The sequence below is a fragment of the uncultured Massilia sp. genome (assembly GCF_913773735.1).
Classification (GTDB): domain Bacteria; phylum Pseudomonadota; class Gammaproteobacteria; order Burkholderiales; family Burkholderiaceae_D; genus Telluria.
The window spans coordinates 57672-114226 of sequence record NZ_CAJYEB010000032.1 but is presented as its reverse complement, the minus strand read 5'-3'; the positions used below and the strand labels follow the sequence as shown (position 1 = coordinate 114226).

The window sequence follows — 56555 nt, the reverse complement described above, 5'->3', positions numbered from 1 at the left end:
CACGCTGCCGCGCAGGCCCGGCACCGACAGGCAGCCCTCGAAGCCCTCTTCCATCTCGGCGGACAGGGGCGTGAGCACCGGGTTGACCAGCACCGTCTCGGGCACGGCCGGCGCGTCCGGGTAGCGCTGGTTCTTGCCGAAGCCGAAGATCACGACCTGCAGGTCGACGCCGATCTGCGGCGCGGCCAGGCCGGCGCCGTCGGCCGCGTGCATGGTCTCGAACAGGTCGGCCACCAGCGCGTGCAGTGCGGGCGTGTCGAAGGCCGTCACCGGCTGCGCGACGCGCAGCAGGCGCGGGTCGCCCATGCGCAGGATCGCGCGGACCGTCATGGCACCTCCCGGCCGAGCTGGCGCAGGAAGTCGGCGAAGCCGTCGGCGGTTTCCGGATGCTTGAGGCCGACCGCGGTCATCGCCTGCAGGTAGCCCAGCTTGGAACCGCAATCGTAGCGCTGGCCGGCGTAGCGGTAGGCCAGCACGCGCTCGCGCGCCATCAGCGCCGCGATGCCGTCGGTGAGCTGGATCTCGCCGCCGGCGCCGGCGCCGATCGTTTCCAGGTGCTCGAAGATGGCGCCGGACAGCACGTAGCGGCCGACCACGGCCAGCGTCGACGGCGCGTCCTCGGGCTGCGGTTTCTCGACGATGCCCGACACCAGTTCCAGGTCGGTGCGGTAGGGACTGGCGCTGACGACGCCGTACTGGCGCGTGTGCGCGCGCGGCACGTCCTGCACGGCCAGCACGCTGCACTTCTCGTAGGCGTACAGGTCGGTCATCTGGGCCAGCACCGGCTTGTGGCCGGGGGCGGTGTCCATGAAGTCGTCGGCCAGCAGCACGGCGAACGGATCGTTGCCGATCACCGGACGCGCGCACAGCACCGCGTGGCCCAGGCCCAGCGGCTCGGACTGGCGGATGTAGATGCAGCTGATGTTCTTCGGGATCACCTGGCGCACCAGCTTGAGCAGCGCTTCCTTGCCGGCCGCCTCCAGCTCCGCCTCGAGTTCGTAGGCCTTGTCGAAATGGTCTTCGATCGCGCGCTTGTTGCGGCCCGTGATGAACACCATTTCCGTGATGCCGGCGGCGACCGCCTCCTCCACCGCATACTGGATCAGCGGCTTGTCGACGATCGGCAGCATTTCCTTCGGCTGCGCCTTGGTCGCCGGCAGGAAGCGGCTGCCAAGCCCCGCGACCGGGAACACGGCCTTCTTGATTGCGCTCATTCTTACCCCATCATGGTCAGGAATTCTTCACGTTATCCAGCAGCGCCAGCAGGCCCGCCTCGTCGAGCACCGCGACGCCCAGCGCCTCGGCCTTGTCGAGCTTGCTGCCCGCCTCGGCGCCGGCGACGACGTACGACGTCTTCTTCGACACCGAGCCGGACACCTTGCCGCCGGCCGCCTCGATCAGCGCGCCGGCCTGGTCGCGGCTCATGGTCGGCAGCGTGCCGGTCAGCACGAAGGTCTTGCCGCTCAGGGCGCCCGCGGGCGCGGCGGCTTCCTGCGGCAGTTGCGCCAGCAGTTCGCGGCGCAGCGCCGCCAGCGCGGCCAACCGCTCGCGGTTGGCCGGTTCGCCCATCCACTGCTCCAGTCCGTCCACGACGGCTTGCGGCAGGCCGAACACGCCGAACACCTTCAGGTGCGCGAGGTCGTCCAGCGTGCGCCCGTCGAGCAGCTGGCGCGCGCGCGGCTCGGTCAATTTGGGGATGGCCAGCGCGGCGACCAGGCCGACGTCGTCGAGCTTTTCGCGCAGCTGGGCCTTCGGCGCGTGCTCGCCGGTCGGCGCCACGCCGGCCGCCAGCAGCGCATCGAGCGCCTGCTGGTTCTTTTCCTCGGCGAAGAAGTCGGCGATGGCCTCGGCCACCGTGCCGCCGATGTCGGGCAGCACGCGCAGCAGCGCGGCCGGCGCCCGGCGCACCAGGTCCAGCGTGCCGAGCCAGTCGGCCAGCGTCTTGGCGGTCGATTCGCCCACGTGGCGGATGCCCAGCGCGAACAGCAGGCGCTCCAGCGGCGGGTGCTTGCTGGCGGCGATGGCGGCGAGCAGGTTGTCGGCCCACTTGGTGGCGACCTTGCCCTGCTTGACGGTCTCGGGCGTAGTGCCGTCGCGTTCGTCGGCCAGGCGCTTCATGGCGAGCAGGTCGTCCAGGCTCAAGCGGTACAGGTCGGCCACGCCGTGGATCAGGTTGCACTCGACCAGGCTGTCGATGTAGCGGTCGCCCAGGCCCTCGATGTCCATCATGCGGCGGCCGGCGAAATGGCGGATGGCTTCCTTGCGCTGGGCCGCGCAGCTCAGGCCACCGGAGCAGCGGGCGATCGCCTCGCCTTCCTCGCGCACCACGTGCGAGCCGCACACGGGGCAGGTCTTCGGCAGTTCGTACACCGGCGGTTCCGGCTGCGGGCGGCGCTCCGGCACCACCGCCAGCACCTCGGGGATCACGTCGCCGGCGCGGCGCACGACCACGGTATCGCCCACGCGCACGTCCTTGCGCCGCACCTCGTCCTCGTTGTGCAGCGTGGCGTTGGTGACGGTGACGCCGCCGACCGAGACCGGCACCAGGCGCGCCACCGGCGTGATGGCGCCGGTGCGGCCCACCTGCACGTCGATCGCCTGGACCGTCGTCAGCGCCTCCTCGGCCGGGAACTTGTGGGCCACGGCGAAGCGCGGCGCGCGCGAGACGAAGCCGAGCTGGCGCTGGTCGGCCACGCGGTCGACCTTGTAGACCACGCCGTCGATCTCATACGGCAGCGCCTGGCGGCGCGCGCCGATGTCGCGAAAGTAGCGGAGCATGCCTTCGCACCCCGTGACCACGGCGCGTTCCTTCGACACCGGCAGGCCCAGGCGCTCGAACCAGTCGAGCACCGCGCTATGCGATGCCGGCATCGGCGCGCCTTCCAGCACGCCGATGCCGTAGGCGAAGAAGCGGAGCTTGCGCTGCGCGGTGATGCGCGCGTCGAGCTGGCGCAGGCTGCCGGCGGCGGCGTTGCGCGGGTTGGCGAATTCCTTCTGGCCGGCGTCGCGCTGGCGCTGGTTCAGGCGTTCGAAGTCCTGCTTGAACATCAGCACCTCGCCGCGCACCTCGAGCACGGCGGGCAGGTCGGCGCCGTGCAGGCGCAGCGGGATCACCTTCACCGTGCGGATGTTCGCCGTGACGTCCTCGCCGGTGTAGCCGTCGCCGCGGGTGGCGGCCTGCACGAACACGCCGTTCTCGTAGCGCAGGCTGATCGCCAGGCCGTCGAACTTGAGCTCGGCCGCGTAGTCGACCGGGTGGATCGTGTCGAGGCCTTCGCGCACGCGGCGGTCGAAGTTGTCGATGTCCTCGTCGGAGAAGCCGTTGTTCAACGACAGCATCGGCACGGCGTGCGTCACCTGCCGGAATTCCGGGATCGGCGCGCCGCCCACGCGCGCGGTCGGCGTATCGACCGGCACCGCCTGCGGATAGCGCGCTTCCAGCGCCTGCAGTTCGCGGAACAGCCGGTCGTATTCGGCGTCGGGAATCGTCGGCGCGTCCAGCACGTGGTAGTTGTAGATGTGGCGGTTCAGCTCCTCGACCAGGGCGGCCATGCGCGCCAGCGCGTCGGGTGCTGGCGTGGCGCCCCCCTCCATTGCGGTTTCGCTCATCGCCGCCTCAGCTGAACAGGCGCAGCGCGCGGGTGGAGCCGGCCGGGATGTCGGACGCCTCCATCTCCTGGTAGAACTCGCGCACCTGGCCGCCGATCTCGTCCAGCGCGGCGTCGCCCAGCGGCTGGTCGAAGTCGTCGACGATGGCCGCGTCCAGGCGCTGCACCAGGTCGCGCGCGCAGGCGACCATGCGGCCGAAGCCGTCCTTGGCCGGGGCCACGCAGGGCACGTCGAGCAGCAGCGTCAGGCGCGCGGTGGCGTCGGCGCCCATGTCGGCGTTGGTCGACAGCGTGAACAGCGGGTGGTTCGGGTGGCCGTCGCGATCCGGCATGGCGAACTTGCCGTCCGGGCGCTTGTCGAAGCCGGCCGCCTGCAGCGCCGGGACCAGCATCGCCATGGGCCACGGCGCGCCCTTCGACGCCAGGTTCACGCCCAGCTGGGCGTCGTGGCCGGCGACGAAGCGGTGCAGGTTCTTCGCCTCGCTCATCACCTCGATCATGTCCGGCACTTCCGGTTCCGCCTGGATCTCGTCGGCCACGGCGCGCAGGCGCGTCACCAGTTCCGAGTATTCGATCTCGTTCAGCGCCGTGGTGCGCGTGGCGAGCTGCACGCCCGCCTGCAGCTTGGTGTAGACGCCGCCGTGCACGATCGGCTCCCAGTCGCCGCTGACGGCCAGGCCGACGTAGTGCACCGGCTTGTTGCCGACGCGGCGCAGCTTGAGCAGCGCCGGCAGGATGCGGTCGCCGCGCAGCGCGCCTTCGGCGTTGAGCGGGATCAGGCAATCGATCAGCGGATCGACCAGGTTCTCGGCCAGCTGGGCCGGCGGGGTATCCGGCCTGGCGCCGGGGAGCGCGGCGGCGGCGGCGGCGGCGGCGGCGGCGGTGGTCCCCGGCGCGGCGGCGGCCGGGGCCGCGGGCGCGGCGCGCGGCGGCACGACCGGCTCGGCCAGCGCATCGCCCTGCGGCGCCAGCACGGGGTCGGGCCGGGGCTCGGGGGCCGGCGGGAACGCCGGCGCGGCGTCGAGGACCGGCTCGTGGCGCTCGATGGTCGGCTCGTGGCGCTCGATGGCCGGCTCGGCCGCCCGTCCCGACGCGGCGCCGCCCTTCATCAGCACGTCGTCGTGGTCCGACGCGAAGGCGCGCTCGACGCTCTTCCTGGCCTTGTATTCCTGCCACTTGTTGTAACTAATGACGCCGACGACGAAGACGCCGCCGGCGGCGATCAGGCTCATTTGTAAGTCTGTCATGCTGCTCGTGCCTAGTATGCGAATATTGTTGTTATGGGTTGGCCTGCCATGTCCCTGCCCTTGCACCTGCCCCGGCTTCGGTGCCGGCGGGCCGCGCGCGCGGCGCGCGCGGCGCGTTCAGGGTTCCAGGGTGCGAGGGTAGCATGAAGGCAAGGAATTCCGGTGCAATGCAGGAAAGCGTAGCGCGTCCGGCCGGCGCGCGAAAGCGCCCATGCCAAACTGTCTACAACGGCCGCCATCATACCAAAACGGCCACCGCCCGGGCGGGGGAAACGCTCAGGCGGCGGCCAGGTCGGCCGCCGTTTCCATGTCCACGGCCACGATGCGCGAGACGCCCTGCTCCTGCATCGTCACGCCGATCAGCTGGCTCGCCATTTCCATCGCGATCTTGTTATGCGAAATGAACAGGAATTGCGTGTGGTCGGACATGCGCTTGACCATGCGGCAGAAGCGCTCGGTGTTCGCGTCGTCGAGGGGCGCGTCGACCTCGTCCAGCAGGCAGAACGGCGCCGGATTCAGGCGGAACATCGAGAACACCAGCGCGGTCGCCGTCAGCGCCTTCTCGCCGCCGGACAGCAGGTGGATGGTGGCGTTCTTCTTGCCCGGCGGCTGGGCCATCACCTGCACGCCGGAATCGAGGATTTCCTCGCCCGTCATCACCAGGCGCGCGGTGCCGCCGCCGAACAGGATCGGGAACAGTTCCGAGAAGTGGCCGTTGACGCGGTCGAAGGTGTCCTGCAGCAGGTCGCGCGATTCGCGGTCGATGCGGCCGATGGCGCCTTCCAGCGTGGCGATGGCTTCCTGCAGGTCGGCGTTCTGGGCGTCGAGGAAGCGCTTGCGCTCGGTGGCCTGCGCCAGTTCCTCGACGGCGGCCAGGTTCACCGCGCCCAGCGCGTTGATCGCATTGGTCAGGCGCGTGACCTCGCCCTGCAGCCAGGATGGCTTGGTGTCCGGGTCGAGCTTGCCCGCGAGCTGCGCCTCGTCGGCGTCGGTCGCGGCCAGCGCCTCGGCGAACTGCTCCTGGTTCAGGCGCGCGGCCTGCTCCTTCAGCTGCATCTCGGTGATGCGCTCGCGCTGCGGCTGCAGGCTGCGCTCGGCGCCCATGCGCGCCTCCTCGGCCGCGCGCAGCTGCTGGGCGAGCTGGTCGAGTTCGTGGCGCGCGTCGGCCAGCGCCTGCTCCTGCCCGGTGCGCCGCGCCAGCAGTTCCTGCAGGCCCTCGGCGGCGGCGCCGGACGCCAGCCGCTCCAGTTCCAGCCGCGCCGCGCCGATGCTCTCCAGCACCTGGGCCGCCTGCTGGCCGGCGCTGGCGCCCGTGCGGCGCAATTCCTCGATGCGGGTGCGCCCCGTCTTTTCCGCGAACACGGCTTCCTGCGCCGCCCGCTCCAGCGCGCGCAGGCGCTCGCGCGCATCGGCCAGCGCGCGCTCCTTGTCCTGGAACGCGACCTGGCCATCCTCGTGGGCGCCCTGCAGCTCGGCCAGCTCCAGGTCCAGCTCCTCGAACTGGGCCTCGGCTTCGAGCTGCGCCTGGCGCTGTTCGGCCTCGTGGGCGGCGATCTCGTCGAGGTCGGCCGCGATCTGGCCGCTCCTCTGGTTGAAGCGCGCCTCGACCTCGGCCTGCCTGACCACGTCGATCTGCAGCGCGTGCACCTCGCGCTGCAGCGCCGCCACTTTCTGGCGGCCTTCCTGCAGGCGCCGCTGCAGCTCGGCCACGGCGGCGTCGGCGCGCGTCGCGCGCGCGCGCACCTCGTCCAGCAGCAGGGCCTGGGCGCGCAGCTGCGTGCCGATGTTGTCGATCTCGTGCTGGCGCGCCAGCACGCCGTCCTGCTCGGCGTCGGCCGCGTAGAAGCGCACGCTGGAACGGGTGACGACGTGGCCGTTCGGCGTGACGAAGGCGGCGCCGTCCGGCAGGCGCGCGCGCTGGGCCAGCGCCGTGCCCGGGTCGTCGGCCGCGTAGACGCCGTGCAGCCAGTCCTCGAGCAGGCCGCGCAGGCCCGGGTCGTTCAGCTTCAGCAGGCTGGAAAACGGCTTCAGGCCGTGGTGCTCGCGCGCCGCGCCGGCGCCGGCGCACGGCGTGTAGACCGCCATGCGCGCCGGCGGCGCATCGCCGAAGAAGCCGCGCGCCCAGTCCAGGTTGGAGATCTCCAGCGCCCCGGTGCGCTCGCGCAGCACCGATTCCAGCGCGGTTTCCCAGCCGGCCTCGATGTCGAGCTTCTGCCACAGGCGCGGCAGCTTGTCGAGTTCGTGCTTCTGCAGCCAGGGCTGCACCTTGCCCTGGGTCTGCACGCGCTCCTGCAGCTGGCGCAGCGCCGCCAGGCGCGCCTCCAGCTTCGCGTTCGCCGCCGCTTCCTGCTGGGCCTGCGCATGGGCGTCGCGCCGCTCCCGCTCGACCGCTTCCTGGCGGCCGGTGGCGTCGTCGAGCATGAACGTCTGCTCTTCCAGCTGCATCTGCTTTTCCTCGAGCTGCGCGCGCAGGTTGTCGAGGTGGCCGGCGTCCGGCAGGTTCAGGCCGGAGCGCTCCTGCTGCAGGCGTTCGCGCCGCGTGGCCAGGCTGGCCAGGATGCCGCTCGCGTTGCGCTGGTGCGCCGACGCGAGCTCGATGCGCTGGCGCACTTCCATGATGCGCGCGCGCGATTCGGCGGCGCTGTCCTGGGCGGCGCGCCATTCGGCCTCGAGCGCCGGCAGGCGCTCGTCGTGCGCCTCCACGGCGATCTGCGCGCCTTCGACGCGCGCCGCCAGTTCTTCCTGGCGCATCTCGGCTTCCTCGATCTGCGCGGCGGCATCGCTGGCCTGTTGCAGCCACTGCTCGCGCTGCGCGGTGAGCGTGCCGACCTGGTTCTGCAGGCGCGTGCGCGATTCGACCACGAACTTGATCTGCGCTTCCAGGCTGCCGATGTCGGCATTGGTCTGGTACAGCGCGCCCTGCGCCGCGTGCACGCGGTCGCCGGTGGCATAGTGGGCCTGGCGCATGCGCTCCAGGTCCAGCTCGAGGCGGCGCAGCTCGGCGGTCTGCGCCTCCAGGCCGGTCTGCGCCTGTTCCATCTCCTGGAACCAGCGCGCCTGCTCGGCCCGCGCCTCGTTGCGACGCAGCAGCCACAGCAGCTTCTGCTTCTCTTCCTGGTCGGACTGCAGTTCGCGGAAGCGGTTGGCCACGGCGGCCTGGGCTTCCAGCTTCTCGAGGTTGGCGTTCAGTTCGCGCAGGATGTCCTCGACGCGCACCAGGTTCTCGCGCGTGTCGGCCAGCCGGTTCTCGGTCTCGCGCCGGCGCTCCTTGTACTTCGACACGCCGGCCGCCTCCTCCAGGAACACGCGCAGCTCTTCCGGGCGCGACTCGATGATGCGCGCGATCATGCCCTGGCCGATGATGGCGTAGGCGCGCGGCCCCAGGCCGGTGCCCAGGAAGATGTCCTGGATGTCGCGCCGGCGCACCGGCTGGCCGTTGATGTAGTAGGTCGACGTGCCGTCGCGCGTGAGGGTGCGCTTGACGGCGATCTCGGCGTACTGGCCCCACTGGCCGGCGGCCTTGCCGGCGCCGTTGTCGAACACCAGCTCGACCGAGGCCCTGCCGGCCGGCTTGCGGTGGGTCGAGCCGTTGAAGATCACGTCCTGCATCGATTCGCCGCGCAGTTCCGACGCCTTGGATTCGCCCAGCACCCAGCGCACGGCATCGATGATGTTGGACTTGCCGCAACCGTTCGGCCCGACGACGCCGACCAGCTGGCCCGGCACCTGGAAATTGGTGGGATCGACGAAAGACTTAAATCCCGACAATTTGATGGAGGAGAGACGCACGTTTCGCTGACTGGGGCTGGATCTGGAATGGGTGCATGATACCACCTGTCTCTTGCCATTCGGCCACGAAATCCAGGGGCACGCTCGGGCACGCTAGGGGCAGAGCACGTCGTAGCGCACGCGCTGCGGCGCGCACGGCGGGACGTAGGGCGCGCGCGCCGGCTGCCAGCCGTCGCGCAGGTAGATCCGGTCGCGCCCGGAAAGTTTCAGCGTGGCGGCGGTCAGCCACTGGTGCGCGTTGATGGGATCGGCGAACGGCAGCAGCAGCGTGGCGGCCAGCACGCCCAGCAGCAGCGGTTGCGGCGAGCAGTCGCGCGCCTTGCGGGCGCGCGCGATGAAGACGGCCGCCGCGGCCAGGCCCAGCAGGCAGCCGGCCAGCGCCTCGCTGGCGGAATGGGCGCCCACCTCGACCCGCGCCACGGCCACCGCCGCGCCCAGCAGCACGCCGGCGGCGACGGCGCTGCGGCGCAAGGCCCGCGCCTGGCGCTCCAGCAGCAGGAACAGCGCGACCGGGAACACGGCGGCGGCGCGCGCCGCATGGCCGGAAAAGCCGGTGAACGACAGCGCTTCGATGCCGATTCCCCAGCCCATGAAGGCCATCTGGCTGGCCGCCGCGACCAGCATGGCGGCGCCGAACAGCAGGCACCAGGCGCGCGCCAGGCGCCAGCAGCGCGCGCCGGCGAGCCAGGCGGCGACGGCCAGCGCCAGCAGCGCGGTGACGTTCAGGCCGCCCAGTGCGGAAAGATGGGTCCACCAGGGCATGGGGCGCTCAAGCCGGCAGGGAGGACGCGCGCATCACGCAGGCCGCGCTCAGCGGCCGCCGCGGAACGACCAGGCGCCGAACGCGTGCTGGCCGGCCAGGCCGCCGATGACGATCAGTTCCCAGCTGACCCGGACCGGCTCGGCGCCCAGTGTGCGCAGCACGACGACGGCGAGCGCCAGCAGCACCGGCAGCCACAGCGTCATCATCGCCACGCCGGCCACCGGCGGCGCCAGCGCGGCCATCTCCAGGTCGCCGGACGGGCGCAGCGGATCGCGGCCGGCCAGCCATTGCGCGACCAGGAAGCCGCCGGCCAATGCGGCGGCCGTGCAGGCCGCGGTCTTCAGGCGCAGCGCGTGGTCCAGGTCGGGCAGGATGGCGAGCGCCGCCGCCAGCAGCGCCACGGCGCTGACGAACAGGCAGCGCCAGGTGTGTCCTCGCAAGGTCATGGATTCCTCGAAACTTACTAATATGCAATCGAATGCGCGATTGTATAGGAAGCACGGCAAGTCGGCAGGTACGCAGGCTGACGCGCAAGCGGCGGCGGTGGATGCGGCGGCGGATGCGGCGGCGGGTGTGGCAGCAGATGCGGCGATTCAGCCGGCCTGGCGCGCGGCGGCGCCATCGTTGACGGCGCCGCCGCGCATCGCCTCGGACAGGACCTGGCCGACCAGGCCGTCGATGGCCAGCACGCGGGCGCGCCCGGCGTGCAGGGCCTCGGCCAGTTCGCGCGCCGGCAGCGAGAACGCTTCCTGGCGGTCCGGGCCGGAAAAGATGAACAGCGTGCGCAGGGGGCTGACCCAGGCCAGCCTGGCCTTGCGCGCGGCGCCGTCGGCGCGGAATTCGAGCCACAGGCCGCGCTCCAGGCCGTCCAGCGGCGACCAGGCCGCGGCCTGCTCGGCGGCGTGCGCGGCGGCGCGCTCCTCGGCCGCCCGCTCCAGTTCGACGCGCCGGAGCGCGTCCTGCCGGGCCGCCTCGACGGCCAGTTCGAGCTGGCGCTCGGGCGACAGCGCGATCGGCGCGCGCACGATCGCGGCATGGCACGCGGCCAGGCCGGCGAAGAATTCCAGGCGCGCCGCATCGCGCCACTGGATCGCGTCGAGCCATTTGTTCAGCGTGGCGAGCAGGCGCGGCAGACGCGCGATCAGGTCCTTGCGCTGTTCCTGCGTGGGTTTCGGCCGCACGCTCCAGATCAGGTCGTCCATGGCGCGGGTGGCGTTGCCGACCGCGCCCGGACGCGTCTCCTCGATGCTGTAGGCGAAGGTCATGACCGTGGTCCAGCGCTGCTCGAGGAAACTGCCGACCGCGCCGGCGAATCCCTCCCCCAGGTCGCCCGCGGCGATGCGCAGCCCGACCGCGTCGCGCGCCGCCCGCGTCGCCGCTTCCAGCCGCTCCTGCCGCTCGGCGCTGGCGACCGGGCCGGCGATGGCGCTGCGCAGCGCGGCCTCGTCGGCCCCGGCGCGCGCCGCCAGGACGGCCTCCAGGTCGGCCAGCGCCGTCGCGAACACGGCATTGGCCTGGGCGGCCGAGTGCATCGCGCCCGCGCCGGCGCCGTCGACGGCCGCCACGCTGCGACGCATCGCCTGGAATACCGGGTCGGCCGGATCCGCGCGCCGCTCCCAGCCCATGCGCGACAGCAGGTCGACCAGGCGCCGGGCCGGATGGCTGTCCTCGAAGAAGAAACTGCGGTCCAGCAGCGCCGCCTTCAGCACCGGCAGTTGCAGGGCCTGCAGCAGCGTGCGCGCGTCGGCCGGGATGTCGTCGTCCAGCAGCACCGCCTCGAACACCCGCGCCAGCAGGTCGAGCGTGCGCGCGTCGGCGTGCGCCAGGCTGCCTTCGGGCAGGCTGCGGCGCAGGCGCGGCAGGTAGAAGACGTTGGCGGCGCAGGCGCCGCCCGCGCCATCGTCGGGCGCGGCGGCGGGCAGCACGGCATCGATGCGCGCCAGCAGGTCCGCCAGCGGCGCCGCGCCGGCCTGCGGCGTCGGGACCGTCGCTGCCGCCGCGGCCGGGACCGCAGCGGCGCCAGGCCCCCTGCCCGACAGCGGCGCGGCCATCGACGTTGGGGCCGACACCGTGGCCGGCGCCGCGCCGGTGGCCGCTGCGGCCATGCCCTCGGCGCGTGCCGGCACCGCCTGGAAGCCGGCGGCGGCGCTCGGGCGCCAGCCGCCGTTCCCGGCCGGCAGGTGCGGCAGGTCGGGCACCAGCGGCATGCCGGCGCTGCAGTCAGCATCGTCGTCATCGTTGGCGTCGGCGTCGCCGAACAGGCGCCGCAACTGCCCGGCCAGCGCCGCCTTGCGGCCGGCGCGCGCGGCCCGGGCCGCGGCGGCATCGTCGGTCTTCTGGATGCGGCAGGCGGCGCCCTCGGGCCGGCCGCGCTGGCGCAAGTCGGCCGCCAGCGCGTCGAGCAGCGGCGCGAAGTCGAACACGACGGCGGGGCCGAGCAATGGCCGCGCCAGGTCGTGGGCCAGTTCGTCCGGTTCGAAGGCGCGCCAGGCGGCATCCAGGGCCGCCAGGAACACGGCGGGACGGAAGGGATTGGCATCGGCGCGCAGCACGCCGCGCCCGAGCAGCAGGCCCAGGCGCACCGACAGGACCGCCAGCGCCTCCGCGTGCGCGATGTCGAACGGCCGCGCCAGCGCGGCGAGGGCGAGGCGGTCGTCGATTTCCTCGAGCGGCACGAGGCCGAGCGCCGCCGGCACGGGACGCGCCGCGTGCGGATCGAGCCGGTCCAGTTCCGCGCGCAACGCCTGCGCGATGCCTTCGGCGGCCAGGTGGAAGAAGGCGTAGCCCTGCTCCTTCAGCAGGCGCGCCGACTTGATGCGCTGGTAGATGGTGCGGGTATCGAGGCCGGCCCCGTCGCCGTCGACGTCGGCCAGCGCCGCGCCCAGGCGCGCGGCCGTCCGCCCGAGCTCGCGCCGGACGTGGTCGATGGCGATGACGGCGAGCGCGTCCAGCGCCGCCCGTGGCGACGGCGCCGCCTGGTGGGCGGCCGGGGTCTGGACATGGCTGGATGGCATGGCGCGGTCGGCTGGGAAGTCCCCGGTATTGTGGCACAAAATTTCTGACCGGCAATCAAAAACATCGCGCCGTCCGTGCGCGGACCGGCACGCCGGGGCGTTCGCGGGCGCTCCAACCGAAAGAACGATCATGCTACCGATGAGTTAACGCGACAGGAAAACCGCCGCCACTTCCCACGGTTCCGGCCATTTCTGCGAACAATCTCGCTCCGCAAACGCGTTATCTTGAAAAAATATTCCATTGGCGTAGCTGTTAGTCCTACAACGCATGAGGCAACGCGCCGATAGCCGCGCCATGGCCGGGCTTGCATCATGGCTGGACCGGACAACGCTGCAGCCAGACCTCGCAGCGTTCGGCAATGCAAGCCAATCCCCAGTCAATCGAAAGGAATGATCATGGCATCGAACCAGAATTCGCGTCCCGGCAACCAGGGCGGTTCCCACGAACAGCACGTCAAGGCAGGCCAGCAAAGCCACAAGAACGACGGCAACAAGCAGTCGGGCTCGGCCGGCTCGGCATCCCAGTCGAGCGGCGGCGGCACGCGTGGCGGCACGCCGGAGCAGCATGCCGCGGCCGGCCGCCAGAGCCACAAGAACGACGGCAACAAGCAGTCGGGTTCGGCCGGCTCGGCATCCCAGTCGAGCGGCGCGGGCACGCGCGGCGGCACGCCGGAGCAGCACGCCGCGGCCGGCCGCCAGAGCCACAAGAACGACGGCAAGCGCTGACGTCGCGCGCCTCGGCGCATGACGCGACAGGGCCCGCACGGGACGACCGTGCGGGCCCTGTTCCTGCGTGGACGCGCCGCGCGGCGCTCAGATATCAGATATTGCGCAGGCTGGCGCCCTTCGGCGGCGCGAAGTCGCGCACGTCGTCGATGATGCGCGCGGTCCTGGCGTCGCGCGCGTTCAGGTGCAGGTCGCCGTACTGGTGGATGCCCCACTGCTCCGGCGTGAGCTCGACGTGCTTGCGCAGGATCGACTCGGTGCGCGCGTCGTCGGCGCGCAAGCCCTCGACGATGATGTTGAGCGCATCCGGGCGCGAGCCGGGCGACGCCGTGGCGTGCGACTTGTGGATCATGAAGCGCGCCGTCTCGCTGGCGTAGCGGCGGGTGCCGGCCATGAACAGGATGACGGCGATCGACGCCACCGCGCCGCCGTTGTACATGACGAAGTCGATCGGCGACGCGGCCATGAAGTTGTACAGGCACAGGCCGTCGCTGACGTAGCCGCCGTTCGACTGCACCAGCACGTGGGCGGTCTCGATGCCGTCCTCGGTCATGTGGGCCACCGCTTCGAAGACCCGGTGCACCATGTCGCTGTTCACGTCGCCGGACAGGGTGAACCAGGCTTCCTTCGCGTTTGCTTGATCTTCGCTCATCGTTCGATTCTCCGGTCAAGGTCGTTCAGGCAAGTGTAACAAATCGCGCCTGCCAGTCGGTGGTGACGCACTGCAATAGTGCGCGAGCTGCCAGCAGGCAAGAACAAGCCGGTGCACGCCGCCGGAATGGCCTTCCCGGCCCCCTGGCGGATTGACTTCGCCGGGCCGCTGGCATATCCTTCGCAGTCTTGACCGGGAGAGCGCAGCGCAGGCTGCCGCCGAAGGGGCATCACCCGAAAACTCTCAGGCAAACCGGACCGGTCAAGGGACGTCGCGAGAACGCGGCGGACCGACTCTGGAGAGCGGCCTTCACGGCCCACCGAAGGGGCAAGCGGCCACGCCGCTATCTCTCAGGTACCGAGGACAGAGGGGTGCGAACGGCATGCGGACGACCGCATGCTCGACCCCTATTCACTGTTCGAGGACATTCCATGACGCTCAAGGCGACCCCGCTCAATTCCGTTCACCGCGCGCTCGGTGCCAAGATGGTCGACTTCGGCGGCTGGGACATGCCCGTCAACTACGGCTCGCAGATCGAGGAACACAACGCGGTGCGCGGCAACGCCGGCATGTTCGACGTCTCGCACATGTGCGTGGTCGACCTCAAGGGCGCCAACGTGCGCGCCTTCCTGCGCGCCCTGCTGGCCAACAACGTCGACAAGCTGCAGGCGCCCGGCAAGGCGCTGTATTCGTGCATGCTGAACCCGCAGGGCGGCGTGATCGACGACCTGATCGTCTACTTCTTCGACGAGACCTGGTTCCGCCTGGTGGTCAACGCCGGCACCGCCGAGAAGGACATCGCCTGGATCCGCGAGCGCAACGACACCACGCAGTCGGGCCTGGAGATCACGCCGCGCCGCGCCGACCTGTCGGACGACGGCATCGCCCTGGTGGCCGTGCAGGGCCCGAACGCCCGCGCGATCTTCTGGGACACCGTGCCGGCGACCCGCGCGGCGTCGGAAGGCCTGAAGCCGTTCAACGCGGTGGTCGTGAAGGACACCCCGTTCGGCGAACTGATGGTCGCGCGCACCGGCTACACCGGCGAGGACGGCTTCGAGATCGGCGTGCCGGCCACGCAGGTGGAAGCGTTGTGGAACGCGCTGGTCGCGGCGGGCGTCAAGCCGGCCGGCCTGGGCGCGCGCGACACGCTGCGCCTGGAAGCGGGCATGAACCTGTACGGCCAGGACATGGACGATACCGTGTCGCCGCTGGACGCCGGCCTGGCCTGGACCGTCGACCTGGTGTCGGAACGCGACTTCGTCGGCAAGGCCGCCCTGCAGCGCGGCCAGGAGCAGCAGTTCGTCGGCCTGATCCTGCGCGAAAAGGGCGGCATCCTGCGCGCCCACCAGAAAGTGGTGGCCGCCTCCGGCGGCGCCGGCGAGATCACCAGCGGCACCTTCAGCCCGACCATGCAGCAGGCGATCGCGCTGGCGCGCGTGCCGCTGGACGTGGCCGTGGGCGACACCGTGCACGTCGAGATCCGCGACAAGAAACTGGCCGCCACCGTGGTCAAGCTGCCGTTCGTGCGTAACGGCAAGATCCTGGCCTCCTGACCGGTCCGCCAGGCACAGAACAACTTATACTGACAGCCCCCATCCCCCTCACTAGGAGCAACGCATGAACATCCCAGCCGACCTGAAGTACACCGAGTCCCACGAGTGGGTCCGCCAGGAAGCCGACGGCACGCTGACCGTCGGCATCACCGAATACGCGCAGGACGCACTGGGCGACATCGTGTTCGTCGAACTGCCGCAGGTCGGCAAGACCTTCACCGCCGGCGACGACGCCGCCGTGGTGGAATCCGTCAAGGCCGCCAGCGACATCTACGCCCCGGTCTCGGGCACGGTCGTCGCCGTGAACCAGCCGACCGCGGACGCGCCGGACTCGATCAACGCCGACGCCTACAGCGCCTGGCTGTTCAAGCTGCAGCCGAGCGACCCGGCCGCCATCGACGGCCTGCTCGACGCCGCCGCCTACGGCAAGACCACCGAAGGCTGATTCGCCCGATCGTAGGGTGGGCACCCCGTGCCCACCCTACCGCCACACCTCCTCTTCTCTTTTCCGTTGCCACCATGACCCGCACCAGCCTGACCCAACTCGAAGCACGCGATGGCTTCATCCCGCGCCACATCGGCCCGTCCGACCTTGACCAGGCAGCCATGCTGTCCGTCCTCGGCTACGGGGATCGCGCCGCGCTGATCGACGCCGTCGTTCCCGCCAACATCCGCCGCAAGGACAAGCTGGATCTGGGCCAGTTCTTCGAGCCGCTGCCCGAGCAGGCCGCGCTGGCCAAGCTCAAGGCCATCGCGTCGCAGAACAAGGTCATGAAGTCGATGATCGGCCAGGGCTACTACGGTACCCATACCCCGCCCGTCATCCTGCGCAACATCTTCGAGAACCCGGCCTGGTACACCGCCTACACGCCGTACCAGCCGGAGATCTCGCAGGGCCGCCTGGAAGCCATCCTGAACTTCCAGCAGGTGATCGTCGACCTGACCGGCATGGGCATCGCCAACGCCTCGATGCTCGACGAGGGCACCGCCGCCGCCGAGGCCATGACCCTGGTCCAGCGCGTCGGCAAATCGGCGTCGAAGGTGTTCTACGTCGCCGACGACGTGCTGCCGCAGACGCTGGAAGTGATCCAGACCCGCGCGCTGCCGATCGGCGTCGAGGTGCGCACCATCGCCGCCGCCGACATCGAGAACCTGACCGAGACGTGCTTCGGCGTGCTGCTGCAGTACCCGGGCGTGAACGGCGACGTGCGCGACTACCGCACCGCCTGCGAGAAGCTGCATGCGGCCGGCGCCATGGTGATCGTGGCCGCCGACCTGCTGGCGCTGACCGTCCTGACCCCGCCGGGCGAATGGGGCGCCGACGTCGTCGTCGGCAACAGCCAGCGCTTCGGCGTGCCGCTCGGCTTCGGCGGCCCGCATGCCGGCTACCTGGCCACCCGCGACGAATTCAAGCGCAGCATGGCAGGCCGCCTGGCCGGCGTCACCATCGACGCCCAGGGCAACAAGGCGTTCCGCCTGGCGCTGCAGACGCGCGAACAGCACATCCGCCGCGAAAAGGCCACGTCGAACATCTGCACCGCGCAGGTGCTGCTGGCCGTGATGGCCTCGATGTACGCCATCTACCACGGCCCGGAAGGCCTGCAGCGGATCGCCCGCCGCGTGCACCGCTACACCGGCATCGTCGCCGGCGCCCTCGAACGGCTCGGCTACCAGCTGGTCAACGACACGTTCTTCGACACCCTCACCGTCATCGCCGACGACGCCGAGGCGATCCACGCGATCGCGGTCGAGCACGGCATCAACCTGCGCCGCGTCGATGCGCGCCACGTCGGCCTGTCGCTGGACGAGACCACGACCCGCGACGACGTCGTTGCCCTGCTGGCGATCTTCGCACAAGCCGCCGGCAAGGATGCCGCCTTCGACATCGAGGCCCTCGACAGCGATGCCGCCGACGCCTTCCCGGCCGCGCTGGCGCGCACCAGCGCCTACCTGACGCACCCGACCTTCCACCGCTACCATGCCGAGCACGAGATGCTGCGCTACCTGCGCGCGCTGGCCGACAAGGACCTGGCGCTGGACCGCACCATGATCCCGCTGGGCTCGTGCACGATGAAGCTGAACGCCACGTCGGAAATGATCCCGGTGACCTGGCCCGAGTTCTCGACCATCCACCCGCTGGCCCCGAGCGACCAGACCGTCGGCTACGTCGAGATGATCGCCCAGCTGGAAGCCATGCTGTGCGCCGTGACCGGCTACGCCGGCGTGTCGCTGCAGCCGAACGCCGGCTCGCAGGGCGAGTACGCGGGCCTCCTGATCATCAAGAAGTACCACGAGTCGCGCGGCGAAGGCCACCGCAACATCTGCCTGATCCCGTCCTCGGCGCACGGCACCAACCCGGCGTCGGCGAACATGGTCGGCATGCAGGTGGTCGTCACCGCCTGCGACGAGAACGGCAACGTCGACCTGGCCGACCTCAGGAAGAAGGCCGAGCAGCACAGCGCCAACCTGGCCTGCGTGATGGTCACCTACCCGTCGACCCACGGCGTGTTCGAGGAAGGCATCAAGGAGCTGTGCGAGATCGTGCACGCCCACGGCGGCCAGGTGTACGTCGACGGCGCCAACATGAACGCGCTGGTCGGCGTGGCCGGTCCGGGCCTGTTCGGCGGCGACGTCAGCCACCTGAACCTGCACAAGACCTTCTGCATCCCGCACGGCGGCGGCGGTCCGGGCGTCGGCCCGGTCGCGGTGGCGAGCCACCTGGTGCCGTTCCTGCCGAACCAGGCCTCGACCGGCTACGCGCGCGGCGAGCAGGGCATCGGCGCCGTCAGCTCGGCCGCCTACGGCTCGGCCTCGATCCTGCCGATCTCGTGGATGTACATCGCGATGATGGGCGCCGAGGGCCTGACGATGGCGACCGAGATGGCGATCCTGAACGCCAACTACATCGCCCGCCGCCTGGCGCCGCACTACCCGGTGCTGTACACGGGCGAAGGCGGCCTGGTGGCGCACGAGTGCATCATCGACCTGCGCCCGCTGCAGGACAAGACCGGCATCAGCAACGAGGACGTCGCCAAGCGCCTGATGGACTTCGGCTTCCACGCGCCGACCATGAGCTTCCCGGTGCCGGGCACCCTGATGATCGAGCCGACCGAGTCGGAATCGAAGGCCGAGCTGGACCGCTTCATCGAGGCGATGATCACCATCCACGCCGAGATCGTGAAAGTCGAGCGCGGCGAGTACGACCGCATGGACAACCCGCTCAAGGGCGCCCCGCACACGGCCGAGGTGGTCACCGCCGACGACTGGCAGCACACCTATTCGCGCGAAGTGGCCGCCTTCCCGGTGCCGTCGCTGCGCAAGAAGAAGTACTGGCCACCGGTCGGCCGCGCCGACAACGCCTACGGCGACCGCAACCTGTTCTGCGGTTGCGCCCCGATCTCCGACTACGAGTAAGGGAAGCGTCCTAGTTCGCCTTCGTGCCCTGCCCGCGGCTGCTCGCCAGCCGCAGGTAGGGATGCCCGGCCCCGCCGGGGCGCCCGTCGCCGTCGGGCGTCCCGTGCGGGGCCGTTTCCTTTGCGGCGTCGGCGCCGTGCAGCGCGTCCCCGAGGCGGAACACGGCCACCGCGCGCGACAGTTCCAGCGCCTGCTGCTGCAGCCCGCGCGCGGCCAGCGCCGCTTCCTCGACCATGCGCGTGCCCTGGCGCGTCATCTCGTCCATCTGCACGATCGCCTGGCTGACGCCGGCCAGGTCGAGCGCGCGCGCGCTGCTGGCGCTGCCGATGCGTCCGACGATGTCGCCGACTTCCTGCACCGAGTGCGCCAGCCCGGCCATGCTGGCGCCGGCCGCCGTCGCGCAGGCGGCGCCGTCGTCGATGGCGGCGGCGGCCCCGCGCGCCAGCGCGCGCGCCTCGCGGGCGGCGGCCTGGGCGCGCCGCGCCAGCAGGCGCAGTTCCTCGGCGGCGCACGCGTCCGGCCCCTCCAGCGCCAGCGTCCCGGCCCGTCCCAGCGTGGCGTCGATCGCCGCGACCATGCCCTCCAGCCGCAGCGCCGTGCGGCGCACGTCCTGCATCGTCGCCACCAGCCGATGCACCACGCCGCCGCCGCGCTCGGCGGCGGCGCGGGCGCCGGCGGCCAGGCGGTCGGCCTCGTGGGCGCTGTCGGCGTTGCGGTGCATCTGCGCGGCCAGTTCGCGCATCGACGCGGCGGTGCGGTCGAGCGAATCGCGCACGCCGGCGCGCGGCGGCAAGCCGCTCCGGCCCAGCACGATGTCGCGCGAGACGGCGCCGATCGCGCGCGCCGAATCGAGCACCGTGCGCAGCGTGCCGTTCAGGCTGCGGATGCTGGCGTCGAGCGCGCGCGCGGTGGTGGCGATCTCGTCGCTGCCGTCCAGCCGCAGGCGCGCCGTCAGGTCGCCGCTGGCCAGGCCGCGCACGGCCGCCTCGATCGCGCCGACCTCGGCCAGTAGCGAGCGGCGCACGGCGACGGTGATGGCCAGCGAGGCGGCGGCCGACAGCGCCACCACCAGCGGCATCAACGTGGACATCAGCTTGAAGTCGTCCTCGGCCTGGCGCGCAGCCTGCGCCGACAGTTCCTGCTCGCGCCGCGCCAGCTCGGTCAGGCGCAGCGCCACCGTGCCGAACGCGCGCTCGGCCTTGGACATGGCGTTGGCGCCGATCGACTGGTCGATCGGCACGATCTCGAGCACGTCGCGCACGGCCGGCACGTACTGGCCCCAGGCGGCGCGCGCCTGCTCGACGTAGCGCCGCTCGCGCGGACTGGCCGCCGTCATGCGCGCCAGCCGGTCGAAGCCGCGCTCGATCGCCGCGTGCTGCAGCTGGACGTCGCGCACCAGCGGCTCGACGCGCGCAGGCGCGAAGCCGCCGGCGGTCCAGGTCAGCGCCTGGTAGGCCTGCGCATGGGCCTTCTGGGCGTCGGCCACGAGATCGGACGCGGCGCGCATGTGCACTGCGCGTTCGCCGACGATGCTGTCGAGGGAGGCGTTCTGGCGTACCATCGCGTAGTGGGCGCCGGCGGACAGCAGCACCAGCGGCCCCAGCACGGCGCCCGGGGCCAGCAACAGCTTGGGGCCGATCCTCAGGCGCGCGAGCATGCCGGCGCGCCGTCGCGGTTGTCGGAAGCGGCTTGCGTCATGGCGGTCTCCTCGCGGTTGGCCGGTGGCGGCGGCACGGTGCCGTCCGCTGGCGGCGACGATCGATATTTCTGACGTGCATTAGTTGAATTTACGCGGCTCGTGGTGGCGCCTCTTGCGATGCGTCAAGCATCAAATCGCGCAGTGGAAGGATGAAGATGAAACGCAACGTAGTGGGTGCGCTGCTGTCGGCGCTGGTGTTTCCGGGCGTCGGCCAGCTGTGGCTGGGCCGGCGCGCGCGCGGGATCCTGTTCGCGGTCGTCGCGCTGGTGGCCGCCTGGATCTATGTGGCGGGCGCGTTCGACCAGGCCAGTGCCCTCGCCGGCCAGTTGCTGAGCGGTGCGCTGCCGTCCGATCCGGCGGCGCTGGCGGCGCGGCTGGAAGCGGCGCCGACGCCGCTGGCCGAGACCGTGGCCGGCTGGGCGCTCGCCGCCTGCTGGCTCGGCGCCATCGTCGAGGCGCTGCTGGTGGGCGGCGCCTGATCTGCCTCGGGCGGCCGGCCAGGCCCCCTTCCGGAACGCCCGTCAGGCGGTCCCGGCGCCGCCATGGCGCACGCGGTACCAGGCGATCCCGAGCCACTCGTAGATCGCATACCAGGAGCGCCGCATCCCCTCGGCGCTGGGCACCCAGGCATTGTCGCCGCGGCCATGGGCGGTCAGGTACATCGTCGGCGCCGGCACCACCTCGAGCCCGGCGCGCGCGAACGCGTCGCGGGCGCGCGGCATGTGCATCGCATCCGTCACCAGCAGGACGCGCTTGACGCCGTCGGCGCGCAGCAGCGCGGCGCTGTTGGCCGCGTTCTCGGCCGTGTCGCGCGAATGCCGTTCGATCCATTTGACGGGCAGGCCGAAGTCCTCGCGCAGCGCCACGGCCATCGCGTCGGCCTTCGTGTAGGCGCTGTCGTCGGCGGCCGGGTCGGCGCCGCTGGCCCCGTTGCCGCCGCTGGCGAGGATCGGGAGCCCGGTGCGGCGCTGCAGGTGCGCCGCGTAGCGTACCCGCGCCAGCGCGACGTAGTCGGGCACGTCGCGGTTGCCGTACTCGGGCGCGAAGCGCACGCGCCCCGCCGCCAGCACGACGATGGCCTGGGCGCCCGCCTTCTCCGGCGCCACCAGCGGCGCGACCTGGCGTTCGAGCGGCGCGACGAACACGTCCGCGCCGCCGGTCGTCGACAGCAGCAACAGCAGCGCCAGCGCCGCGCCGGCGACGCAGCGCCCGACGCGCGGCCAGCGCCGCCACAGCAGCAGGCCGACGGCGATCGCCAGGAACAGGCTGGCGGGCGGGAGCATGAGCTCGCGGGGGATGGCGTTGATCAGTTCGAGCACGGGAGGAACCAGGAAGCGCATGCGGCGATGCGGGCGCCACGAGTAGACAGCAAGCAATGCTATTCAGTCAAGCACTGTTCGGACGACTCCCGGTTACCGGGGTCCGGGTCGCGGCGACACGTTGACCCGATCGATCGCGAATGAGGATCGCGCTCGATGGCGAGGGTGGCGGGGACGTTCACCGCATCGGCCGGCAACCGCCGTCCGATGGGTGTCCCGCATTGCGCCGGATGGCGGCCTGGTCGCCACCTTCCCCGGCGCGAACGCTCAGTCCAGCTTCGCCGCGTGCTCGCGCGTGGCGTGGAACTGCAGCTTCGGCCAGCGTTCCTGCGTCAGGCGCAGGTTCACGCCCGACGTGGCCAGGTAGGCCAGGTTGCCGGCGGCGTCGTAGGCGACGTTGTGCGCCAGCGCCTGCTCGAAGTCGGACAGCGACTTCTTGTCCTCGCTCGACACCCAGCGCGCGCTGCTGATGCTGGAGCTCTCGAACACGGCGTCGACGCCGTATTCGTTGAGCAGGCGGCTCGCCACCACCTCGAACTGCAGCACGCCGACGGCGCCCAGGATCAGGTCGCTGCCCATGACCGGCTTGAACACCTGCACGGCGCCCTCCTCGCCCAGCTGCTGCAGGCCCTTGTGCAGCTGCTTGGTCTTGAGCGGGTTGCGGATGCGCACGGTGCGGAACAGGTCCGGCGCGAAGTACGGAATGCCGGTGAAGGTGAGCAGTTCGCCTTCCGAGAAGCTGTCGCCGATCTGCATGTTGCCGTGGTTCGGCAGGCCGATGATGTCGCCGGCGTAGGCTTCCTCGACCTGCTCGCGCGAGGAGGCCATGAAGGTCACGACGGACGACAGCTTCACCTCCCGGCCCAGGCGCAGGTGCTTGACCTTCATGCCCTTCTCGAAACGGCCGGAGCACACGCGCAGGAAGGCGATGCGGTCGCGGTGGGCCGGGTCCATATTGGCCTGGATCTTGAAGACGAAGCCCGAGAACGGCTGCTCTTCCGGCTTGACGGCGCGCACCGTGGCGTCGCGCTCGCGCGGCGCCGGGGCCCAGTCGATCAGCGCCGACAGGATCTCGCGCACCCCGAAGTTGTTGATCGCGGAGCCGAAGAAGACCGGGGTCTGCACGCCGGCCAGGAAGCGCTCCAGCGAGAACGGATGCGAGGCGCCGTGCACCAGCTCGACTTCCATCTTGAGCTGTTCCATCTCGAGCGGGAACATCTCGTGCAGCGTCGGGTTGTCGATGCCCTTCATGATCTCGTAGGCGCCGTCGGCCTTTTCCTCGCCGGCCTTGAACAGCATGACTTCGTCGTTCAGCAGGTGGTACACGCCGCGGAAGTTCTTGCCCATGCCGATCGGCCAGGTCACCGGCGCGCATTCGATCTTCAGCACCGATTCCACCTCGTCCAGCAGCTCGAGCGGATCGCGCGTCTCGCGGTCGAGCTTGTTCATGAAGGTGACGATCGGCGTGTCGCGCATGCGGCAGACGTCGAGCAGCTTGATGGTCTGCGATTCCACGCCCTTGGCGGCGTCGATCACCATCAGCGCCGAGTCGACCGCGGTCAGCACGCGGTAGGTGTCTTCCGAGAAGTCCTGGTGGCCCGGGGTGTCGAGCAGGTTGATCACGTGATCGCGGAACTCGAACTGCATCACCGAGGACGCCACCGAGATGCCGCGCTGCTTTTCGATGTCCATCCAGTCCGAGGTCGCGTGGCGGCCGCTCTTGCGGCCCTTGACCGTGCCGGCCAGCTGGATCGCGCCCGAGAACAGCAGGAGCTTCTCGGTCAGCGTCGTCTTGCCGGCGTCGGGGTGGGAAATGATGCCGAAAGTACGGCGGCGCGCAACTTCGCGGGCGATCAGGGCGGCCGGCTTCGAGGCCGGGGCGGCGGCGTCGCTCGTGGCGTCGTCGTCGGGGGGCAGTGCTGCGGTTTCGTTGGACATGGCTTCGCCTGGGAGGCGCTTCGAAAAACCTTCGATTTTACCGAGTCTTGGGGGCCTTGTGTGAAGGAATTGGCCAGTGGATGTCCTAACTGATGTAGGAAGATTCAGATAGCAATGCTACCTGCAGGAAAGTGGAAGTTGCCTGGAGGCGAGGACAGGTGACGAAATTGCGGGGTTTCGACGCACGGGAACCGGATACGGCTGAGCGGAAATGTAACTTAGTGCCGCAGTTCCATTTCCGCATGGATAAAAACCACGTTGATTCGGCATTTCTCTCCAGTAGGACTGGGCTGACAAAACATCATGCAACGAGCCTACAGGGGGGCGTCAGCTAATCTTATGTTCGGCAAGACACTATGGCTTTAATGTACACACATCGCGATGAGGAAACCCATCCAAGCAGTCGCCCAGTGATGTAAGTCAGAGATAACGAGGAAATATAATGAATAACGCACAACTCGGTGTTGCCGCCCAAAAAAAATCGGCCAGCCAGATCCCGTCCACCAGCGAAGACATCAAGCTGGGCGCGCGTCCGGTTGTGAGCTACAGCGGTACCCAACAGAACGAGTTGCTCGCGGCGCTGCCGCGTCCGGACCTGGAAGCCCTGTTTGAGCACCTGGAACTGGTTCCCCTGCCCTTCGGCAAGGAACTGTTCGAATTCGGCAGCAAGCTCGAATACGTCTACTTCCCGACCACCGCCATCGTGTCGCTGCTGTACGTGATGGAAGACGGCGCCACCACCGAGATCGCCGTGGTCGGCCACGAAGGCGCCGTCGGCGTGTCGCTGTTCATGGGCGAGCGCGCCACCTGCAGCGCCGTCGTCCAGAGCGCCGGCTACGGCTACCGCCTCAAGACCCAGTTCCTGCGCGACGCGTTCAACAAGGGCGGCGCCCTGCCCCAGCTGCTGATGCGCTACACCAACGCGCTGTTCGCCCAGATGGCCCAGAACGCCGTCGGCGGCCGCCACAGCTCGATCGAGCAGAAGCTGTGCCGCTGGCTGCTCGACCGCCTGGACCGCTCGGCCAGTAACGAACTGAAAGTGACCCAGGAACTGATCTCGATCATGCTGGGCGTGCGCCGCGAAAGCATCACCGCCGCCGCCGGCAAGCTGCAGGACGAAGGCCTGATCCAGTACCGCCGCGGCAACATCACCGTGCTGAACCGCCAGGGCCTGGAAGACTATGCCGGCGAATGCTACAAGGTCGCTAAAAGCGAGTATGACCGTCTGCTGATGGACGTTGCACGCGCATGAGCGGGGCAGCGCCGCCTCCGGCCGCCGTCAGCGGCGCCGGGGCGGCGAGCTGGTCCGGGAGCGGCGCCGCGCCCGCCTCCCCGTCGTTCGCTTCCGCTTCGCGCGGTTCCAGTTGGACCTCGACGGCCCGTACCGTCTCCACCGCAACACGTTCCACCGCTTCCACCGACAGCGCCGCAGTCCCCGGTTCGGCTTCGGCGCCCGGCGCGACCATCGGCACGCAGGCATGCACGCTGGTGCCGATCCCGTTCACACCCCGCTCCACCCGCAGGCTGCCGCCGAGTAATGCGGCGCGTTCGCGCATGCCGAGCAGGCCGTGCGAGCGCGGCCGGCGCATCGCGTCCGGTGGAATCCCGACGCCGTCGTCGCTGACTTCGAGCACGTAGGCCTCGCCTTCGCGCGCCAGGTGCACGACGACGTGGCGCGCCTTGGCGTACTTGGCGACATTGTTCAGGGATTCCTGCGTGATGCGGAACAGCGCGATCGCCTGCATCGGCCCGGCGTCGTCGACGCAGCCTTCGATCAACGCGTCGCAATCGATGCCCGTGGTGCGCGCGAAATCGTCGCAATAGCTTTGCAGCGCGGCCGCCAGGCCCATATTGTCCAGCAGGCTCGGACGCAAGCCCTCGATGATGCGGCGCTTCAGTTCCACGGTCTGCACCAGCGTCGCGCGGGCGCGCGCCAGCGTGTCGGCCTGTTCCGGGTGGGACGCCTTCAATTGTTCGCCGACGCTGGCCAGGTGCATGCCGATGGCCGTCAGGTTGGCGCCCATCTCGTCGTGCAGTTCGCGCGCCAGCCTGGCCTTTTCGTCTTCGGACACCCGGATCAGGTGGCGCGACAGCACCGACAATTGCTCGGTGCGCGCGGCCACCAGTGTTTCCAGCTGATCATTGGTCTGCTGCAGGGCGCGCTCGGCATGCAGGCGCGCCCGGAAGCCGCGGCGGATCAGGTTGTAGAACAGCACGAGCACGGCCAGCGCCGCGAGGTTGATGCCCACGCCCAGCAGGATCGCGCGGCGGTGCTGGTCGTAGAAGGCGGTGCTGCGCGTGGCCAGCAGTTCGTTCTGCTCGCCCGTCATGATCACGACCTGCAGGCGGATCTCGTCCATTTGCGTGCGGTCGTCCTGGGTGCGCGCGATCGCGACGATGTCGTCCAGGCCGCCCTGGCGGTAGACCGCGAGCGTCTGGTGCATCAGGTCCATGCGCCGCGTGACCAGGGTCTGCAGTTGCGCCAGGTTCTTCAACTGGGAGGGATTGTCGGCCAGCAGCGTGCGCAGCACGCCCATCTGCCCGCCCACTTCGCGCTGGGCGGTGCGCAGCGGGCCGAGATAGGTGTCCGAACCGGACAGGAAATAGCCGCGCAGGCCGCTGTCCGCATCGGTCACGAGCAGGTTCACGTATTGCAGCCTGGCCGAGACACGGTCGGCCTGGGCCTGCCTGCTGTTCGCCGCCTTCAGTCCGTCGAGGTTACGCACCAGGCTGAAACCGTTGAGCACCAGGATCAGCACGCACACGACACACAGCAGGGTTTGGTACAACGGAAGGCTGCGAACCGGCCTGAACTTGGGGTCGGTGGTGAAATACATCCTCGTGATTCCTTTCGCGCAGCATGCCTGTCCGAGGCATTATAGACCGGGAAAAGTTGCCTTGTTACCCTGTTCAAGTAACTCTGTGACTGAATGTGGCGCGATGACGACGAGAAAGTAACACTTCTATAAAGAAAGGTTCTCTCTTGACAAGAGAGTAATGAATTACACAACGCGGGCGTAAACGACGACGGCCGCGCATTGCGCGGCCGTCCTGGCCACGCGCGCGGCCGGCGCAATGTGTCCCTTGCTCAGTCGAGCAGGTTGTTCTTCATGGCGTAATAGGTGAGGTCGCTGTTCGACTGCAGGCCCATCTTTTCCATGATGCGGGTACGGTAGGTGGAGACCGTCTTGATCGACAGCGACAGCGCATTGCCGATGTCGGACACGGTCGCGCCCTTGGCCAGGCGCAGGAACACCTGGAATTCACGGTCCGACAGTTCGGTGTGCAGGGCCGTGTTCGGATCGCGGTCGAAACTCTGCGCCAGCAGTTCGCCGACCTGGGAACTGACGTAGCGGCGGCCCTGGTAGACGGTGCGCACGGCCGTCTTGAGCTCGTCGGCATCGCATTCCTTGTTCAGGTAGCCGTTGGCGCCCATCTTGAACAGGTTCAGCGCATATTGCTGCGCCGGATAGCCGGACAGGATCAGCACCGGCAGGTTTGGCTGGCCCTGGCGGATGGTACGCAGGATATCGATGCCGCTCTGATCGGGCATGGCGATATCCAGCAGCAACACGTCGCAAATCTCGCGGCGTGCGATGTCGAGGGCTTCACGTCCGGTCGCGCCTTCGGCCACGACTTCGAATTCGCCCGACGACGAAAAAATTTGTTTGAAACCTGCTCGAACTATCTGGTGATCGTCACAAATGGCAACGCGTATCATTGTCTTCCCTTAAATTTTCCTGAGGCAGGAAAGAGCCAATGCTGACACCCCCACGTCCCGTCGGGTCATGCGTTTGGGTCAGCAACATTCGCAAATGACATTCTAGCACCTCCGGGGTGCAGAACAACAGGAGCGCACGCCTGAGCTGGCTCCCTTGCTGCCCTTTCCTGTGCCGCGGGTACGCGCAGGGAAAGGCTCAGGCCGCCGAAGCACCGTGCTTGAGCAGCGCGAGGATGGCATGCAGTTCCTCGCGCAGGGCCGCCGGATCGATGGACGGCGCGGCCGGCACCTCGGGCGCGACCTCGGCCTCGTCGGCGCCATGGCTGCGGCCGTCGAGACGGTTGCGCGCGCCACTGATCGTGAAGCCCTGCTCGTACAGGAGTTCGCGGATGCGCCGGATCAGCAAGACTTCGTGGTGCTGGTAGTAACGGCGGTTTCCCCTGCGTTTGACCGGCTTTAGCTGGGTGAATTCCTGCTCCCAGTAACGCAGCACATGCGGTTTGACCCCGCACAAATCGCTGACTTCGCCGATGGTGAAATAGCGCTTCGCCGGGATCGGCGGCAGCACGGTGGGTTCAATCTTGCTCGGTCGGTCGTTCTGGGTCATCACGGCTCAATCAGGCTGCACGCGCCAGCGAGGGGCTGCCCGGATTGACCGGATTGGCCTCCTCGACCATGCCTTTCAGCTTCTGGCTCGCGTGGAACGTCACGACGCGGCGCGCCGTGATGGGAATTTCTTCCCCGGTTTTCGGATTGCGGCCAGGCCGCTGCGGCTTGTCGCGCAACTGGAAGTTGCCGAAGCCGGACAGCTTGACCGCTTCGCCGCGCTCGAGCGCATTGCGGATCTCGTCGAAGAAGGTCTCGACCATGTCCTTGGCTTCGCGCTTGTTCAGTCCGACCTGCTCGAACAGCAGTTCGGCCAGCTCCGCCTTGGTCAAGGTCGGCAGTTCCTTTTCCGCTTCCTTCCTCACCCTGGCCACCTGCATCGCGCGATGCAGGTCGGCGGCCAGTGCCTCCTGGAGTACGGCGGTGTCAACGTCGTTGTTATTAATTTTGAAGCCCTGCCCTCAGTTCAAACGGTGTTCTGGAAGTCGGCGCCTCCGGCCGGCCGCTGCGGGCCCGCCGGAGATCACGGTGCTTCAAGCACGCTGTCGGGCGCCGATCCGCTGCGCGGCGCTAGCGAGCGCGGCCATGATGGCCTCGACCGCTTCGTCCTGCAGCGTCGATTGAGTATCTTGCAAGCCAAAGCGGAAAGCAAGACTTTTTTCATCTTGTTCCAAACCTTTGCCGCGATATTCATCAAATAAAACAACGGCTTGCACGAGTCGGCCGAGTTCGTTCGAGGCCAGTTCGGCCTGGAATGCATCGACCAGGGCCTGGGCCGGAACGTCCTGCTTGACCACCAGCGCGAGGTCGCGCGTGGCGCCCGGGAACTTGGAAATCTCGGTGTACGCCGGCACGTCGCGCGCGCACAGTGCCGCCGCATCGACTTCGAACAGCACCGGCGCCTGCGGCAGGTCGTACTTCTGCAGCCAGCGCGGATGCAGTTCGCCGAGGATGCCGACGACCTTGCCGTCCACCTCGACCGAGGCGCAGCGCCCCGGGTGCAGCGCCGGATGTTCCGCCCTGGCGAAACGCACGGCGCGCGGCGCGAACAGCGCCTCCAGGTCGGCCTTGACGTCGAAGAAGTCGACCGCGCGGGTCGGCACGCCCCACTGCTCGTCCAGCGCGGGACCGTAGGCGATCGCCGCCACGCGCTTGGGCTGGTCGAAGCCGGCGATGGACAGCGGGCCGTCCTGCGCTTCGGGGTTGCGCAGGAACACGGCGCCGACCTCGAACACGCGCACGCGACCGGCCTTGCGGTTCAGGTTGTAGCGCACGTTGGCCACGAGGCTGCCCACCAGCGTCGAGCGCATCACGCTCATCTGGCTGGCGATCGGGTTCTGCAGGCGGATCGGGTCCGCGTTGGCCGCGAAGTCCGCTTCCCAGCCCTGCTCGACGAAGCTCATGTTGACGACTTCCTGGTAGCCCAGGTCGGCCAGCTGGTGGCGGACCGCGAACAGCGAACGGGTGTTCTCCGGCGCGATCAGCATGGCGCTCGGCGCGACCGGGGGCAAGGTCGGGATGTTCTCGAAGCCGTACACGCGCGCCACTTCCTCGATCAGGTCTTCCTCGATCTCGATGTCGAAGCGGTACGTGGGCGCGGTGACGCGGAACAGGCCGTCCTCGCGCTCGAACGGCAGGTTCAGGCGCGTGAAGATGTCGGCGACCATGTCGTCGGTGACGTCCACGCCGATGACCTTGGCGGCGCGCGCCGTGCGCATGGTCACGACCCGGCGCTGCGGCAGGTTCGGGGCCTGGTCGTCGACCGGACCCACCCTGGTGTCGGCGGTGCCGCAGATCTCGACGATCAGCGAGGTCAGGCGCTCGATGTAGTCGACGGTGCCCGCGAAGTCGACGCCGCGTTCGAAGCGGTGCGCCGCGTCGGTCGAGAAATTGTAGCGGCGCGCGCGGCCCTGGATGGCGTTCGGCCACCAGAACGCGGCTTCCAGGTAGATATCGGTGGTGTCCAGCGTGACGGCGGTCGAATCGCCGCCCATGATGCCGGCCAGCGACTCGATCTCGCGGTCGTCGGCGATCACGCCGACCCACTCGTCGACCTCGACGGTATTGCCGTTCAGGAGCTTCAGCGATTCGCCCTTCTTGCCCCAGCGCACGTCGATGCCGCCGTGGATCTTCGCCAGGTCGAACACGTGCGACGGCTGGCCGACTTCGAGCATCACGTAGTTCGAGATGTCGACCAGGGCCGACACCGAACGCTGGCCGCTGCGCTCCAGGCGGCGCTTCATCCATTCCGGCGTGGCGGCGCGCGCGTTCAGGCCGCGGATCACGCGGCCGGTGAAGCGGCCGCACAGGTCCGGCGCGGACACCTTGACCGGCAGGACTTCGTCGGTCGAGACCGGGACCTGGCGGAACGCCGGCAGCGACAGCGCCGTGCCGGTCAGCGCCGACACTTCGCGCGCCACGCCCAGCACGGACAGGCAGTCGGCCTTGTTCGGGGTCAGCTTGATGGTGAACTTGAGGTCGTTCAAGCCGAGGTAGTCGCGGATGTTCTGGCCGACGGGCGCATCTTCCGGCAGCTCCATCAAGCCATTGCTTTCCTCGGAAATCCGCAGTTCCTTGGCCGAGCACATCATGCCCTGCGACTCGACGCCGCGCAGCTTGCCGACCTTGATCTCGAACGGCTTGCCGTCCGGACCCGGCGGCAGCACGGCGCCGGCCTTGGCGCAGATCGCCTTCATGCCGGCGCGCACGTTCGGGGCGCCGCAGACGATGTTCAGCAGGGTGCCCGTGCCGGCATCGACCTGGCACACGTTCAGGCGGTCCGCGTTCGGGTGCTTGACCACTTCCTTGACTTCGGCGACGACCACGTTCGAGAACGGCGGGGCGACGGCTTCGACTTCCTCGACCTCCAGGCCGGACATCGTGAGCAGATGGGCCAGCTCGTCCGAATTCATCTTCGGATCGACCATGGAACGGAGCCAGTTTTCGGAGAATTGCATAATCTTTTAGCCTTGTCTTTATCGCACGTTGTCTGCTTAGTTGAACTGCTTCAGGAAGCGCAGGTCGCCCTCGTAGAACAGTCGCAGGTCGTTGATGCCGTAGCGCAGCATCGTCAGGCGCTCGAGGCCGGAGCCGAACGCGAAGCCGATGAATGTTTCGGGATCCAGGCCGAAATTGCGCACGACGGTCGGGTGCACCTGGCCGGCGCCCGAGACTTCCAGCCAGCGGCCCTTGAGCGGACCGGAACCGAAGGCGATGTCGATCTCGGCCGAAGGCTCGGTGAACGGGAAGTAGGACGGACGGAAGCGCACCTGCAGGTCGTCGGTCTCGAAGAAGGCCTTGACGAAATTCAGGTACACGCCCTTCAGGTCGGCGAAGCTGATGTCCTCGCCGATCCACAGGCCTTCGACCTGGTGGAACATCGGCGAATGGGTGGCGTCGCTGTCGACGCGGTAGGTGCGGCCCGGCGCGATCACCTTGATCGGCGGGGTATGGGTGCGCGCATAGCGCACCTGCATCGGGCTGGTGTGGGTGCGCAGCAGCAGCGGCTTGCCCGTGCTGTCCTGGCCTTCGATGTAGAAGGTGTCCTGCATCGAGCGGGCCGGGTGGTTTTCCGGGCTGTTCAGCGCGGTGAAATTGGTCCAGTCGGTCTCGATTTCCGGGCCGTCGGCCACGTCGAAACCGATCGAGCGGAAGATCTGCTCGACGCGCTCCCAGGTGCGCATCACCGGATGGATGCCGCCGATCGAGCGGCCGCGGCCCGGCAGGGTGACGTCGATGCTCTCGGCATTCAGGCGCGCCATCAGCTGGGCGTTCGCCAGGTCCTCGCGGCGGGCCGTCAACGCCTGTTCGATTTTTTCTTTGGCGGCATTGATCAGGGCGCCCTGCGCCTTGCGCTGGTCCGGGTCGAGCTTGCCGAGGCCCTTCATCAGTTCGGTGATCCGGCCGGTCTTGCCCAGGTATTTCGCTTTTGCGTTTTCCAGCGCGGCGGCGTCTTGCGCGGCGCCAAAGTCAGACTGGGCCGAGACGACGAGTTCTTCCAGCGCGAGGTTCTGCGAGTCCATTGGTATGCTTTTCCTGTTTTGATGGCGGGAGGCGCCAGAAACAAAAACAGGGCATCGGTTGTTTAGACCTTTGCCCCGTCCTTTGCGCAACGCCCGCGTCTTGCGACGCGGCGCGCTGCTGTCGTATTGCTTTGCTGTCGCGGTTTAGGCGGCCAGCTTTGCCTTGACGGTGTTCACGATAGCGGCAAATGCCGGCTTGTCGTTGACAGCCATGTCGGCCAGGACTTTACGGTCCAGTTCAATCGCGGCTTTCTTCAGGCCGTTCATGAATGCGCTGTAGGTCATGCCGTGCGAACGCGAAGCCGCGTTGATACGGGTGATCCACAGGGCGCGGAAGACGCGCTTCTTGTTGCGACGGTCGCGGTAGGCGTACTGGCCAGCGCGCATGACGGCTTGCTTGGCAATACGGAATACCTTGCTGCGACGGCCACGATAGCCTTTGGCAAGTTCAAGAACCTTCTTGTGACGGGCACGTGCAGTAACCCCACGTTTTACTCGAGGCATGGTAGCTCCTTAAGATGTTGTGAGATTAAACGGCGGACGGCATCATGCGGTAGACGCTCTGGACGTCGGACGCATTGATGTTACGGGTGCCACGCAGCTGGCGCTTGTTCTTGGTGGTCTTCTTGGTCAGGATGTGACGTTTGAACGCCATACCCGATTTCACGGTACCACCCGGGCGCACGCGAAAACGCTTCTTCGCGGAGCTTTTGGTTTTCATTTTCGGCATAGTCTTCTGCCCTTTCACAGGCAGCCTCATATGTGACAGGATTGCAGGTGGCAGCAACGCTGCTCTTGGATGCCTGCTTTCACTTGTCTCTGCAGCGGAAGCGGGTCCACTACAGTCTTGCTTTCCCGCATCAAGAGATACGGGAACCGCAGATTCTAGCACAGCTTGCGCGCGAAATGTTGGGCGACGTCGATCGCCTCATGGCAGGAGGCGGCATCCACTGCACGTGCGCATCGCGCGAACGCATCACGCGAACGCATGGCGCGAACGAACAAGCGGAAACGGCCAGGCCCGCCACGGCTTGCACCGGGGCGGGACCTGGACCATTCGCCATCGCGACGGCCATCCAGCGGCGCGCAGCGCGCCCGAAGCCTTACTTCTTCTTCTTGGGCGCGACCACCATGATCATCTGGCGGCCCTCCATCTTCGGGAACTGCTCGACCTGGCCATACGGCTCGAGGTCGCCGCGCAGGCGTTCCAGCATGCGCGCACCGATGTCCTGGTGGGCCATTTCGCGGCCGCGGAAGCGCAGGGTGATCTTGGTCTTGTCACCCTCTTCCAGGAACTTGATCAGGTTGCGCAGCTTGATGCTGTAGTCGCCTTCGTCAGTACCCGGACGGAACTTGATTTCCTTGACCTGGATGACCTTCTGCTTCAGCTTCGCCTCGTGCGCCTTCTTCTGTTCCGAATACTTGAACTTGCCGTAATCCATCAGGCGGCAGACCGGCGGATTCGCGTTCGGCGCGATTTCCACCAGGTCGACGTTTTTCTCTTCGGCCAGACGAAACGCTTCGGCCAGGCTCACGATGCCCAGCGGCTCGTTGTCCACACCATTCAGGCGCATTTCCGGATAGGTGATTTCGCCATTGATGCGATTCTGCGACTTGTCAGTAGCTATGTTGTTTCCTTTGAAAGTATGAGTGATCGGGCCGTCTCAAGGCAGACTCTGCTTATTTTGCCTTGGATGCTACCTCGCTCAGGAGGCGTTCCAGCAGCGCATCGACCGACATCACACCCAGGTCGACGTTGCCGCGTGCGCGAACGGCCACGGTGTTTGCATCCCGCTCTTTATCGCCGACAACTAAGATATACGGCAGTTTTTGGACGGAATGTTCACGGATTTTATAGGTAATCTTCTCGTTCCGCAAATCAGCGTGAACGCGCAGGCCAGCGGCTTTCAGCCTGGCCTCGACTTCCTTCACATAAGATGCTTGCGCATCCGAGATATTCAAGAGGGCGACCTGCACCGGCGCCAGCCACAGGGGCAGCGCGCCCGCGTAGTTCTCGATCAGGATGCCGATGAAGCGCTCCATCGAACCGACGATCGCGCGATGCAGCATCACCGGCACCTTGCGGGTATTGTCCTCGGCCACGTACTCCGCGCCCAGGCGGCCCGGCATCGAGAAGTCGACCTGCATGGTGCCGACCTGCCACGGGCGGCCCAGGCTGTCCTTCAGGTGGTACTCGATCTTCGGACCGTAGAACGCACCCTCGCCCGGCAGCTCGGTCCAGGTCACGCCGCAGCCGCGCAGCGCCGAACGCAGCGCCTCTTCGGCCTGGTCCCACACCTCGTCGGAACCGATGCGGTTTTCCGGACGCAGCGCGATCTTGACGTCGATGTTGTCGAAGCCGAAGTCTTCGTACACCTTCATCGCCTGGGCGTGGAAGGCGACGACTTCCGGCGCGATCTGTTCTTCGGTGCAGAACACGTGGCCGTCGTCCTGGGTGAAGCCGCGCACGCGCATCAGGCCGTGCAGCGCGCCCGAGGATTCGTTGCGGTGGCACTGGCCGAACTCGCCGTAGCGCAGCGGCAGGTCGCGGTAGGAACGCAGGCCGGCGTTATAGATCTGCACGTGGCCCGGGCAGTTCATCGGCTTGAGCGCATAGGTGCGGTTCTCGGACTCGGTCGTGAACATGTTTTCACGGTAGTTGTCCCAGTGGCCGGTCTTCTTCCACAGCGACACGTCGATGATCTGCGGCGCCTTGACCTCGTCGTAGCCGGTGACCTGGTAGGTCTTGCGCATGTACTGCTCGACCTGCTGCCAGATCGCCCAGCCCTTCGGATGCCAGAAGATCAGGCCCGGGGCCTCGTCCTGGAAGTGGAAGAAGTCCAGTTGCTTGCCGAGTTTCCTGTGGTCGCGCTTTTCCGCTTCTTCCAGGTTGTGCAGGTACTGCTCCTGGTCTTCCTTCCTGGTCCAGGCGGTGCCGTAGACGCGCTGCAGCATCTCGTTCTTGGAGTCGCCACGCCAGTAGGCGCCGGCCAGCTTCATCAGCTTGAACACCTTCAGCTTGCCGGTCGACGGCACGTGCGGGCCGCGGCACAGGTCGGTGAACTTGCCTTCCGAATACAGCGACACGTCCTCGTTCGCCGGGATCGAGGCGATGATCTCGGCCTTGTAGTCCTCGCCGATCGACTTGAAGTAGGCGACGGCCTCGTCGCGCGGCAGCACCTTGCGGGTGACCGGCTCGTCCTTCTTGGCCAGCTCGACCATCTTCTTCTCGATGGCGACCAGGTCTTCGGGGGTGAACGGACGCTTGTACGAGAAATCGTAGTAGAAGCCGTTGTCGATCACCGGGCCGATGGTCACTTGCGCCTCGGGGAACAGTTCCTTCACCGCGTACGCCAGCAGGTGGGCGGTCGAGTGGCGGATGACGTCCAGGCCTTCCGGGTCCTTGTCGGTGACGATGGCGAGGTCGGCGTCTTGCTCGATCAGGAACGAGGTGTCGACGACCTTGCCGTCCACCTTGCCGGCCAGCGCGGCCTTGGCCAGGCTCGGCGCGATGCTGGACGCCACCTGGGCGACGGTCACCGGGCCTTCGAATTGACGGCTGGAACCGTCGGGAAGTCGAACATTCAACATTGTGAGCTCCAAGTCGGCGCCGTTGCGCCCGTTGCGTTAATTATTTTGAAACGAAATTGGCCTGGACGAAAAAAAAACGCGCACCAGGCGCGTTTTTTCGAGTGTTGTCGTTGCTGCTGTGTTTCTTCTGACAAAAGCACACCGTACCGCGTCTAGCGATTCCCCCACAACCAGGTTGTAGTTCGCGGTGTCATAACCGTTTGTGCCTTTCTCGCTCTTACTGACGACAAGAGCGGAGAACCGGAGTTCCCCGCGCCTGTCTTTGGTGTTCTGGTGGGCGGTGCAGAATTCGAATCTGCGACCCCTTGGATGTCGACCAAGTATTCTAACCAGCTGAACTAACCGCCCGTATGCCGCTATTATAGGGAGTAGCATGCGATTGTGCAAGGTCATGCGTTTTTGGTGCGCGGAGGTGCAGGCCGTTCACGCGTTACGCGTGGGCAGCGCAGATGCCGCGGTCGTTTTCGCCGCGGGGTGGAGCTGCCCACCCTACGGTATACTCCTCCGTTTCGCGTGTTGACGAATCCGCCATGGCCGACCAATCTCCCTCCTCCGCCCACCTGCACGCCCACCTCGCCGGCGACGCCCGCCACGGCCACACGATCGAGGGGCGCAGCCAGGGGGCGCTGGGGATGGCGCTCGGGTTGACGCTGCTGTTCGCCATCATCGAGGCCGTCACCGGCTTCATGTCGAATTCGCTGGCGCTGATCTCGGACGCCGGCCACATGGTCACCGACGCCGCCGCCCTCGGCCTGGCCCTGCTGGCGCAACTGATCGCCCGGCGCCCGCCGTCGGCGCGCCACTCGTTCGGCTTCGTGCGCGCCGAGGCGCTGGCCGCCTTCGTCAACAGCCTGGCCATGCTGGTGCTGGTCGCCTGGATCGTCTACGAGGCGGCGCAGCGGCTGATGCATCCCGAGCACGTGCAGGGCGGCGTCGTGTTCGTCGTCGCGACGATCGGGGCGGGCATCAATATCCTCGTCGCCTGGGTGCTGTCGCGCGGCGAGCAGAACATCAACACGCGCGCCGCGCTGGTCAATGTGCTGGGCGACCTGCTCGGCTCGGCCGCCGCCATCGCCGCCGGCGCCATCATCCACTTCACCGGCTGGGTGCGCATCGACCCGATCCTGTCGATCTTCGTGTCGATGCTGATCCTCAAGTCGACGCTCGGGATCCTGCGCGAGTCCTACCACTTCCTGATGGAAGGCGTGCCCGGCGCCATCGACTACCTGCAGATCGGCGCCGACCTGGCGGCGCTGCCGGGCGTGCATGCCGTGCACGACCTGCACGTGTGGGACATGTCGCCGGGCCAGCCGGCGCTGATCGGCCACCTGCAGATCGCCGACCTGAACGCCTGGCCGCGCGTGCTGGACGCCGCCAAGGCCATGCTGCGCGAGCGCCACGGCATCGACCACGTCACGCTCCAGCCCGAACTCGATCACTGAAGGCGCGATGCCGGCGCTGTAAGCCGGCTCCCACCCGGGCGCGGCACGCGCGCCGATTGCCCGCCGGCGGGCCGCATCCGGATAATCGGCGCATGACCACCCCATCTCCTGCATACGATACGCTGGTCGTCGGCGGCGGCCCCGGCGGCCTGACGGCCGCCATCTACCTGCGCCGCTTCACCCGCAACGTGGCGCTGGTCGACAAGGGCCACAGCCGCCTCCGCCTGATTCCCGTCTCGCACAACTACCCGGGCTTCCCGGAAGGCGTGCCGGGACCGACGCTGCTCGCCAACCTCGCCGTCCAGCTCGAGCGCTACGGGGGCAGCGTGCTGCCCGGCGAGATCCTCGACCTGCGCATCGAGGACGGCATGTTCGTCGCCGACTGCCTGCCCGAGGGCGGCCCCGCCGACGCCGTGACGCAGTTGCGCGCGCATACGGTGCTGCTGGCCACCGGCGTGGCCGACGTCGGCCTGCCGGTCGAGTCGTGGCGCGAGGCGATCGCGTTCGGCTCGCTGCGCCTGTGCCCCGTGTGCGACGGATTCGACGTGCTCGACAAGCGCATCGCCGTGGCGACGGGCGAGACCAACCCCATCGGCCACGCCCTGTTCATGCGCACCTTCAGCAGCGACGTCACCCTGTTCGAGCGCGGGCCGGCGTCGATGCTGGACGACGACGCCAGGCGCAGCCTGGCGGCCGCCGGCGTGAAGCTGGTCGAGTCGCCGCTGCTGTCGGTGACGCTGGACGCGGCGATGAAGCCGGTGCTGCACACGGCCGACGGCGCCGAGCATCCGGCCGACGTGTTCTACCCGATGCTGGGCGAAAAGGCCCGCTCCGGCCTGGCCGCGCGGCTGGGCGCCGCCACCGCGCAGTGCGAGGAACTGGTGGTGGACGTGCACGGCGCCACCTCGGTGCCGGGGCTGTACGCGATCGGCGACGTGACGGTCGGCCTGAACCAGATCGCGGTGGCGACCGGCCAGGCCGCGCGCGCCGCCACGCACATCCACAACCGCCTGCCGCCGGCGCTGCGCGCGGCGCCTTCCCGGCCGCCGGCATGATGCAGGCATGATGCGGGCAGCCCGCAATGCAACGCCTGCACCGAAGCGCCGCAGGCGTTACACTGTGGCCTGCCCATCCGAACAAGGAAAGCCATGGCGGCGATCGACCTGTCCGACTACACCCTCGGCGAGCTGAAAGGCCTGCTGTTCGACGTCCAGAAAGAACTCAAGGAACGCCAGCGCGGCGAGCTGCGCCAGGCGCGCGAGCGCATCGCGGCGATCGCGCGCGACGTCGGCGTGCCCGTCGGCGACCTGCTGGCCAAGGAGGCCGCCAAGGGCGCGCCGCGCTACCGCAATCCGGACGATGCCAGCCAGACCTGGAACGGCCGCGGCCGCCATCCGCAATGGCTGTCCGACGCCCTCGACGGCGGCAAGAGCCTGGACGAATTCAGGCTCGACGGTGCCGACTCCTGAAGCTCGTCCGGCCGCGCTCCTCGGACGCGTCCGGTCCCGGACCCGCCGGCACATCGCGGCGCCGGCACGCGGATCGCGTCATGGCGCCGACGCCAGCGCGATGCGCCGCCGCAGCTGGCGCGCCGCCTCGACGTCGCCCGCCGCCAGGGCGCGCCGCTCCTGCAGGCCGAGCCAGGCCAGCAACGGACGGCGCCAGCCCTGCGCGGACGCGGTCTCGACCGCGTCCGCGATGTCGGCGGGAACGATGCGCCCGGCCTTGAACAGCGCGCCGGCCGCCACCAGCCGGGCCAGCGGATCGCCCACCCCCGCCGTCGTGCCCGCGGCCACCACGCCGCGGTGCTGTTCCGGCAGCAGGCCGGCATCCAGGCCGTCCCAGCGGCCGTCCAGGTAGGCCGCGTAGGCGCGCTGGGCCGGCGTGGCGTCGGCCGCCAGCGCGGCGAAGCCGGGGCAATCGAAGTCCAGGCCGGCGGCCCGCACCCCGCAGCGCAGCAGCTCGGCCTGCGCCACCCGGTCGAAGCGGCCGGTGCTGGCGCTCTCGCGGCGCGCCCGCGCGAACTCGGCGTCGGCCGCGGCCGCGTCGCCGCGCAACCAGTCCGCCGTGAAACCGTCCAGCGCGCCGCGCGCGTCCGCTTCCCAGGCCGGCGGCCGGGGTTGGCTGGCGCAGGCGGACAACACCAGGGCGGCGGCCAGCATCGCAAGGCATCGGTTCGTCATGGCAGCTTGATCTCCGTATCGCGCTTGAACGGCCACTTGCGGTTGATCTCGTCGACCAGCCGGTTCACCTTGCGCAGGCTGGCGTCGACCTCGCCGCGCAGCCGGCCCAGGTCCTGCGTGGCCGCGCGGGTATTGGACGCCACGCCCTGCGCCTCGACCAGCACCGCGTCGACCTTCTGCAAGGTGCCGCGGGCATCGGCCAGCAGGCCGTCCAGCTCCTTGATGGCGGCCTGGGTATCGTCCATCACGCCGTTCTTGCCGAACACGCGCGTGTCGGCCTTGGCCAGCAGCGTGTCGACGCGGCGCAGCGTCTGCAGCAGTTGCTGCGCCTCGGCGTCGCCGCCGAGCGCCGTGCCGAGCACGCCGTAGCGGCCGTTCAGGCGGCCGGACAGGGCCTCGACGTTGTTCAGGGTGTTGCCGATGGCCGAATCGGGGCGCGTCAGCGCCTCCAGGTTTTCCAGCAGCGTGCGCGCGGTGGCCAGCAGGCGCGGGATCTCGGCGGTGGCGTCGCCGCGCAGCACCGGGCGCTGGGCCTTGTCGGGCAGTGGCGGGTCGGTCAGGATGCCGCTGTAGGCGCGCAGCCGGGTCTCGCCGACGACGCTGCGCTCGAGCGTGAACACGCTGGTGGTGCGCAGCCACCGGGCGTCGTCGCGCGCGATGTCGACCAGCACGTTGACCTTGCCGTCCTGGCCCAGGTCGACCTGGCGCACGCGCCCGATCGGGAACCCGGCGAAGGTCATGTCCATGCCGGGGATGACGCCCTCGGAATCGTCGGCCACCAGCGTCAGCGTCTGGGTTTCCTGGAAGACGCCGCGGGCGTACATCACGTACAGGAAGAAGGCGACGATCAGCGCGCCGATCGCCACCAGCAGGATCAGGGCCTTGGTCTCGACGTGTTTCGGTTCGTCCGGGAGCGGTTCCGCCATGCGTGGTCCTTTATGTCCTCGTTGCGTTCATCAGATGTATTTGACGGCCAGCGAGCTGGCCTCGATCAGCAGCAGCACGAACAGCAGGCGCAGGGCGCCCGGCTGCACGTTGGAGCGCTGGCGCCGGCCGTGGCGCAGCATCTCCAGCATCGCCGCGCTCGGGATCACGGCCACGGCCAGGCCGAACAGCACGGTCTTGAACACGAAGCCGACCGTCACCGCCGGGTCGAACACCCGGCCCACCGTGCGCGTGTAGTCGCCCAGGCCCCACGGCGACAGGCCGTAGACGTTCACGTAGGCCAGCAGCAGCACCACGACGCTGCTGGCCATCGCCAGGCTCAGGACCGAGAAGGCGTTGGCCAGCACCTGCGGCACCAGGTCGCGGCGCAGGCGCAGCAGCGTCTCGCCGGTGGCCAGGTCGGCCGGCACGCCGCTGCGCGCCAGGCCCATGGCGCTGGCGTCGAAGGCCATGCCGGCGCGCAGCGCGGCGAACAGCGCGGCCGACAGCGGAATGAGTTCCAGCACCAGCACCCGCACCACCATCTCGAGCGCGAAGCGCGACAGGCCGTAGCTCTGCGCCGTCACCAGCACGATGCGGATGATCACCAGGCTGACCAGCGCGGTGAGCAGCGTGAACCAGGGCAGCACCTGCCAGGTGCTGGCATGGATGTGGCGCGACGTGGCCAGGCGGTTGGCGCGGTTCCAGGTGGAGGACGACAGCGCCATCACCAGGGCGACGGCGCCCAGGTGCAGCATGCGCCACCAGCTGCGCCCGTAGCGCGCGGCGAGGTGGACCCAGCGGCCCGGCGTCATGTACAGGAGCGAGGAAAGCGGCATATTGACAATGATACATTTAATCGCGTGGCGCACGGGGCGCGCGGATGCGCTGCGCCGGGGCCAACATGGCGCTGCCCACCCTACGTTCGTTTCGCTTCCAGAACGCCCGTCACTTCGCCGATGGCCGCGATGGCCTTCTGCAGCTGTCCCGTCGATCCGATCTCCGCCGTGAACACCATGCGCGCCTGGCCCTTGGCGCTTTGCGTGTTCACGCCGATCACGTTGATCTTCTCGCGCGTCAGCACTTCGGAGATGTCGCGCAGCAGGCCTTGCCGGTCCTGCGCCAGGATGAAGATGTCGATCGGGTAGACGGTATCGGAACCGGTCAGGCCCCAGGCCGTGTCGAGCACGCGCTCGGGCGCCTTGGCGGCCATCTCGGCGAAGTTCTTGCAGCTGGCGCGGTGGATCGACACGCCCTTGCCGCGCGTGACGAAGCCGACGATCGGGTCCGGCGGCGCCGGCTTGCAGCAGCGCGCCAGCTGGGTCATCAGGCCGTCGGTGCCGACCACCAGCACGCCCGACTTGGCGCCCTGCTCCACGCTCGAGGCGCGGCTCTTGTTGACGACGTCGGCGTCCTGCAGTTCCGGCACCTCGACGGGCTCGTGCAGCGCCGCTTCCACGTGGCGCAGGCTGAACTTGTCCTTGCCGACGGCGATGAACAAATCGTCGACCTTGGTGAAGCCCAGCTTGTGCGCGAGCGTGTCCAGGTTGACCGCGGTCTTGCCTTCGCGCTGCAGCGTCTTCTCGACCAGCGCGCGGCCATGCGCCAGGGTCTCTGCCAGTTCCTGCGCGTGGAAGAAGGCGCGGATCTTGGTGCGCGTGCGGCTGCTGACCGTGTAGCCGGCGCCCAGCCAGTCGCGCGACGGGCCGGCGCTGCCGGGCGCGCCCTTGGCCGTGATGATCTCGCAGGTCTGGCCGTTCTTCAGCGCCGTGTTCAGTGGCACCATGGTGCCGTCGACCTTGGCGCCGCGGCAACGGTGCCCGACCTCGCTGTGCAGGTGGTAGGCGAAGTCGATCGGCGTCGCGCCCACCGGCAGCTCCAGCACCCGCGCCTGCGGCGTCAGCACGAAGATGCGGTCGTCCAGCGTGGTGGCCTTGAGCTTCTCCACCCACTCCTTCTGCAGCTCTTCCTGGCCGGTGACGGCGTCGGCGACGTCGCTCTTCCAGGCCAGCAGCTGGCGCAGCCAGGCGATCTTCTCGTCGTACTGCTGGCTCTTGAAGTTCGAGCCGCCCTCCTCCTTGTAGCGCCAGTGCGCGGCCACGCCGTACTCGGCGAAGCCGTGCATTTCCTGGGTGCGGATCTGGACTTCCAGCGGCCGGCCGTCGTCGGCGTTGACCACCGTGTGCAACGACTGGTAGCCGTTCGGCTTGGGACGCGAGATGTAGTCGTCGAATTCCTTCGGGATCGGCGTCCAGATGTTGTGCACGACGCCCAGCACCGTGTAGCAGGTCTTGACGTCGGCGACGATCACGCGGAAGGCGCGCACGTCGTACAGCTCGGTGAAGTCGAGGTCCTTGCCGCGCATCTTCTTCCAGATGCTGTAGATATGCTTGGGACGGCCGCTGACCTCGGCCCGGATGCCGGCCGCCGCCAGTTCCGCCTGCAGGCGCTCGATCGAGGAGGCCACGAAGCTCTCGCGCAGCATGCGCTTTTCTTCGAGCATCTTGGCGATGCGCTTGTACATCTCCGGGTCGATCATCCGGAAGGCCAGGTCTTCCAGCTCCCACTTGAGCTGGAAGATGCCGAGGCGGTTGGCCAGCGGCGCGTACAGGTCCAGCACCTCGCGGCCGTAGTTGCTGGTGACCTCGTCGAAGCGCTTCTTCTCGGCGAAGTGGCGCAGCGTGGTCACGCACGACGCCAGCCGCACCAGCACCACGCGCATGTCGCTGGCCATCGCCAGCAACATCTTGCGCAGCGTCTCGATCTGCGCCATCGCCTCCTGGGCGGCGTTCTTGCCGCGCCCCACCGGGGCCTGCGTCGCGGTGAGGTCGCGCAGGCGGATCAGCTGGTGCACGCCGTGCACCATGTCCGCCACTTCCTTGCCGAAGCGTTCCTCGATGGTCTGCGCCAGCGCGGGTTCCATGATGCACAGCTCGAACAGCAGGCCGGCGATGCGCGTCTCGGCATCGCTGCGCAGCAGCGCGAGCGTGACCGCGACACCCACGGAAAATTCGCAGGCGCCCTGCCCCGTCGCGGCGAGGCGTTCGCCGTAGGACGCGACGGCGAAGTCGAGCGCGGCCTTCACGCGCACGCAATCGTCGTGTCCGAGGCCCTGGAGCAGCTGGGTGGCGGCGTCGCCGAGCGCGGGTGTCGATACCATGCGGCCTTTCTTACGCCTGCGCGGCGACGATCACGACTTCGACCAGGCAGGCCGGATTGGCCAGCCTGGCCTCGACGGTGGCGCGCGGCGGCGTGTGGCCCGGCACGACCCATTCGTCCCACACCGCGTTCATGCCGGGGAAGTCGGCCATGCTGGCGATATAGATCTGGGCCGACAGGATGCGCGACCTGTCGCTGCCCACTTCGGCCAGCAGGCGGTCGACGTGGCCCAGCACCTCGCGGGTCTGGCCGCCGATGTCCTGCGTGGTGTCCTCGGCGATCTGGCCGGCGAGGTAGACGGTGCCGTTGTGGACGGCGGTTTCGGACAGGCGCTTGCCTACGTGGAGTCGTTGGATCTGCATGGTGTTCCCTGTTCTGGTTGATAAATGGTGTATCGGTTACGTGGTCTTCAGCCGTCCAGGAAGTCGCGCGCGAGCGCGATCTGCTCCGGCTGCACGAACGTGGGCGCGTGGCCGACGCCCGCGATCTCGACGAGGCGCGGACGCGGCCCGCGCCGCGTCATCTCCTCGGCGGTGGCGCGCGACAGCAGGTCGGACTGCGCGCCGCGCACCAGCAGCGTCGGGCAGCGGATCGCGTCGAACGCGGCCCACAGCGCCTGCTGGTCGCGGGCGGCCTGCCCGGGCGTGACGGCGGCGAACGGCCTGGCCAGCGCGGGATCGTAGTGGCGCGTCCACTGGCCGTCGGGCGTCTCGACCAGCACGTCGCGCGCCAGCTTGTCCCACTGGGCGTCGTCGTGCGGTCCGAACGCCGCCGAGACCTCGCGCACGAAGGCGGCGCCGGCGCCGTAACTTGCGAAGCGCAGGTCCTGGCCGATGTAGTCGGCGATGCGCGCCATCGCGGCCGGGTCCAGCACCGGGCCGATGTCGTTGAGCACCAGGCGCTGGACGGGACTGTCCTCGAACGAGGCCAGGATCATGCCGATCAGTCCCCCCATCGAGGTGCCGAACCAGTGCACGTCCTCGCCGTCGCCGCGGGCGGTGACGCGCGCGACCAGCGTGACCATGTCGGCCACGTACTGCGGCACGACGTAGTGCTGCGGATCGCGCAGCCGCCCCGAGCGCCCGCGCCCGACGACGTCGGGGCAGACCACGCGGTAGCGGTCGCACATGGCCGCGGCCAGCGCGTCGAAGTCGTCGGCGACGCGCGTGACCCCGTGCACGCATACCAGCACGCGCGGGTTGTCCGGGTCGCCCCACTCCTTGTATGCCATGCGATGCAGGCCGGCCGGCGAACTGCATTGCACGGACTTCAGCCTCGGTTCGCTCATGTCCTGCCCATCTCCCTTGGTATCGACGCATGGACGCATCGACGCATCGACGCACCGCCAACATTTTAACCGGCGATGCGATTAGAATTCTACCAAGTCTGGCCGGAAGACCGGGCACACCTTCCATCCCTTTCCTGAAGGAGACGTAATGACCAATGCAATTCTGAAGGGCAAGACCGCCCTCGTGACCGGTTCGACCTCGGGCATCGGCCTGGGCATCGCGCGCGCGCTGGCCGAGCAGGGCGCCAACATCGTGTTCAACGGTTTCGGCGACGCCCAGCAGATCGAAAAGCTGTACACCGACATCGGCCAGGAGTTCGGCGTGCAGACGGCCTACCACAACGCCGACATGTCCAAGCCCGACCAGATCGAGGCGATGATGCGCTTCGCCGCCGAAAAATTCGGCGGCGTCGACGTCCTGGTCAACAATGCCGGCATCCAGTACGTGGCCAACGTCGAGGACTTCCCGGTCGAGAAGTGGGACGCCATCATCGCCATCAACCTTACGTCCGCCTTCCACACCAGCCGCCTGGCCCTGCCCTACATGAAGCAGAAGAACTGGGGCCGCATCATCAACCTGGCCTCGGCCCACGGCCTGGTCGCGTCGGCGCAAAAATCCGCCTACGTGGCGGCCAAGCACGGGCTGGTCGGCCTGACCAAGTCGACGGCGCTGGAAACCGCCGCCACCGGCGTCACCGCCAACGCCATCTGCCCGGGCTGGGTCCTGACGCCGCTGGTGCAGAAGCAGGTCGACGACCGCGCCGCGCGCGAAGGCATCAGCAACGAGCAGGCCAAGAAGGCGCTGCTGCTGGAAAAGCAGCCGTCCGGCGAATTCGTCACGCCCGAGGAACTGGGCGCGCTGGCCGTGTTCTTCTGCAGCCCGGCGGCCAACCAGGTGCGCGGCGTGGCCTGGAACATGGACGGCGGCTGGCTGGCCCAGTAAGGCCGCGGCCGGCGCGCGCCCCGGCCGGCAGCGCCGCGCCGCCTGGTCTACAATGCGCGGATGAACGAAGACGATGCCATCCACGTCCCCGGCCTGGCCGAAGCCTGCGCCGAACTCGCCCACGTCGTGCTGGCCGCCGGGCACACGCAGGTGTCGCGCGACATCCTCGAGACGCTCGCCGCGAAGTTCGAGCGCGAAGCCGCCGACTTCGCCCTGCCCGTGGCGAACGCCGGGCGCGACACCGCGCTGCTGGCGCGCGCCGTGCACTACCTGAACGACGCCCATGCGCTGCCGCTGATGGGCACCGACATGGAATGGTTCCGCCAGGCGCTGGCCTGCCTGGTCGAACTGGCCGTGCCCGGCATCGCGCTCTCGCCCAAGGGAGCCGCGTTCCTGAACGACGTCGAGGAAGGCATCCGGCAGTCGATGCAGGATCTCGAATAGCGCACTGCCAACCGGCTTCGCTATGATGGCGCTTCCATCACGACAAGGAAGACGCCCATGCGCACCTGGACCAGGCTGCTGTCCCTCGCCACCCTCATGACCCTCGCCGCGGTCGCCGCCGGCGCGCGCGGCGCCGATGTGCCGGGCGCCCCGCATACGGTGCTGCTGCGTCCCGAGCGCGTCTGGACCGGCGACGGCGCCGCCCACCCCGGCTGGAGCGTGCTGGTGGCCGGCGGCCGTGTCCAGGCCGTCGGGCCGGCGGCGGGCATGGCGGTCCCGGCCGATGCCGAGAAAATCGACCTGCCCGGCAAGACCCTGATCCCGGGCCTGATCGACCTGCACTCGCACGTGCTGCTGCACCCGTATAACGAAACCACCTGGGACGACCAGGTGATCAAGGAGGCGCCGGCCTACCGCGTCGCGCTGGCCGTGCGCCATGCCGCGGACACCCTGCAGGCCGGCTTCACCACGCTGCGCGACCTCGGCACCGAGGGCGTCGACTATGCCGACGTCGGCATCAAGCGCGCCATCGACGAGGGCCAGGTGCCCGGGCCGCGCCTGCTGGTGGCGACCCGCGCCATCGTCGCCACCGCCAGCTACGGCCCGGCCGAGCGCAACTACCGGCCCGACATGGAACTGCCCTACGGCGCCCAGCAGGCGACCGGCGTCGACGAAGCCGTCAAGGCGGTGCGCCAGCAGGCGGCGCACGGCGCCGACTGGATCAAGATCTATGCCGACTACCGCACCGGCATCGACGGCAGCACCCGCCCCACCTTCACGTTGGAGGAAATGCGGGCGATGGTGGCGGCCGCGCACGTCACGGGCCGCAAGGTGGCGGTGCACGCCAGCAGCGACGACGCGATCCGCCAGGCCGTGCTGGCCGGCGTCGACACCATCGAGCACGGCTACGGCGCCAGCGAGGCGACGTTCACGCTGATGCGCGAGCGCGGCGTCGCGTACATCCCGACGCTGACGGCGCCGGAAGCCATCGGCGAATATTTCCAGAAGCACGTGCGCGGCGGTGCCCCGACGCCCGCCATGCAGCAGGCCGCGCGCGCCTTCCAGCTGGCGCGCCGCGTGGGCGTGACGATCGGCAACGGCAGCGACGTCGGCGTGTTCGCCCACGGCAGCAACGCGCGCGAACTGGCATGGATGGTGCGCCTGGGCATGACGCCCACCGAGGCGCTGCGCGCCGCCACGACGGTGGCGGCCGGCATCCTGGGCAAGCCGGAACTCGGCACGATCCGCAGCGGCGCGCTGGCCGACGTCGTCGCCGTGGACGGCGACCCGACGGCCGACATCGCGGCGCTATGCCATGTCGGCTTCGTGATGAAAGGCGGCGTCGTTTACCGTCGCCAATAAGAACACGGAGGCTTTCCCTTGGGAAACTTATAGCGGTTATTCAGGAAGGGCAGATCGGATATCAGGCTGGGCGTTGCGGTTTTCCACAATAGTCTGGCCAGATATTTTGAGGAATGATGACGGTGTTACCAATCGTGTATGAGCCCAGTCATGAAAAAACCATTCTATAAAGTCTTGTATATCCAGGTATTGTTCGCCATTATCATCGGCGTGCTGCTGGGTATCTTCGACCCGGAACTCGGCACCAAGATGAAGCCTTTGGGAGACGGCTTCATCAAACTCATCAAGATGATCATCGCCCCGGTGATCTTCTGTACCGTCGTCGCCGGCATCGCCGGCATGCAGGACATGAAGAAAGTCGGCCGCGTCGGCGGCAAGGCCCTGCTCTACTTCGAGATCGTCTCGACCTTCGCGCTGGCCATCGGCCTGATCGTCGCCAACCTGGTCAAGCCGGGCGCCGGCTTCAACGTCGATCCGGCCACGCTGGACACCCACGCGATCGCCCAGTACACCGACAAGACCAAGTCGCTGACGACCGTCGACTTCCTGATGAACATCATCCCGAACACCTTCGTGGATGCGTTCGCCAAGGGCGAGATCCTGCAGGTCCTCTTGATCGCGATCCTGTTCGGCTTCGCGCTGTCGATGCTGGGCGAGCGCGGCCGTCCGGTGGCGCGCTTCGTCGAAGACCTGTCGCACGTGATCTTCGGCGTCGTGAACATCGTCATGAAAGCCGCCCCGATCGGCGCCTTCGGCGCGATGGCCTTCACCATCGGCAAGTACGGCGTCAAGTCGCTGATCCCGCTGGCGTCGCTGGTCGGTTCGTTCTACTTCACCTGCTTCCTGTTCGTCGTGCTGGTGCTGGGCACCATCGCCAAGCTGACCGGTTTCTCGATCTTCCGCTTCCTGGCCTACATCCGTGAAGAACTGCTGATCGTGCTGGGCACCAGCTCGTCGGAAAGCGCGCTGCCGGCCATCATGCGCAAGCTGGAAAAGCTGGGCTGCCCGAAATCGGTCGTCGGCCTGGTGGTTCCGACCGGCTATTCGTTCAACCTGGACGGCACCAACATCTACATGACCATGGCCGCCCTGTTCGTTGCCCAGGCCACCAACACCGACCTGACCCTGACCCAGGAACTGACCATCCTGCTGGTAGCGATGCTGACCTCGAAGGGCGCGTCGGGCATCACCGGCGCCGGCTTCATCACGCTGGCCGCCACGCTGGCCGTCGTCCCGACCATCCCGGTGGCCGGCATGGCGCTGATCCTGGGCATCGACAAGTTCATGAGCGAATGCCGCGCCCTGACCAACATCATCGGCAACGGCGTCGCCACGATCGTCGTGTCGAAGTGGGAAGGCGAACTGGACAAGGAACGCCTGAGCGCCGAACTGGCCAACCCGACCTTCGACGACCCGGCCAACGATCCGACCACGGACGTGAAAGCCCGTCCGATGCGCGAAGCCGCGTAAGCCAGCGCCGCACCAATGAAAAACGCCGGGTTCGCCCGGCGTTTTTGCATGCCGGCGCGCCCGCGACTTCCTGCCCGTCCGCACCGGCGCCGGGTTTTCCAGCCGGAAGACGACATCGACCGGCTGACGCAGCCGCAGCGCCGGAATCGTCAGCAGCCGTTCGCGATCATGCGGGTTTTCCGCACGATCATCGGCAATCCCGGTCATAGACAACGTTTTCTATGTTAGCCCTGCCGAAAGGGAAATCGCAACTGGGCGCACGAGAAATAAAGTTGTAGACAGACGCTTCTAGACAGGATAGTCTAAGTCATCGAACAACCGTTCTTGCCTGTCCAGGAGCTGCCATGCCCACATCCCCCTCCCTGCCCAAGCCGACCGCGGCCGAACTCGACCTGCTGCAGGTGCTGTGGCCGCTCGGCGCCGCCACCGCGCGCCAGGTGCACGACGCCATGGTCAAGGCGCGTCCGGACGTCACCTATGCCACCGTCTTGCGCCTGATGCAGATCATGCACGGCAAGGGTTTATTGATCCGCGACGAGAGCGAACGGTCTCACGTGTATGCGCCGGCCCAGGCCCAGGAATCGCTGCAGACCAACCTGCTGAAGGACCTGATGCAGCGCGCCTTTTCGGGCTCGGCCAAGGACCTCGTGCTGGCGGCGCTCAAGACCGGCATCTCGCGCAAGGACAGGGAGGAAATCGAACGGCTGCTCAAGGGCGACGGCAAATGATGGCCGCCATCGACATGTCGACGCTGGTCGCCGGCATCGGCTGGATGCTGCTGCATTTCGTCTGGCAGGGCGCGCTGATCGCCTGTGCCACCGGCACGCTGCTGGTCGCGCTGCGCAACGCGCGCCCCGAACTGCGCTACGCCGTCGCCTGCACGGGCCTGCTGCTGTGCCTGGCCTGGCCGCTGGCCGAGCTGTGCCTGCTGCTGTCGGGCGGCCGGGTGCCCGCCGCTGGCGGCATGCCGTTCGCCGGCGCCCTGCCCCGGGCCGCGGCGGCGGACGCGGCCGGCTGGCTGGCGTGGCTGCAACAACATCTCGACTGGATCGTCGCCCTGTGGGCGGCCTGCGTCGGCGCGCTGGGCCTGCGCATGGCCTGCGGCCTGCTATGGATCGGGCGGGTGGCACGGGGAGACGGCGGCGATCCGGCCTGGCAGGCGCGGCTGTCGGCACTGGCGGCGTGCTGCGGCCTGACGCGCGCGGTGCGCCTGCGCATCGTCGAAGGGCTGGCCAGCCCGGTCACGGCCGGCTGGTGGCGTCCCGTCGTGCTGGTGCCGGCCGCGCTCGTCGCCGGCATGCCGCCCCACCTGCTGGAGGCGCTGCTGGCGCACGAACTGGGCCACATCCGGCGCCATGACTACCTGGTGAACCTGCTGCAGAACGTCGTCGAGACGATCCTGTTCTACCATCCGGCCGTCTGGTGGCTGTCGCGCCGCATCCGCGTCGAACGCGAGCAGATCGCCGACGATTTCGCCGCGCGCCACCTGGGCGAGCCGCGCCGCCTGGCGCTGGCCCTGTCCGAACTCGAGCGCCTGCAGTTTTCCGGCGGCCACCTGGCGCAGGCGGCCAACGGCGGCGACCTGCTGGCGCGCATCCGCCGCCTGCTGCGGCCTGGCACGCAGGCGCTGGACTGGCGGGCCGTCGTCCCGGTGCTGGGGCTGGCGCTGGCCTGCGCGGGCAGCGCCCATGCGCTCGCCAACCGGCATGCGCTGGCGGTGGACGGCCATGGCGCCGTCCGCGCGACGACGCCGGCGCTCGCCGATTTCCGCACGTGCGCCCGGCCCGCGTACCCGCAAGCCGACGTTGCCGCGGGACACGAAGGCACCGTCACGCTGCGCTTCCTCGTCGACGACACCGGCGCCGTGCGCACGTCGAAGGTGGCGCGCTCGAGCGGCTTCCCGGCGATGGACGAGGCGGCGCACGGCGCCATCGACAAGTGCCGGTTCCGGCCGGCGCTGGAGGACGGCCGTCCCGTCGCCGCCTGGACCCAGGTGCAGTACGTCTGGACGCTCGAATGACGCGCGCCATCCATTGAACGGCCGCCGGCATCGTGCCGGCCCGCGCTTCCCTCAACCCCGTTCACCCCGGCGCACCGCGCCGGCCTCGTCACGCCCCTGTGCACCGTGCAGCCGGGCGGGACGGCATTCAACCAAGGAGAAGACCATGTTCCAAGCCAAACGATCGATCCGCCCGGCCCGCGCGGCGGCCGGCCTGCTGTCCGCCTGCCTGCTGTCCGCCTGCCTGCTGTCCGCCTGCCAATCGCTGGGCGCATCGGCGCATGCCGCCACCGACCAGGCCGCGGTAGCCGATTTCGGCAGTTGCGCCAGGCCCCACTATCCGGATGCCGACGTGAAGGCCGGCCACCAGGGCACGGTCACGCTGGGCTTCCTGGTCGCCGCGGACGGCGCCGTCAAGCAATCGAAGGTCGACAAGTCCAGCGGCTACGCCAGCATGGACGAAGCCGCCCGCACGGCGCTGGAACGATGCCGGTTCAAGCCGGCCCGCGAGGGCGGCAAGCCGGTCGAGGCGTGGACCAAGGTCCAGTACGTCTGGACGTTGCAGTAAGAAAAACACCGCGCGGCCGGCGCATGCCGGCGGCGCGGTGCGTGCGAAGGCGGCCACGCCGCCTCCGGACGGCCTCAGAGGGCGGTGACGTCCAGTTCGGCAGACGTCGCCTGCACCACCTCTTCCTTGCTCACGCCCGGCGCCAGTTCCACCAACTTCAAACCGGTCTCCGTCACGTCGATCACGCCCAGGTCCGTGATGATGCGGTCGACCACGCCCACGCCGGTCAGCGGCAAATCGCACTTCTTGAGGATCTTGTGCGAGACGGAACCGTCCTTCGCGGTCGCCACGTGTTCCATCACGACGACGACGCGCTTGACGCCGGCCACGAGGTCCATCGCGCCACCCATGCCCTTGACCATCTTGCCCGGGATCATCCAGTTGGCGAGGTCGCCGCGCTCGGACACCTGCATCGCGCCCAGGATGGCGAGATTGATCTTGCCGCCGCGGATCATGCCGAAGGAATCGGCCGAGCTGAAGTAGGCGGCGCCCGGCAGCGCCGTGACGGTCTGCTTGCCGGCGTTGATCAGGTCGGCGTCCACCGCGTCGTCCGTCGGGAACGGGCCGATGCCCAGCAAGCCGTTTTCGGATTGCAGGAACACCTCGATATCGTTCGGGACGTAGTTCGCCACCAGCGTCGGCAGGCCGATGCCGAGGTTCACGTAGAAGCCGTCCTGCAGTTCCTTCGCCGCGCGCGCGGCCATTTCATCACGAGTCCATGCCATGGTTGTCTCCGTCCTGTCTCAGGCTTGGCGCACGGTGCGCTGCTCGATGCGCTTTTCCGGCGAGGGGTTGTGAACGATGCGGTGCACGAAGATGCTCGGGGTGTGCACCTGGTCCGGATCGATCTCGCCGATCTCGACCAGCTTCTCGACTTCCACGATGCAGACCTTGCCGGCGGTGGCGACGTTCGGATTGAAGTTGCGCGCCGTCTTGCGGAACACCAGGTTGCCGGCGCGGTCGGCCATGTAGGCCTTGACCAGCGAGACGTCCGGCACCAGCGCGCGTTCCATCACGTACATCTCGCCGTCGAATTCGCGGGTTTCCTTGCCCTCGGCGACGATGGTGCCGTAGCCGGTCTTGGTGAAGAACGCCGGGATGCCGGCGCCGCCGGCGCGCAGCTTCTCGGCCAGCGTGCCCTGCGGCGTGAATTCCAGTTCCAGTTCGCCGGCCAGGTACTGGCGCGCGAATTCCTTGTTCTCGCCCACGTAGGAGGCGATCATCTTCTTGATCTGACGCGTCGTCAGCAATTGGCCCAGGCCGAAGTCGTCGACGCCGGCATTGTTGGAGATGGCCGTCAGGTCCTTGACGCCGGAATCGCGCAGCGCCAGGATCAGCGCCTCCGGAATCCCGCACAGGCCGAAGCCGCCGACGGCGATCGTCTGGCCGTCCTTTACCACGCCGTCGAGTGCGGAGCGCGCATCAGGATACACTTTGTTCATACCCGTCCCTTGAATAGTTAAGCAATGAGCTCTTTCTGTACCGCAGAGTAGAATCCCAGCATAGAATAGCCCCCTTCAAAGCACAATACCGTAGAAATACCGGCAACAGCGCCGAAGCGGATCCCAGCGGAGACAGCCATTTGCACCAGATGAACGCATCATACGCCATCGACTACGAGATGATTTTCCAGCACGCGCCAGTCGGCATGTGCGTGTCGGTGAACCGCGTCATCCAGTCCTGCAACCATGCGCTCGCCGCGATGTTCGGCTATGAGCGGGCACGACTGGACGGCCAGTCCTTCGCCGTGCTCTACCCCACGATGGACGAGTTCCTGCGCACGGGCGACCGCATCGTCCCGATCATGAACGCGAAGGGCCGCTACTCCGACGAGCGCATCATGCGCCGCGGCGACGGCGAGCTGTTCTGGTGCCACGTGACGGGCCGCGCGCTCGACCCCAGGGAACCGCTGGGCGCCGGCGTCTGGACCTTCGAGGACGTCAGCGAGAAGCGCCCGGTGACGGCCGAACTGACCCCGCGCGAGCGCGAGATCGCCGCGCTGCTGGTGGAGGGCAAGACCAGCAAGGTGATCGCGCGCGAGACCGACCTGTCGCCGCGCACGGTGGAAATGCACCGGGCCAAGCTGATGCGCAAGTTCGCGGCCTCGACCTCGTCGGAGCTAGTGCACAAGCTGGTGGGCGTCACGCGCTGAGCGCGGCCGGGGCTGGTGCGCTCGGGGAGCGCACCCTACGGCGCCGTTTGAGGCCGGGGTCGAATTGACGCCAGGGTCGAATCGTAGGGTGCGCACCCCGTGCGCACCCTGCATGTCGTTCACTCGGCCGGCAGCAAGGCCTTGAAATGCGCCGGCAACGGCACCGACTTCTCCGCCGCGAAATTCACCCAGACCACCTTGGCGCCGCCCTCGGCATGCACGACCTCGGCCTTGCCGTCGGCATCGACCAGGCGGATCTCGTGCGTGATCTCGACGCTCGAGCGTCCCGGCACGCCGGCGAAGGTGCGCACCTCGATGTCGCCCGGATAGGTCAGCTGCTTGAGGAAGGTGCAGTAGGCGGTGACGATCACCGGGCCCTCGCCCGCCGGATCGATATGGCCCGCGCCCTCTTCGAGGAAGGCGATGCGGGCGCTTTCCATGTAGCGGAAATAGACCGTGTTGTTGACGTGCCCCAGCGCGTCCATGTCGCCCCAGCGGATGGGCTGGCGCATCGTGTGAACCAACTTCTTTTGACTCATCGCTTGCTTTGCTTCGTTGAAAAATCGTGTCAGCCGGCGTCGTCGCCGGATTCCTGCAGGATGTCGCCGACGATGGCGCAGAACGCCCGTGGATCGTCCAGCATCATCATGTGGCCGGCCTTGGGCTGGATGCGGATGCCGCAGGCGTCGGCCATCACCCAGTCGGGCACGTCCCAGCCGGCCGCGGACTGCTCGCCGCCCACCAGCCAGACCGGCGTGCCGCGCTCCAGCACGCGGCGCACGGTGTCGAGGTAGTCGGGCGCGCCGGTCACGTCCAGCACCGAGCGCGCCAGTTCCTGCACCGTCGTGTAGGGCTGGTTGGCCAGCATGGCGCGGGTCCAGCCGACGCGCTCGTCGCTGGCCTCGATGCCGATGCCTTCCAGCCAGGCGCCCGGCGCGTCTTCCATGGCGCCGTATTCCGCGGCCCAGTCGGCGTCGAGCTGCGGCGCGATGCGGCTGCACCAGAACGCATCCTTCAGCGTGAAATTGCCCTCGACGTCGATCAGGCCGCGCACCAGTTCTGGCACGGCGTCGGCGACCAGCATCGCGATCACGCCGCCGGTGCTGTGGCCCAGCAGCCAGACCGGCTCGCCGATCTCGTCGCGCAGCATGCGCTCCAGCGCGCGCGCCTGGCTGGCCAGGTCGATGCCCTGCCGCTCGTCGCGGTGGCGCCCGTAGCCGGTCAGGTCGGGATGGTAGAGGTCGACGTCCGGCAGGTAGCGCTCGAGTTCCAGTCCGGCGATCGAACCGAGCAGGCCGTGGACGACGACCAGGCGCGGTCGCGGACTTCGCGCAGGACTTCGGGAAGTCATTGCGCGGTCATGCCGTCGTCGGCAGTGATGATGGCGCCGTTGATGAAGTGCGCCTCCTCGGCCGCGAGCAGCAGCAGCAGGCCGTCCAGGTCTTCCGGGCGGCCGGTGCGGCGGCGCGGCAGCATGTCGATCAGGCGCTTGCCCTGCTCGGTCTCGAAATAATCCTCGTTCATCTCGGTGGCGATGTAGCCGGGACAGATGGCGTTGACGTTGATGCCGTAGCGGCCCCATTCCACCGCCATCGCCTTGGTCATCTGGACCACGCCCGCCTTGCTCATGCAGTACACGCCGATCTGCGGCAGCACGCGCAGGCCGGCCACGGAGGCGATGTTGACGATGCGGTGCTGCTTCTTGGGGTCGCCCTTGGCGCGCTGGATCATGCGCTTGGCCGTCTGCTGGGCCATGAAGAAGGCGCCGCGCAGGTTGGTGTCCATCACGTAGCCGTAGTCGTCCTCGGTCACGTCGAGCAGGCGCTGCGTCGTCGACACGCCGGAATTGTTGACCAGGATGTCGATCGGGCCGGCCTCCGTCTCGGCATGCGCGATCGCCGCCTTGATGCTGGACAGGTCGGTCACGTCGAGCGACACGACGTGGGCGGCGCCGCCGTCGGCCTCGATCTCGGCGCGCAATTCCTTCAGGCGCTCGAGGCGGCGCGACGCCAGCACGACCTGGGCGCCCGCGCCCGCCAGGGCCTTGGCGAAGCGCGCGCCCAGCCCGCTGGACGCGCCGGTGACCATCGCGATCTTGCCTTCGAAGTTGACTTCAATCCCCACGTTTGACTCCTCTACGCGAATGCGCCCGAACTATATTCTGTTGCGAAGACATAATCATTACACACTTCACCAAATTCACGCCGATTAGATTGCCGCGTCTAATAGTTGCCCTACAATGGCGCACGCCCGTTGCCAACAAGCGCAAAAAAGTGCACACTCGTGCTTAAATTTTTTAAACATATATTACAACAATGACCAATAGCATCCTCGAAGAATACGGCCCCCGCGAAGCGATGGAATACGACGTGGTGATCGTCGGCGGCGGCCCGGCCGGCCTGTCCGCCGCGATCCGCCTCAAGCAGCTGGCCGCCGAGACGGGCCGGGAGGTGTCGGTCTGCGTGCTGGAAAAAGGCGGCGAACTGGGCGCGCACATCCTGTCCGGCGCCGTGATGGACCCGATCGCGCTGGACGAACTGTTCCCGAACTGGAAGGAGCTGGGCGCGCCGCTGAACACCCCGGTCAGCGAAGACCGCGTGCTGTTCCTGACCGAAACCAAGTCCTATGCCACGCCGTCGTTCATGGTGCCGAAGATGCTCACCAACCACGGCAACTACGTGATCTCGCTGGCCAACGTCGTGCGCTGGCTGGGCCAGCAGGCCGAGAACCTGGGCGTCGAGATCTTCCCGGGCTTCCCGGCCGCCGAGATCCTGTACAACGAGGACGGCTCGGTGAAGGGCGTCGCCACCGGCAACATGGGCATCAACCGCCACGGCCAGCCGACCGACGCCTTCCAGCTCGGCATGGAACTGCACGCCAAGTACACGTTCTTCGCCGAAGGCTCGCGCGGCCACCTGGGCAAGCAGCTGATCGCGAAGTACGACCTGGCCAAGGGCAA

General features: G+C 68.4%; 51 protein-coding genes, 1 tRNA gene and 2 riboswitches (2 of these 54 cut by a window edge). Of the genes, 18 read left to right on the top strand and 34 right to left on the bottom strand.

The genetic code is table 11. From position 1 onward, the window contains the following. From def to QZ749_RS16030, 8 genes are all read right to left on the bottom strand, one after another. A protein-coding gene (gene def / locus QZ749_RS16065) for a peptide deformylase (protein ID WP_296948881.1) crosses the window boundary here: on the bottom strand, nt 1-330 show its 5' portion. The gene continues 207 nt to the left of window position 1, outside the view; the window shows 330 of its 537 coding nt (coding positions 1-330); the start codon lies at nt 328-330; its stop codon lies beyond the left edge, outside the window. Then, entirely contained in the window at nt 327-1214 is an 888-nt protein-coding gene (gene galU / locus QZ749_RS16060) for a UTP--glucose-1-phosphate uridylyltransferase GalU (protein ID WP_296948880.1), read from the bottom strand. Before galU ends, def begins: the two co-directional genes overlap by 4 nt. A 16-nt stretch (nt 1215-1230) precedes the next feature. Then, nucleotides 1231-3609, bottom strand: a complete 2379-nt coding sequence (ligA, locus tag QZ749_RS16055) for an NAD-dependent DNA ligase LigA (protein ID WP_296948878.1) — start codon at nt 3607-3609, stop codon at nt 1231-1233. A 7-nt stretch (nt 3610-3616) separates the two neighbouring features. Continuing rightward, nucleotides 3617-4855: a cell division protein ZipA C-terminal FtsZ-binding domain-containing protein gene (locus QZ749_RS16050; RefSeq protein ID WP_296948876.1), complete on the bottom strand. Its 1239-nt coding sequence runs from the start codon at nt 4853-4855 to the stop codon at nt 3617-3619. Between the two features lie 276 nt (nt 4856-5131). Then, the gene (gene smc / locus QZ749_RS16045) at nt 5132-8644 is read right to left on the bottom strand and encodes a chromosome segregation protein SMC (protein ID WP_296948874.1); all 3513 of its coding nucleotides are present in this window, start codon (nt 8642-8644) and stop codon (nt 5132-5134) included. A 93-nt stretch (nt 8645-8737) separates the two neighbouring features. After that, complete coding sequence (locus QZ749_RS16040) at nt 8738-9406, bottom strand: phosphatase PAP2 family protein (protein ID WP_296948872.1); 669 nt, start codon at nt 9404-9406, stop codon at nt 8738-8740. 48 nt (nt 9407-9454) lie between these two features. Continuing rightward, a complete protein-coding gene (locus QZ749_RS16035; protein ID WP_296948871.1) occupies nt 9455-9853 on the bottom strand; it encodes a hypothetical protein in 399 nt (132 codons plus the stop codon). 147 nt (nt 9854-10000) lie between these two features. Continuing rightward, nucleotides 10001-12421, bottom strand: a complete 2421-nt coding sequence (locus tag QZ749_RS16030; protein WP_296948870.1) for a DUF1631 family protein — start codon at nt 12419-12421, stop codon at nt 10001-10003. A 396-nt stretch (nt 12422-12817) separates the two neighbouring features. On the opposite strand from QZ749_RS16030, the gene QZ749_RS16025 reads away from it, so the two are divergent. Continuing rightward, nucleotides 12818-13147 carry a hypothetical protein gene (locus tag QZ749_RS16025; protein ID WP_296948868.1) on the top strand — a complete coding sequence of 110 codons (330 nt, stop codon included), beginning with the start codon at nt 12818-12820 and terminating at the stop codon, nt 13145-13147. A 94-nt stretch (nt 13148-13241) separates the two neighbouring features. Here the strand turns inward: QZ749_RS16025 and QZ749_RS16020 are convergent, their stop codons facing one another. Next, complete coding sequence (locus QZ749_RS16020; RefSeq protein ID WP_296948866.1) at nt 13242-13799, bottom strand: ATP-dependent Clp protease proteolytic subunit; 558 nt, start codon at nt 13797-13799, stop codon at nt 13242-13244. Between the two features lie 183 nt (nt 13800-13982). Further along, nucleotides 13983-14069: riboswitch (glycine riboswitch) on the top strand. Nucleotides 14070-14084: 15 nt separating this feature from the next. Then, nucleotides 14085-14176: riboswitch (glycine riboswitch) on the top strand. 54 nt (nt 14177-14230) lie between these two features. Between QZ749_RS16020 and gcvT the strand changes: the two genes are divergently transcribed. The 3 genes from gcvT (at nt 14231) to gcvP (ending at nt 18766) form a co-directional block, all read left to right on the top strand. Continuing rightward, on the top strand, nt 14231-15352 hold the full coding sequence (gene gcvT, locus QZ749_RS16015) for a glycine cleavage system aminomethyltransferase GcvT (protein ID WP_296948864.1): 1122 nt from the start codon (nt 14231-14233) through the stop codon (nt 15350-15352). Between the two features lie 64 nt (nt 15353-15416). Then, nucleotides 15417-15797: a glycine cleavage system protein GcvH gene (gcvH, locus tag QZ749_RS16010; RefSeq protein ID WP_296948862.1), complete on the top strand. Its 381-nt coding sequence runs from the start codon at nt 15417-15419 to the stop codon at nt 15795-15797. Nucleotides 15798-15871: 74 nt separating this feature from the next. Beyond that, nucleotides 15872-18766: an aminomethyl-transferring glycine dehydrogenase gene (gcvP, locus tag QZ749_RS16005; protein WP_296948860.1), complete on the top strand. Its 2895-nt coding sequence runs from the start codon at nt 15872-15874 to the stop codon at nt 18764-18766. Nucleotides 18767-18776: 10 nt separating this feature from the next. Here gcvP and QZ749_RS16000 read toward each other — a convergent pair whose 3' ends face one another. Continuing rightward, nucleotides 18777-20423, bottom strand: a complete 1647-nt coding sequence (locus QZ749_RS16000; RefSeq protein ID WP_296948858.1) for a HAMP domain-containing protein — start codon at nt 20421-20423, stop codon at nt 18777-18779. A gap of 197 nt (nt 20424-20620) precedes the next feature. Between QZ749_RS16000 and QZ749_RS15995 the strand changes: the two genes are divergently transcribed. After that, nucleotides 20621-20944: a hypothetical protein gene (locus QZ749_RS15995; protein WP_296948856.1), complete on the top strand. Its 324-nt coding sequence runs from the start codon at nt 20621-20623 to the stop codon at nt 20942-20944. A gap of 42 nt (nt 20945-20986) precedes the next feature. On the opposite strand, the gene QZ749_RS15990 is transcribed toward QZ749_RS15995, so the two are convergent. Continuing rightward, nucleotides 20987-21805 (bottom strand): YdcF family protein, encoded by an 819-nt coding sequence (locus QZ749_RS15990; protein ID WP_296948854.1) that lies wholly within the window; start codon nt 21803-21805, stop codon nt 20987-20989. A 246-nt stretch (nt 21806-22051) separates the two neighbouring features. Further along, complete coding sequence (locus QZ749_RS15985; protein WP_296948852.1) at nt 22052-23722, bottom strand: peptide chain release factor 3; 1671 nt, start codon at nt 23720-23722, stop codon at nt 22052-22054. Nucleotides 23723-24164: 442 nt separating this feature from the next. On the opposite strand from QZ749_RS15985, the gene QZ749_RS15980 reads away from it, so the two are divergent. Further along, complete coding sequence (locus QZ749_RS15980) at nt 24165-24974, top strand: Crp/Fnr family transcriptional regulator (protein ID WP_296948850.1); 810 nt, start codon at nt 24165-24167, stop codon at nt 24972-24974. Here QZ749_RS15980 and QZ749_RS15975 read toward each other — a convergent pair. The 11 genes from QZ749_RS15975 to QZ749_RS15925 form a co-directional block, all read right to left on the bottom strand. Further along, nucleotides 24928-26511, bottom strand: a complete 1584-nt coding sequence (locus QZ749_RS15975) for a CHASE3 domain-containing protein (protein WP_296948848.1) — start codon at nt 26509-26511, stop codon at nt 24928-24930. The two genes, QZ749_RS15980 and QZ749_RS15975, sit on opposite strands and share 47 nt — an antisense overlap. Before the next feature lie 299 nt (nt 26512-26810). Then, nucleotides 26811-27443, bottom strand: a complete 633-nt coding sequence (locus tag QZ749_RS15970; RefSeq protein WP_036228513.1) for a response regulator transcription factor — start codon at nt 27441-27443, stop codon at nt 26811-26813. A 196-nt stretch (nt 27444-27639) separates the two neighbouring features. Next, nucleotides 27640-28050, bottom strand: a complete 411-nt coding sequence (locus QZ749_RS15965) for a MerR family transcriptional regulator (protein WP_296948845.1) — start codon at nt 28048-28050, stop codon at nt 27640-27642. Between the two features lie 10 nt (nt 28051-28060). After that, nucleotides 28061-28429: an integration host factor subunit alpha gene (locus QZ749_RS15960; protein ID WP_296948843.1), complete on the bottom strand. Its 369-nt coding sequence runs from the start codon at nt 28427-28429 to the stop codon at nt 28061-28063. Nucleotides 28430-28582: 153 nt separating this feature from the next. Continuing rightward, nucleotides 28583-31006, bottom strand: a complete 2424-nt coding sequence (gene pheT, locus QZ749_RS15955) for a phenylalanine--tRNA ligase subunit beta (RefSeq protein WP_296948841.1) — start codon at nt 31004-31006, stop codon at nt 28583-28585. Nucleotides 31007-31042: 36 nt separating this feature from the next. Continuing rightward, nucleotides 31043-32071, bottom strand: coding sequence for a phenylalanine--tRNA ligase subunit alpha (pheS, locus tag QZ749_RS15950; protein ID WP_296948840.1), 1029 nt, complete (start codon nt 32069-32071; stop codon nt 31043-31045). 144 nt (nt 32072-32215) lie between these two features. Beyond that, nucleotides 32216-32575 (bottom strand): 50S ribosomal protein L20, encoded by a 360-nt coding sequence (rplT, locus tag QZ749_RS15945; protein ID WP_036228505.1) that lies wholly within the window; start codon nt 32573-32575, stop codon nt 32216-32218. A gap of 25 nt (nt 32576-32600) precedes the next feature. Then, nucleotides 32601-32801: a 50S ribosomal protein L35 gene (rpmI, locus tag QZ749_RS15940; protein ID WP_036228503.1), complete on the bottom strand. Its 201-nt coding sequence runs from the start codon at nt 32799-32801 to the stop codon at nt 32601-32603. A gap of 373 nt (nt 32802-33174) precedes the next feature. Beyond that, entirely contained in the window at nt 33175-33726 is a 552-nt protein-coding gene (gene infC, locus QZ749_RS15935) for a translation initiation factor IF-3 (RefSeq protein WP_296948952.1), read from the bottom strand. 25 nt (nt 33727-33751) lie between these two features. Continuing rightward, nucleotides 33752-35662 (bottom strand): threonine--tRNA ligase, encoded by a 1911-nt coding sequence (thrS, locus tag QZ749_RS15930; RefSeq protein ID WP_296948839.1) that lies wholly within the window; start codon nt 35660-35662, stop codon nt 33752-33754. Between the two features lie 271 nt (nt 35663-35933). Then, nucleotides 35934-36010: transfer RNA gene (locus tag QZ749_RS15925), tRNA-Val, on the bottom strand. Nucleotides 36011-36192: 182 nt separating this feature from the next. Here QZ749_RS15925 and QZ749_RS15920 point away from each other — a divergent pair. The 3 genes from QZ749_RS15920 to QZ749_RS15910 all read left to right on the top strand — a co-directional run bounded on the left by QZ749_RS15920 (nt 36193) and on the right by QZ749_RS15910 (nt 38573). Beyond that, on the top strand, nt 36193-37104 hold the full coding sequence (locus QZ749_RS15920; RefSeq protein ID WP_296948838.1) for a cation diffusion facilitator family transporter: 912 nt from the start codon (nt 36193-36195) through the stop codon (nt 37102-37104). Nucleotides 37105-37196: 92 nt separating this feature from the next. Continuing rightward, nucleotides 37197-38159 carry an NAD(P)/FAD-dependent oxidoreductase gene (locus QZ749_RS15915; protein WP_296948837.1) on the top strand — a complete coding sequence of 321 codons (963 nt, stop codon included), beginning with the start codon at nt 37197-37199 and terminating at the stop codon, nt 38157-38159. Between the two features lie 93 nt (nt 38160-38252). Continuing rightward, nucleotides 38253-38573: an H-NS histone family protein gene (locus QZ749_RS15910; RefSeq protein ID WP_296948836.1), complete on the top strand. Its 321-nt coding sequence runs from the start codon at nt 38253-38255 to the stop codon at nt 38571-38573. 78 nt (nt 38574-38651) lie between these two features. Here the strand turns inward: QZ749_RS15910 and QZ749_RS15905 are convergent, their stop codons facing one another. The 6 genes from QZ749_RS15905 to QZ749_RS15880 all read right to left on the bottom strand — a co-directional run bounded on the left by QZ749_RS15905 (nt 38652) and on the right by QZ749_RS15880 (nt 44658). Then, nucleotides 38652-39287 carry a hypothetical protein gene (locus QZ749_RS15905; protein ID WP_296948835.1) on the bottom strand — a complete coding sequence of 212 codons (636 nt, stop codon included), beginning with the start codon at nt 39285-39287 and terminating at the stop codon, nt 38652-38654. After that, nucleotides 39284-40213 (bottom strand): MlaD family protein, encoded by a 930-nt coding sequence (locus QZ749_RS15900; RefSeq protein WP_296948834.1) that lies wholly within the window; start codon nt 40211-40213, stop codon nt 39284-39286. Before QZ749_RS15900 ends, QZ749_RS15905 begins: the two co-directional genes overlap by 4 nt. A gap of 30 nt (nt 40214-40243) precedes the next feature. Then, entirely contained in the window at nt 40244-41050 is an 807-nt protein-coding gene (locus QZ749_RS15895) for an ABC transporter permease (protein ID WP_296948833.1), read from the bottom strand. 80 nt (nt 41051-41130) lie between these two features. After that, nucleotides 41131-43371 (bottom strand): bifunctional (p)ppGpp synthetase/guanosine-3',5'-bis(diphosphate) 3'-pyrophosphohydrolase, encoded by a 2241-nt coding sequence (locus tag QZ749_RS15890; RefSeq protein ID WP_296948832.1) that lies wholly within the window; start codon nt 43369-43371, stop codon nt 41131-41133. Nucleotides 43372-43381: 10 nt separating this feature from the next. Then, nucleotides 43382-43732: a RidA family protein gene (locus QZ749_RS15885; protein WP_296948831.1), complete on the bottom strand. Its 351-nt coding sequence runs from the start codon at nt 43730-43732 to the stop codon at nt 43382-43384. Nucleotides 43733-43779: 47 nt separating this feature from the next. Beyond that, nucleotides 43780-44658, bottom strand: coding sequence for an alpha/beta fold hydrolase (locus QZ749_RS15880; protein ID WP_296948830.1), 879 nt, complete (start codon nt 44656-44658; stop codon nt 43780-43782). A 148-nt stretch (nt 44659-44806) separates the two neighbouring features. On the opposite strand from QZ749_RS15880, the gene QZ749_RS15875 reads away from it, so the two are divergent. From QZ749_RS15875 to QZ749_RS15845, 7 genes are all read left to right on the top strand, one after another. Then, nucleotides 44807-45601: a 3-hydroxybutyrate dehydrogenase gene (locus tag QZ749_RS15875; protein WP_296948829.1), complete on the top strand. Its 795-nt coding sequence runs from the start codon at nt 44807-44809 to the stop codon at nt 45599-45601. A 60-nt stretch (nt 45602-45661) separates the two neighbouring features. Further along, complete coding sequence (locus tag QZ749_RS15870; protein ID WP_296948828.1) at nt 45662-46045, top strand: hypothetical protein; 384 nt, start codon at nt 45662-45664, stop codon at nt 46043-46045. A 57-nt stretch (nt 46046-46102) separates the two neighbouring features. Further along, on the top strand, nt 46103-47407 hold the full coding sequence (locus tag QZ749_RS15865; protein ID WP_296948827.1) for an amidohydrolase family protein: 1305 nt from the start codon (nt 46103-46105) through the stop codon (nt 47405-47407). A 150-nt stretch (nt 47408-47557) separates the two neighbouring features. After that, nucleotides 47558-48877: a dicarboxylate/amino acid:cation symporter gene (locus QZ749_RS15860; protein WP_296948826.1), complete on the top strand. Its 1320-nt coding sequence runs from the start codon at nt 47558-47560 to the stop codon at nt 48875-48877. Between the two features lie 344 nt (nt 48878-49221). Beyond that, the gene (locus QZ749_RS15855) at nt 49222-49605 is read left to right on the top strand and encodes a BlaI/MecI/CopY family transcriptional regulator (protein WP_296948825.1); all 384 of its coding nucleotides are present in this window, start codon (nt 49222-49224) and stop codon (nt 49603-49605) included. Next, nucleotides 49602-50897: a M56 family metallopeptidase gene (locus QZ749_RS15850; protein WP_296948823.1), complete on the top strand. Its 1296-nt coding sequence runs from the start codon at nt 49602-49604 to the stop codon at nt 50895-50897. Before QZ749_RS15855 ends, QZ749_RS15850 begins: the two co-directional genes overlap by 4 nt. Before the next feature lie 145 nt (nt 50898-51042). Beyond that, nucleotides 51043-51444, top strand: coding sequence for an energy transducer TonB (locus QZ749_RS15845; protein ID WP_296948821.1), 402 nt, complete (start codon nt 51043-51045; stop codon nt 51442-51444). 74 nt (nt 51445-51518) lie between these two features. On the opposite strand, the gene QZ749_RS15840 is transcribed toward QZ749_RS15845, so the two are convergent. Beyond that, on the bottom strand, nt 51519-52169 hold the full coding sequence (locus QZ749_RS15840; RefSeq protein ID WP_296948819.1) for a 3-oxoacid CoA-transferase subunit B: 651 nt from the start codon (nt 52167-52169) through the stop codon (nt 51519-51521). An 18-nt stretch (nt 52170-52187) separates the two neighbouring features. Then, complete coding sequence (locus tag QZ749_RS15835; protein WP_296948817.1) at nt 52188-52886, bottom strand: CoA transferase subunit A; 699 nt, start codon at nt 52884-52886, stop codon at nt 52188-52190. Nucleotides 52887-53035: 149 nt separating this feature from the next. On the opposite strand from QZ749_RS15835, the gene QZ749_RS15830 reads away from it, so the two are divergent. After that, nucleotides 53036-53596 carry a PAS and helix-turn-helix domain-containing protein gene (locus QZ749_RS15830; RefSeq protein ID WP_296948816.1) on the top strand — a complete coding sequence of 187 codons (561 nt, stop codon included), beginning with the start codon at nt 53036-53038 and terminating at the stop codon, nt 53594-53596. Nucleotides 53597-53715: 119 nt separating this feature from the next. Here QZ749_RS15830 and QZ749_RS15825 read toward each other — a convergent pair whose 3' ends face one another. From QZ749_RS15825 to QZ749_RS15815, 3 genes are read right to left on the bottom strand one after another with little or no spacing between them, the layout of a single operon-like run. Then, nucleotides 53716-54135: a thioesterase family protein gene (locus QZ749_RS15825; RefSeq protein ID WP_296948815.1), complete on the bottom strand. Its 420-nt coding sequence runs from the start codon at nt 54133-54135 to the stop codon at nt 53716-53718. Nucleotides 54136-54164: 29 nt separating this feature from the next. After that, nucleotides 54165-54947, bottom strand: coding sequence for an alpha/beta fold hydrolase (locus QZ749_RS15820; protein WP_296948813.1), 783 nt, complete (start codon nt 54945-54947; stop codon nt 54165-54167). Beyond that, entirely contained in the window at nt 54944-55720 is a 777-nt protein-coding gene (locus QZ749_RS15815) for an SDR family oxidoreductase (RefSeq protein WP_296948811.1), read from the bottom strand. Before QZ749_RS15815 ends, QZ749_RS15820 begins: the two co-directional genes overlap by 4 nt. 233 nt (nt 55721-55953) lie before the next feature. Between QZ749_RS15815 and QZ749_RS15810 the strand changes: the two genes are divergently transcribed. Next, nucleotides 55954-56555: the 5' portion of an electron transfer flavoprotein-ubiquinone oxidoreductase gene (locus QZ749_RS15810; RefSeq protein WP_296948951.1), read on the top strand. It continues 1027 nt past the right edge of the window; only the first 602 of its 1629 coding nucleotides appear in the window; its start codon is at nt 55954-55956; its stop codon lies beyond the right edge, outside the window.

Coding starts and splice junctions, on each gene's coding strand:
- gcvP (WP_296948860.1), top strand. CDS start 15,872: ATGACCCGCACCAGCCTGACCCAACTCGAAGCACGCGATGGCTTCATC.
- QZ749_RS15900 (WP_296948834.1), bottom strand. CDS start 40,213: ATGGCGGAACCGCTCCCGGACGAACCGAAACACGTCGAGACCAAGGCC.
- QZ749_RS15840 (WP_296948819.1), bottom strand. CDS start 52,169: ATGGCATGGACTCGTGATGAAATGGCCGCGCGCGCGGCGAAGGAACTG.
- rpmI (WP_036228503.1), bottom strand. CDS start 32,801: ATGCCGAAAATGAAAACCAAAAGCTCCGCGAAGAAGCGTTTTCGCGTG.
- QZ749_RS16025 (WP_296948868.1), top strand. CDS start 12,818: ATGGCATCGAACCAGAATTCGCGTCCCGGCAACCAGGGCGGTTCCCAC.
- QZ749_RS15980 (WP_296948850.1), top strand. CDS start 24,165: ATGAATAACGCACAACTCGGTGTTGCCGCCCAAAAAAAATCGGCCAGC.
- rplT (WP_036228505.1), bottom strand. CDS start 32,575: ATGCCTCGAGTAAAACGTGGGGTTACTGCACGTGCCCGTCACAAGAAG.
- QZ749_RS15995 (WP_296948856.1), top strand. CDS start 20,621: ATGAAACGCAACGTAGTGGGTGCGCTGCTGTCGGCGCTGGTGTTTCCG.
- QZ749_RS15855 (WP_296948825.1), top strand. CDS start 49,222: ATGCCCACATCCCCCTCCCTGCCCAAGCCGACCGCGGCCGAACTCGAC.
- QZ749_RS15970 (WP_036228513.1), bottom strand. CDS start 27,443: ATGATACGCGTTGCCATTTGTGACGATCACCAGATAGTTCGAGCAGGT.
- QZ749_RS15915 (WP_296948837.1), top strand. CDS start 37,197: ATGACCACCCCATCTCCTGCATACGATACGCTGGTCGTCGGCGGCGGC.
- QZ749_RS16030 (WP_296948870.1), bottom strand. CDS start 12,421: ATGCCATCCAGCCATGTCCAGACCCCGGCCGCCCACCAGGCGGCGCCG.
- QZ749_RS15870 (WP_296948828.1), top strand. CDS start 45,662: ATGAACGAAGACGATGCCATCCACGTCCCCGGCCTGGCCGAAGCCTGC.
- QZ749_RS16040 (WP_296948872.1), bottom strand. CDS start 9,406: ATGCCCTGGTGGACCCATCTTTCCGCACTGGGCGGCCTGAACGTCACC.
- QZ749_RS15965 (WP_296948845.1), bottom strand. CDS start 28,050: ATGACCCAGAACGACCGACCGAGCAAGATTGAACCCACCGTGCTGCCG.
- gcvH (WP_296948862.1), top strand. CDS start 15,417: ATGAACATCCCAGCCGACCTGAAGTACACCGAGTCCCACGAGTGGGTC.
- galU (WP_296948880.1), bottom strand. CDS start 1,214: ATGAGCGCAATCAAGAAGGCCGTGTTCCCGGTCGCGGGGCTTGGCAGC.
- QZ749_RS15890 (WP_296948832.1), bottom strand. CDS start 43,371: ATGGTATCGACACCCGCGCTCGGCGACGCCGCCACCCAGCTGCTCCAG.
- QZ749_RS15860 (WP_296948826.1), top strand. CDS start 47,558: ATGAAAAAACCATTCTATAAAGTCTTGTATATCCAGGTATTGTTCGCC.
- QZ749_RS15845 (WP_296948821.1), top strand. CDS start 51,043: ATGTTCCAAGCCAAACGATCGATCCGCCCGGCCCGCGCGGCGGCCGGC.
- QZ749_RS15990 (WP_296948854.1), bottom strand. CDS start 21,805: ATGCGCTTCCTGGTTCCTCCCGTGCTCGAACTGATCAACGCCATCCCC.
- QZ749_RS15885 (WP_296948831.1), bottom strand. CDS start 43,732: ATGCAGATCCAACGACTCCACGTAGGCAAGCGCCTGTCCGAAACCGCC.
- QZ749_RS15985 (WP_296948852.1), bottom strand. CDS start 23,722: ATGTCCAACGAAACCGCAGCACTGCCCCCCGACGACGACGCCACGAGC.
- QZ749_RS15835 (WP_296948817.1), bottom strand. CDS start 52,886: ATGAACAAAGTGTATCCTGATGCGCGCTCCGCACTCGACGGCGTGGTA.
- pheS (WP_296948840.1), bottom strand. CDS start 32,071: ATGGACTCGCAGAACCTCGCGCTGGAAGAACTCGTCGTCTCGGCCCAG.
- QZ749_RS15820 (WP_296948813.1), bottom strand. CDS start 54,947: ATGACTTCCCGAAGTCCTGCGCGAAGTCCGCGACCGCGCCTGGTCGTC.
- QZ749_RS15895 (WP_296948833.1), bottom strand. CDS start 41,050: ATGCCGCTTTCCTCGCTCCTGTACATGACGCCGGGCCGCTGGGTCCAC.
- QZ749_RS15875 (WP_296948829.1), top strand. CDS start 44,807: ATGACCAATGCAATTCTGAAGGGCAAGACCGCCCTCGTGACCGGTTCG.
- thrS (WP_296948839.1), bottom strand. CDS start 35,662: ATGTTGAATGTTCGACTTCCCGACGGTTCCAGCCGTCAATTCGAAGGC.
- QZ749_RS15850 (WP_296948823.1), top strand. CDS start 49,602: ATGATGGCCGCCATCGACATGTCGACGCTGGTCGCCGGCATCGGCTGG.
- QZ749_RS16050 (WP_296948876.1), bottom strand. CDS start 4,855: ATGACAGACTTACAAATGAGCCTGATCGCCGCCGGCGGCGTCTTCGTC.
- gcvT (WP_296948864.1), top strand. CDS start 14,231: ATGACGCTCAAGGCGACCCCGCTCAATTCCGTTCACCGCGCGCTCGGT.
- QZ749_RS15905 (WP_296948835.1), bottom strand. CDS start 39,287: ATGACGAACCGATGCCTTGCGATGCTGGCCGCCGCCCTGGTGTTGTCC.
- QZ749_RS15910 (WP_296948836.1), top strand. CDS start 38,253: ATGGCGGCGATCGACCTGTCCGACTACACCCTCGGCGAGCTGAAAGGC.
- QZ749_RS16020 (WP_296948866.1), bottom strand. CDS start 13,799: ATGAGCGAAGATCAAGCAAACGCGAAGGAAGCCTGGTTCACCCTGTCC.
- QZ749_RS15825 (WP_296948815.1), bottom strand. CDS start 54,135: ATGAGTCAAAAGAAGTTGGTTCACACGATGCGCCAGCCCATCCGCTGG.
- QZ749_RS15920 (WP_296948838.1), top strand. CDS start 36,193: ATGGCCGACCAATCTCCCTCCTCCGCCCACCTGCACGCCCACCTCGCC.
- ligA (WP_296948878.1), bottom strand. CDS start 3,609: ATGAGCGAAACCGCAATGGAGGGGGGCGCCACGCCAGCACCCGACGCG.
- QZ749_RS16035 (WP_296948871.1), bottom strand. CDS start 9,853: ATGACCTTGCGAGGACACACCTGGCGCTGCCTGTTCGTCAGCGCCGTG.
- QZ749_RS15865 (WP_296948827.1), top strand. CDS start 46,103: ATGCGCACCTGGACCAGGCTGCTGTCCCTCGCCACCCTCATGACCCTC.
- pheT (WP_296948841.1), bottom strand. CDS start 31,006: ATGCAATTCTCCGAAAACTGGCTCCGTTCCATGGTCGATCCGAAGATG.
- QZ749_RS16000 (WP_296948858.1), bottom strand. CDS start 20,423: ATGCTCGCGCGCCTGAGGATCGGCCCCAAGCTGTTGCTGGCCCCGGGC.
- QZ749_RS15880 (WP_296948830.1), bottom strand. CDS start 44,658: ATGAGCGAACCGAGGCTGAAGTCCGTGCAATGCAGTTCGCCGGCCGGC.
- QZ749_RS15830 (WP_296948816.1), top strand. CDS start 53,036: ATGAACGCATCATACGCCATCGACTACGAGATGATTTTCCAGCACGCG.
- QZ749_RS15960 (WP_296948843.1), bottom strand. CDS start 28,429: ATGCAGGTGGCCAGGGTGAGGAAGGAAGCGGAAAAGGAACTGCCGACC.